Here is a 57671-nt window from a genome sequence, read left to right on the forward strand (position 1 = left end):
CCTTTTTTTAAAATTAGCCTAAAAAACACATTACATATATTAACATTAATGTATTTATTATACTTACGTGCAATCGTTATGGGTCAGACCCCCCAGCTTTTGGTAATCACTCATATTTAGATATTTTTTCATAGAGAGCGGTGCGGCTGATGCCTAGAAGTTTAGCTGCTTTTGATTTATTGCCATTCGTATACTGCAGAGTTTCAAAGATAGCTTTCTTCTCAGCTTCTCTTAATTGTTCTGCCAGTGTTTTCGGTTCCTCGGCCGCTTTCATTCCGGTAATTTTCTCAGGAAGGTGTTTATCCGTAATGGTTTCATAGGAATCCACTACATTAACTGTCCGTTCAATGACATTTTCCAGTTCCCTTGTGTTCCCAGGCCACTCATAATGCAGGAGTGCGGCCATGGCCCGGTTGTCAATGACTGACACCTCTTTACCCAGGCGGGCAGACAGTTTTTTCAGAAAGTAAGGAACGAGAGCTTCGATATCTTCTTTTCTTGTCCTTAACGAAGGAATCTGGATTGAAAAAACATTTAAACGGTAAAAAAGGTCAAGGCGGAAGTCGCCGCTTTGAATCATTTTTTCGAGGCTTCTGTTTGTAGCTGCTACAACACGTATATCAATGGGTTTCGCCGCATTGGCTCCCACCTTTTCCACTTCGCGCTCCTGAAGGACGCGGAGAAGTTTTACCTGCATATGAATAGGCAATTCACCGATCTCATCAAGAAATATTGTGCCGCCGTCTGCAGCTTCAAACTTGCCTTTTTTTCCTCCCCGTTTCGCTCCTGTAAATGACCCTTCTACGTAACCGAATAGCTCAGATTCAATAAGATCACTCGGGATGGCTGCGCAGTTTACTTTGACAAAAGGCCCTGGAGACCTTGGACTTGCGTTATGAATCGCGTGGGCGAATAATTCTTTACCGGTTCCGCTTTCTCCGAGCAAAAGCACATTAGAGTCAGTTCCGGCTGCTTTTTGCGCCAGATTTTTAGCTTTCAGCCATGATTCGCTTTTTCCTATAAGCTGATTAAACTGGTACTTAGCCCGGTTCGTTTCCTGCCATTCTCCCTTATAATTATCCAGTTCCTTCTCCAGCTTCGCCATCCGCTTCTTAAGCGCTTTAAATCCGCCTAAATTCTTAAAAAGAACTTTTCCTACAGCCCCTTCTAATTTTCCTTCTTTAAAAATGGGGAGCCTGGTGGCTACCATATAATCTCCTTTTATAGGCTGGATATCCGCTATTTCAGGTTTTCCCGTTTCAGCAACGAGGTGCATACGCGTATTTTCAATGATGTCCGTGACGTGTTTTCCTGTCACTTCTTCCGCATCCACTTCAAGAAAGTCTGCATACTCCTGGTTGATCATTGTTATAAAACCTTCTTTATCAACCATCACTATTCCGTCATGGGCAAACTCAATAATGGTCTCCATCTGTTCCGCTTTTTCTTTCCAGTCTTCATTTTCGTCTGGAAATGATACAGGATCAGCTACTGTAAACCGGAAAGCCAAATAGACTGCAGAACTTTTCGCCGCGGCTATCGACTGTTTCATTACCCTGTATTTTTTATTATTAATGGTTACTTTGTCAGTCATTTGATTTGCTTCGTCACTAAGCAGTGACCGAAACTGGTCATTGACGACAAGTTCACTGAAACGTTTTTTCGTTAAATCTTCAGCCGATAGGTTAAACAGTTCCTTAGCACGCTTATTAGCCAGGACAACTGTTTCTTTATGGTCAACGAGAAGCATAGCTTGGTGCTCGTGATCGATTAGGGCCTGATAAAGGCTGTCGGCGTTTCTGCTCTCTTTTTCCAAAGCAAACAGCCAGTCATCAGGATAGAGAACGCCGCTTAACTGCCTGTCGTCATTGACGACAGGCAGTGAGGGCGGATGCCACTTTAACTTCTGCAGCGGCATCTCAAGTTCGTGGACAGTAGTCACTTGCCGGTCCATAATATCCGTTACTTTTTTCTGCGGAGAAAGGCCTTTCATCATTGCCGTCATCAGTGAATCAGCAGACAGGCTTCCCACGACACGCTGTTCTTCATTCAGTACAGGTGCCGTATCATTTTGTACGTGATACATTTTGGCAGCGGCTTCCTGAATGCTTTCATGTGTATATAACACCACGGGTGCTTCTTTCATTGCTGCCTTTGCAGGAATTCGTCGGTTCAATGTCCAGCCCCCTCCTTCACATTCTTTAATGGATTGTTATCAGCTTTATCTGGTCAGCGTTGCTTATGTGCTTTGTGCAAAAATGCAGATGGGGATGTCGGTAGCTTGTATAGTTGTTACATTTAAGCGGCAGCTGTTTTGCTTTAAAATTTATCTTCCTCATAACTAATTTCCCCTGTTATTTACATTTGCTTACAAAAAATGTTTCACATGAAACATTAAACGTCATCTTTTTCATTTTAACGACAGCAGGCAAACGAATGATGTCAGGGCAAGTATAGCAAAGAGGAAGCCGGTGAAAAAGCTTCCTCTTAAGTCGTCTGGCTATCTGCTGACGATTAATGATGTGCCCTGTCCGCCGCCGATACACAAAGTAGCCAGCCCGTGTTTAGATTCACGGCGTTTCATTTCGTGAAGCAGGGTGACAAGGATACGCGCTCCGGAGGCCCCAATCGGATGGCCGAGTGCAATGGCTCCTCCGTTAACATTTACTTTGCTGCGGTCCATTTCAAGGTCTTTTGCCACTGCAAGCGCCTGGGCAGCGAAGGCTTCATTTGCTTCAATAAGATCCATGTCATTAATTGTAAGGCCCGCCCGCTCCAGAGCCTGTTTTGAAGCCGGCACCGGGCCGTACCCCATGATTTCAGGATCGAGAGCTGCATTGCCGTAAGAAGCGATAGTTGCTAACGGAGTTAAGCCGAGCTCTTCAGCCTTCTCTTTAGCCATGACAACTAACATTGCAGACCCGTCGTTAATGCCGGACGCATTTCCTGCTGTTACAGTCCCCTCTTTTTTAAACGCTGGTCGCAATTTACCAAGCTTATCAATTGTCATCCCGTGCTTCGGAAATTCATCATCTTTAACTACTATTGGATCGCCTTTCCGCTGAGGAATTTCAACAGGGACAATTTCTTCTTCGAAACGGCCTTCTTTCTGAGCGGCTTCAGCAAGTTTCTGGCTTTCAAGGGCAAACTTGTCCTGTTCTTCCCTGCTGATACTCCACTGTTCGGAAATGTTTTCAGCGGTGATCCCCATATGAATGTCGGTAAAAGCATCCATTAATCCGTCTTTTAAAAGTGTGTCTACCATTTTTCCGTCACCCATGCGCTCTCCCCAGCGGGCATTCGGAAGCACATACGGGGCGTTGCTCATGCTTTCTGTTCCTCCGGCAAGAATAATGTCGGCATCGCCAAGCGCAATAAACTGAGCTGCCATGCTGACTGTCCTAAGTCCGGATCCGCAAAGCTTGTTAATAGTTGTAGCTGGAATGGTATTAGGAACTCCAGCTTTGATAGCCACCTGACGCGCGACATTCTGTCCTAATCCGGTAGATAATATATTCCCCACAAGGACGTCGTTGATCATATCCGGCTCTATATTCGCCCGGCTGATCGCTTCTTTTGCTGCCAATGCACCTAAATCTACTGCTGACTTGGATGCCAGTCCCCCGCCGAAATTACCTATCGGTGTGCGTGCTGCACTCACAATTACTACTTCTCTCATAATTGATTCCTCCCTGTAAAGTAATCACTGTTTAACACTAACTTTATAATGCAAGTTCCATGCCAGTTTGTCCAGAGGCAAAGTGTCCAGTTTAGTTTACATTATCCATAAAATGGGGGGTCTGTCCCCCCATTTTTTGTCACCCTATTTGTGGCATATTTTTGCTCTAAGACCAATATGATTTTTTGTATAACGTCTATAAATATGAAGGGGAGCCTGATTAATGAATCTTATAAAGGATCACGCCTTTACACTGACCCTTTTCGGAAAAGCGATCCTGTTTGAGCCTGTAAGCCAGCGTTTAAAAGTGTATGACCTGCCGGATCGGAACTTACTGGACTTGTTTATAAAAAAATTAAAAAAACTTGCATTTGAAAAAGGCTGTGACAAACTGATTTTCTATGTGCGGCGGCATGAACAGCCCCTTATTAACCCTTACGCCACAAGGTATGAAGGAAAAATTGCCGGTTTTTTCAACGGTGAAGATGCTCACATTTATGCTTTGTTTCTTCATTCAGGACAATATAATACAAGGTTAACCCAGGAAGAAAAAAATGTCTTCCGTCTTGTAAAACACAAGCAGGGAAAAGGTCCCTCCCACTGCTTTAAACTTCCGTCAGGGTTTTTCATGAGGTGGGCTGTCCCGGAAGATATTAATCAGATGGTCACATTATATAAGACAGTTTTCAAATCATACCCCACTCCTATGAATGATCCGGCTTTTATTCGGAAAATGATGGATGACGGCGTTTACTTCCTGGTTGTAGAACATGACAGAAGAATAGTCAGCGCCTGCTCAGCCGAGCTGCTTCCCGAATTTAAGGCCGCTGAACTCTCTGATTGTGCCACCTACCGTAAACACCGGAAAAAACAGCTTCTGTCATACCAGGTGGCGCACCTTCTTCCTCGGGTGAAAGATTTAGGGGTCCGTACCATTTTCTCTTATTCCCGTTCTGTCTCTTCAGGAATGAACCTCGTCAATGCTAAGCACGGGTTTCATTTCGGCGGCCGGATGCTCAGAAACAGCAACATTTGCGGCCGGCTCGAAAATATGAATATATGGTATAAGAATCTGTAAAGTAATCATTTATAAAAAAGCGTTTATAGGCAGGGGCTTTTTTCCGGAGGATCAGCTGAGCTGGCCGCCTGTCGGATGAAAGCTCCTGTTTCTTTTAGTTTTTAAATCCGTTTTTTATAAATCTCTTCCCCTCTTTTAAACGAGCTTTTTTCTTATTAACCTATCCGCTCCTCTCCTCCCCTGTTTTACACACCCGCTCACATACTCATAAATTTATTTTTTTTCGATCTTATTTTAAGAATAATTTCCATCCTTTTTGAAAATGATGAAAGGTGTAGTAACACGCGCGAGTTTTCATGATCGAGGCGTATAAACACTATTGATTCATGACAGAAGGAGAGAGCAGATATGCCATCGAATGAACCGTTACAAGATCTTTCGTTTAAAAGAAATGACCAGATTGACCGTAAACACCTCCAAACCCGGAAAACCGGTCCAAAAAAACTGGAACATAAAAAAAGACATCCAGAAAAGAAAATTGCCCTTATCGGCTGGAGTGTCGCTTCAATTGAAGCGTTGGACAAAATGAAGCGGCCTTATCTTGTTGTAAGCCTTCCTGATTTTGAGGAATATGCGACTACTCATAATATCCCCTTCCTTCCGTGGGAATTCAGCAGGGACCTTCCTTACGAAGATATCTTTAAACATGCTGAAGCTTTATATCGAAAGCTGAAGGAACTTGAAGTAGATCACGCCATTCCTATATTTGAAGAAACTGTGGAGTGGGCTGGCGCTCTGAACGCCCATTTCCGCGATGATCCGAGGCTTTTTGACCACGCGGTGCTATTCAGGGACAAAGCGCTTATGAAACGGCGTGCGCATATAGGCGGTTTGCGTGTAGGGGTTTTTGAAGAAGGAGAGACAAAAGAAGATGTCAGGCGTTTTTTCAGGCGCGTCAACCAGTCGCTTCTGCGGCACCCTGAACAGGATCCTGACCCAGTACATGTCAAAGCTTTTAATAAAGCGGGTGCGGCCGGCCACCGAATTATACGCTCCGAAGCGGATATTGACCGGAAACTTACTGATAATAACTTCCCTTGTCTGATGGAAAGCCATCTCGAAGGAGTGGAAATATCGTGTGAAGCGTTCATCCGCGGAGGAAAAGTCCAGTTTCTGAACATTACTGAATATGTCGTATTCGGCTATTCCATGATGGTGCCTCCTTCGCCTGAAATTGAAGAACTCCGCCCTGCTATCCGCGAAGAAGTTCAAAAAATTGTAGATGTGTTTGATATCGATCACGGCATCATCCATCCGGAATTTTTCCTTTCCAATGACGGTACGATTTATTTCGGGGAAGTCGCCTACAGGATTCCTGGGGGCCATATCTTTGACTTAATGAAAAAAACCTACGGATTTAATCCTTACGAAGCTCACATCCTCTGCTGTGACCCTAATACAACAGAAGAGGAACTGGATGGCGTGTTTCCGGACGAAAAAAGCTTTAACGGCCATGCTGGCAGCTTTCTGGTTTACCCTAAGTCGGATTATATTTCAGGGGTTAATATTCCTAAAGATTTAGAAGACCACCCAAGCTTTGATAAACACACGTTGTTCCACCCTGGAGTCAGTAAAATACAGGAACAGGAAGGCTACGGAAACCACCTTGGAACTGTCTTCTTTTATAACGAACTAAGTGATCATGTAAAACAGCCGCTGACCGATTACGTAGATCACGACTTTTTTATGTAAAAGAAAAAGCCGTACCCATGCGTTGGCAGGAGGCTGTTTCCAGCCTGCTGCCGATAAATAATTACAGGTCCTATTCTCAGGAAGGAGTGTTTTTTATGCCGTTAGAGGCAGACACGAAGAAAACGGAAACATTTATACAGGCATTTGCAACAATGGAAGAAGCTTTTCCATACGCAAGAAAAATGTACCAGCCCGACGTCCTGCAGGCAGCCGCCAGAGTAATGGAAGAACCGGACGGCATGAGGTTTCTCTACGAGTATGCAGACCGCTTTGATTCTGCTGGCATTTTTGAAGGGGGGCCATGGGCGGAACCTTCCAAACTTGAGCCCCGTCTGGTAACAGCCTCTCTCATGGATAACAGTATGACAGCGATCGTAGAAATTCTCAGTGAGCTGCGTATGGTATCGCTTGCTAAAGGTAAACACCAGCACGAATCGTTCACCCAGGAAGATGCGAAGGAATTTTTAGACAATGTGCTGGCCTTAAACGTCGATATCCTGTTTCCTGAAGAAACAGAAGCGGCAAGAATTGAAGGCAGAGGAAAAGAGAAAGACCGGGCTGAAAGACTGTTTCAGTTTCTTGCAGATGAACTGACCCTTACTTCTATTACCAGTACGCTAATTGACGAGATTGACGGGCTTGTCGCCCAGCGGCCGATTATGGTGAACAGAATTATTACCATGATTTTTGATGCTGAACAGCTTTTGAAAAGACCTATAGGAGCACATGACAAAAAAGCGATTAAGAAGTACATTCAGGCCGTCACAGGGCCTACTAAACTGTGCAAGGAAATCAAAGAGCCCTGCGATTACCGTAAGCGCCTGAAGGAAGCTACCGAAAAGGAGCTTCATGAAGAGGCTAAAGCATTTGCTAAATCCATGCGGTCTACAGGACTTGTGAGTGATAAGCATGTCATCCTTGTCCGCTATTTAAACCGGGAGAAAAAAGAATTGCTTCCTATGTGTTTAGCTTTAAGCAAAAAAGGCACAGCTCACCTGGAGGAGCATTACTCAATAGTCAGCGACCTTATAAAGGTTGCGATTCACCCGCCGACCAGGCAGGCTCTTTACGGCCTGACACTGATGCTTGAGCGTGGCATCCTCTCTGCTAACCCTGTTATTCCGGGACTGCGGCGCCTTATTGAACTGGACCTCCTGCCTGAAGTGAGAAAGGTACTCTTGAACTCCGTCAATAAAAGTGAAGGCGTCACAGCAAATGATATCCTCGTCGCGGGAACGATCAGCGTACTTGGACAGCCTTTAGGCATAGGACAAGGAATGAACCCTACATGCCAGACGGCACGGGGGATCAGTCTCTGGTCACTGCATGCGCCGGGTTATTTACTGGAACTCATTCCCCGCGCCGCACGGGACGGAGATATTGATATTATGTTTGAAGGACAAGCCATCCACTCCAAAAACTTAAGGGAAGGCTTAGTCGACGATCTTCATGAGGAACTGGACCCTGTTTCACTTGTTCTCGTCCCCCATCTTGACCGTATTTATGGTGAACTGGTGCGCCGCGCGGAATTTCGCGGAGAAGATGTGCATAAATGGGTGAACCCTGCCTTTTACGGTAACTGGGTCAATAAAGGGTTCAGCTCAGCAATTGACCCTATGACCGGTTCAATTGCTGATTACTCAGGTTTCGTAAGGCTGTTTTACTCCACTCATCACCCTGAGTACAACGACGGACACGAACTGATTTATCCGAACCCGGTAGGTATTTTCATTACCAACTCTTTCGGAGAACTGCTTGGACTGCACGCCGTTTCAATTCAAAGAGTGGCAAAAGATCCGAAAGGAAATTACCGCATCTATTTTTACAACCCAAATAATGACAGTTCTCAAGTCTGGGGGCAGGGAATTGAACCTGCTGTAGCCGGCAATGGGGAAATATTTGGAGAATCGTCACTTCCGTTTCATGAATTTACTTCCAGGTTATATGCGTTTCACTACAACCCTTACGAACAGGGAGACGCCTTTGCTGTCGATAAAAATTATGTAGAAAAGATTGAAGAACTGGCCCGCACTAGCTGGGGAGTAAAATATACGTGGGTGGAACTGTAAGAGCAATGAAAGGCTGACTTTGGCATTGAGTCGAAATCAGCCTTTTATTTTTGCAGCGATTACTTATGTTATATAATAGAACAAATGATCTTGGAGGAGGCCTAAAGTATGTGCGGACGCTTTACATTAACCAGCGCAGAAGGTTTAGCGGAACGGTTTAATATAATAGAAGATTTCCTCCCTGAACAGCTTAACATCTCCTATAATGTGGCACCGGGCCAGCCTGTTCTTTCTGTTATTCATACGGGTTCAGAGCGGCGTATGGGCCACCTCCGATGGGGCTTCATTCCCCGGTGGGCAAAAGAAGAGAAAATAGGGTATAAAATGATTAATGCCCGTGCTGAAACACTGGCAGAAAAACCGAGCTTTAAAAAACCTTTGCAGACTCAGCGCTGTCTCATTGTGACCGATGGATTTTATGAGTGGAAAAAAACAGACGACAAAAAACAGCCTTACCGTCTCACATTGAAAGACAAGGGAATTTTTTCATTTGCAGGCCTATGGGAGAAATGGCAGTCACCATCAGGCGATGCTGTTTTTTCCTGTACAATCATAACGACGAAAGCGAATGAAGTGATGCAGGATATTCATCACCGAATGCCCGTTATTATCGCTCAAGAAGATGAATCGGCATGGCTCGACCCTGAAAATTCCCGGAAACCGGAAGAGCTATTACTGCCTTTTCCATCTGATCACATGGACATTTATCCTGTGTCCGCTGCCGTGAACAATGCCAAAAATAACAGTCCGGATTTAATTCAGCCGGTTGGACAATGAAATCACCTGCCGCCGCATGTGTTTTACAGTTGCGTTTCCCGACCGGCTGACTTTCTGAAAGCCCTGCTCCCGGGCTTTATGTTAATACAGCTTAATAGAGCACCCCGCCGCGAGAATGAGTTTCTTTAAACACCTCCGGATCGGGATCAAAATATTCCTCAGTGTAAGCTGGAAGGAACTCCCCTTCTTCATTTATTGTTCCTGCCCCTAAAGCAGGGTCCATAGTGAGCCACTTGCCGTCCACCTTAACTTCTACCCATGCATGCCTGCGGTGGTTCACTTCTCCTTCAATATAGTTTGCCTCCATTCCTGCCGCTCTTAGTAAAGCTGTCGCCAGGAAAGCATATTCCAGACCCCCCCCGCTGCCTGTTTCCAATGTTTTTAGGGCGCTGTCTTCAAGCTCAAAGACATCCTCTCTCCTTTTTTGCACATTGTATGAGAGATTGGAAGCCGTAAATTCATATACAGCTTTTGCTGCTTCCCTTTCATTTTCAATCCCTTCGGTAATCTCATATGCCTTATTCATAATTAGCGGGTGATCCGATTCAATCCCCCTGGACGGCAGAAGGCTTCTTTCATCCTCTATCCCGTTTACTTGAAGGCTGATTTTTTTTATTGCTTTAAAGTCAGCTATAGACAGCTCTTCCTTCTCAATGTCCGGAACATTAATCAAGATGTCATAATTCCCAGAGCCAAAACGGAAAAATATTTCATCATCAAACTTATAATCTTCTACATTTACTAAATAGCCGGCTTCCAGTTCCTCATTATCTCCTTTTGTTGTCGTGACTAAAATAGAGCTGATTTTCTCTGTCCCTGCAACAGATGGATCAATCTCTCCTGCAATGCGATATCTTGTGCTCTCGTGCAGTCTTTCGCTTGTCATAGAAGGCTCTTCCAAGGTAACGCCGTGCCGTGCATATGAGGGGAAGTACTCCGTCTCTACAAAGTCTTCCGCTGACGTGTTATCTGCATAGAATGAAGCGGCATCATAAAAGACCCCTTTTTCTACATTCATTGCCTGTATTCTGATAAAATGCAGCGCCTCCCCAAAATAAAGAGGAACATCTCCGGAAAATTTACCATCCCTTACAGGGAGCATGACCTGCCTGCTTTCATCGTTGTGCTCTACTTGCACAATAACCGCATCTCCGCTGTCTTTATCAGGTACTTCGCCTTTAACTGAAATTGTTTCTTCCGCTTTAACCATCCCGCTAGCAGGCCTTGAAAGTGTAATACCAGTATTAATAGCAAATTTAGAATACTCCACTTCCCTTTTTATTTCTGCATTAGTGTTATATACATGAAAATAGGCAACAGGATAATAGTTATTTAAGTCCTCAGGATCCTTACCAGGCAGGCGGATACGAATTTCATACTCTCCCTCGCCGTGATGCAAAGCCAACTCTTTATTAAATTCTCCGTTATCTTTAAGCGGCACATAATGATAAAATGCAGTATTCATTTCCTCATGGATGACCTTTTCACTTAACACCTCTATTAAAAGGTGGGAATCGTTGATTTTCTCCTCTTCCTCAATGACCCCCTTAACTTCAAGGTAAGTGTCCGTCTCCATGTGATCCTGTTCGGGTGACATCAGCGTAAACCCTGTTTCATAGGCATAATCCATTAGCCAAATAGTTCCTTCTTCGTGCTGTTCCTGTCTTTCCAGAAGATCTTCGTCAATTTCCAAAAAGACGTCTTCACTTGTTTCTTCGGTTTTCTCCGAGCAACCGGCCATTATTAAAATAATTAAAAAAATTGCCACACGATATAACTTATATTTCTTCCGCATCGTTCCCCTCCAGATCCCTTGGCCACCTGTTTGCATTCAGCCTCCAAACACTTTTTTAATATGATTGGATAATTCTCTGTCATTGACTCTTTAATGTTAAACGCATCATTTACCGTGGATCATAATACATCCGGTCTAATTAGTCTTTTTTTACTATTTTACTCCTTCATCGCGTCTTATTAAAGTGCCTTAATCAAAACAGGTACGAAGACGGGAAAATAACTCTCAGGCAAGGTATATCAGCCTACCGCAGACGTGTACATACCTGCCAATATGTATATAAAGTATTAGTTATAAATGTCATCTTTTAAAGCTATAATTGGACAAGCTTCGATATCATTAAACATAAGCCCCCAAAAATATTCTAAAAATTCAAAATAAACAGTTATATTTTGTTCGTTATATGATATAATATATTCGAGATAACATACAAATTTAAGAAAGGAGCTGTAAATGTGGACGAAGAAAAAGGAAAGCTTGCTGCGACTCCGGGAAAGTCATCTACAGGGCTGGACGAGAACCTGGGAGGACTCCTTGCCTATTTGCTTGGTTTCGTAACGGGAATTATTTTTATCATTATTGAAAAAGAAAACCAATTTATTCGATTTCACGCTCTCCAGTCAATCTTTTTGTTTGGAGGTCTGTTCGTTTTAAGTTTTGTTATCGGCATGGTTCCACTGGTAGGATGGATTCTCAGTCTCCTGATCTCTCCGCTTATGTTTATTCTCTGGGTGATAGCCATGTACAAAGCTTATAAAGGCGAACGCTTTAAGTTTCCAATTACAGGCGATCTGGCAGAAAAACAACTTAAACAATAGTATTTTAACTAACTGGCGGGCAGGTAAACTGTCCGCTTTTTTGTGCCATTCTTTAACGTGTCTCGTAATTTTTAAAATTAACAAAGAATATTAACTTAGTCCAAACTTTAAATAATTTACCAGTACAAAAGTAAGACAAAATCCTGAAAGAGCTGTAGGTTTCATCTTAAACAGGGCCTTCCACGTCCAGTCCTCCTATCTCTAAAAAAAAGTTCCCCATTTTTATCAAAAAATCAAAACGTGATTTAAAATAGATAGTTGACATAACAAGAAAATAACTAAGTCCTTATATCCATTACTATTGTATTTGGCACTTTAGTGCCTAGGTTAAACTTCCCTGTTTGTCGAATTTTGACCCTTCTTCATTCCTGTTTTCCCCTAATCGCCTTTTTATTCTGAAATTTAATCGCTATGATAATGAATGTTGGTCAAAACAGGAATTAAAAAGAGAATACAGGAGGATAAACAATGAACCAGGAAACGAAGCCTATTACCAGAAGCAGAAAACAACGCCTCTTTGAAGAACGCTCTCAATCGGCCAAGCGACGGAAAACCAAGATCGCGTGCTGCGCCCTCGCAGGGACATTTGCAGCAGGGGCTTTATTCACCGGAGGAAAAACGGCACATGTCAATGCATCTGAAAAGCTGTACCCCGTGCAGCAGGGAGATACACTTTCAAAACTGGCAGTGAAGTACAATGTATCTGTAGACCAGTTAATGAATGTGAACAGCCTGAGCACTGACCTGATTATTGCCGGCTCTGAGCTAACCGTGCCGGGAGAGCTCGCAGGCACGTACAAGTACGTTACTGTGAAAAAAGGTGACTCTTTACAGAGCCTTGCAAACGCAAATGGCCTGACTGTTACAGACCTTAAAAGAACTAACGGATTAACTTCTTCTCTTATTTATGAAGGACAGAAATTAAGAGCGCCGCTGCACGGAGCAGTCAATAACTTACCGGAAAACAGGCAAAATGATAGCAGTCAGGATAGCGTTTACGACGTAGTTGAAGGGGATACGCTTTTTGGGATCTCGCAAAAATTCCATACTACGGTCAGCCACTTAAAAAGACTAAACGGGTTAACAAGCGACAGGATTTTTATAGGGGAAAAGCTTCTCATACCGTCAGCCCAGCATACCAGCCAGCAGGGACAACCTGAAGAGACCAGCCGCAGTAATACTAAAGGGAAACCTTATAAGGTATTAAAGGGAGATACATTACCAAGCATAGCTGAAAACTATGCAATTTCAGTCAATGACATTATTGAGCTGAATATAGACTTATTAAAATCTGACCGCCTTAATGAAGGACAAGTATTGACTCTTCCAACTCAGGAAGATGCCGTTCAGGAACAGAAGACAGACAGGGCGATATATACGGCTGCACCAGGCGATACACTGTGGGGCCTCGCCCGAAGGTTTAATTTATCTGTAGAAGAAATTAAAGGATTGAATGGGTTAGAAAATGATTTCATTCTGATTGGACAAGAACTCGTCATTAAAAGCAGCAACTTAGTGAAATCTGAAGCGGAACTTACAGGGGCGGTCGATCGTTCGTCTGTTGAATTCGCTTACCACGGCACCCATATTGTGCTGGAAGTACCGTTTGGGACGGCTGAAAAATATGAGGATTTAATCGGCGAAAAGGTAACCATTGTTTTTCAGGAAAAAAGAAAGCCTGCCCTTGTTTCCATAGACGTTTAAAAGACTTATTTAGCGGCCCTATGACTTGGTTAGTATAAAATTATAGTTGTTCCTAAACCGTGAAAAGACCTTCTCTTCAGCCGGATGAGAAGGTCTTTTCATAATTTCAGTATTCAGCTATGAGGTACGGTGCCGCCGCAGCAAGCTTTTTTTCAACAGTCATTTTGAGCCTCACATCTTTAAATAAGTTAATTAATCTAACCTTAGTCCGTGGCCGAATTCGTAAAGCACGTTGCCGTCGTAATCAGGAATGGTGACCGGCAGCTGACCGGACGGAGCATTTTCGCCAAACAGCGTGGCAGCGGAGGCCTCAAAGCTTGCTCCTCTGAACCCGTACTGGGCAACATAGGCATCGACTTCGGTATGGTATGCCATTATATCGTATGGATTGCGGATCCCAATAGCGATTAACGGGGCATCAGTCTCATCTGCAATAGTTCGGACCATTGCCATTTGAGCGCTTGATGCCGCACGCTGCCCCACTGTAGCGGTCGTCGTTCCGACGATTACTTTATCTGCTCCACGGATTTGATTCCACTGGGCGTCTGTAATAGCCGCACTGGACGATGCTCTAATCACTTCGGCATCGGGGCGGTATTTCTGAACGGCCTGTCCCAGGCTTGAAATATAACTTCCGCCTATTACTACAATATTTTCTTCTTCTGCTGCTACAGGCAGCACGCCATCGTTCTTCACCAATGTCACCGATTGTTCAGCTACTTTTCTTTCTGTCCTTTTATGATCCTCAGAACCAACCACTGCCTGAGCATTAGTGATTTTATCAGTCAGCGCTTGAGGTGATTCTTCTTTAATAATGCCGCGGTTAACTTTTAAAGTAAGAATGCGTTCAACTGATGCTTCCACACGCTCTTCAGATATCTCACCGGCCTCGACTGCAACAAGCAGCCCTTCCGCAACGTCTTCCAAACCTACAGGCATCAGTACAATGTCAGAGCCTGCTTTGACTGTTCGGATGGCGGCGTCAACCGGACCGAAGTGGTCGCTGATCGCCTGCATATTCATGGCATCTGTAATGATGACACCTTCATAATTCATCTCGCCTCTCATTAAATCTGTAAGGACAGTATGAGATAACGTAGCAGGAAGAGCTATTTCTTGACCTGTTTTCTCGGAAATGACTTTCGTATCGTCAATTTTTGGGAAAGTTACATGAGCAGTCATAATTGCGTCAATATCAGCATCCATAGCCTGCTGGAACGGGCTCAGTTCCACCTCAAACAAACGGTCAATATCATGGGGCACCTCGGGCAAGCCAAGATGGGAATCCACATCCGTATCCCCGTGGCCCGGGAAATGCTTGGCAGTCGCCGCTACTCCTGTATCCTGAAGACCTTTCGTATAAGCAACGCCTAATTCACCTACTAAATCAGGGTCTTCTCCAAACGAACGAACTCCGATTACCGGATTATCCGGATTGTTGTTTACATCCAGTACTGGAGCCAGGTTCATATTAATTCCGAGAGAGTTTAACTCTTCACCAATAGCGTGGCCGACATCATAAGACAGGCCTTCTGAGCGTGTAGCGCCTAACGCCATATTTCCCGGGAAATCTGTCCCTGACTGTAAACGCGTCACAATACCGCCTTCCTGGTCAATTGTCATAAGCAACCCGAACTTCTCTGCAGCTTCCTGATAAGCCGCTACAAGTTCAGCCGTCTGTTCAGTCGTCACCACGTTTTCGCGGAATAAAATTACACCGCCAAGATGGTAGTCTTTTACGAGCTGTTCAATTTCAGGCAGCATTTCCGTTACATTTTCGCTGTTCCAGTTACGGAAATCAGGCATAAGCATCTGCCCTACTTTTTCTTCAAGTGTCATATTGTTAATTGCATGGCTGATCACATCATACTTAACACCTTCCTGCTTAATTAAAGAAGGCTTGGTGTCCGGTTTTCCTCTGTCGTTTGAACTGCGGTCTACTTTACTGTGCACCGCAATTCTGTCAGTATGCTCACCATCGGATACCTTGATAAACGAACGCCCCGGCTGCCCGGATAAAGTTACTGTCCCATCATCTTCCACACTTGCAACATTTTTGTTGGATGATTCCCAAGTTACACCTTCAGTTTTTAAAGTGAAATGGCCTTCTTCATAAACATTAAGCGCTTTCAATTTAAATTGTTCCCCGCTGACTTCTGCATCAGCTTCCGGTACATTTTCAAATATAATAAGATCCTTTACACCTTCGCCTTCAGCCGCCTGAACTAAGTTGCCGGTGATTCCTGTCAGCAGGTGGGATACTGCAAGAATAACTGCAAGAATAGTTATCACCACTGTTTTCTTAACCGATTTCATTAAATTACCTCCTTATTTTTTAAATTGACTTCGTCGACCCTCCAGTCTGTTAAATATACATAAAGAGAAAGGTTCTCTTTATAATCGGATTTTAAATGAAGGAGAAACTATTGCTGCATATATGTATTGTCTTACTTTAAGACTACTCAATATTATGCATAGTTGTCTATACCACACAAGCACTATTAAAGTATTAATTGTCTGGGCATGAGGTCTTTAAGTATAGGCAAATAGTTTCGATTATTCTATGCAGGTATGCATCGAAACAAATAATTAACAATATAAAAACTGTCTTATCAGCATTTATAAAGATAAGCCTTTCTTACTGCTTAAGTATTGAATTAAGAATAGAGGGACTTTTTAATAAACCTTTGTCTTTTTTAAAGGCTTTTTATGTGAGATGGTGTTTCTAAACTTCTGTTACAGGTTTCCCTCTTTCAAACCTTAAGCAAATACGATGACATATATAAGCAGGGAAAACATAACGACAGCCACAAGTGAGCTCGTTGCGATAACAATCCACGAGGCGGACTGAAACTGTTGGTTATTGATTGTCCGCTTATTTTTGAAAAATAGCCATGTCCCAAGTGAAAGAACAGTTATCCCTGCACAAAAGGAAATAATACTCAGAACCGTTGCTAATGTGCGGGTAAAAGAAGAGCCGGCGCCTGCCGTAAGTTCAATACCAAATATTAAAAACCCGATACCTTTCATGGCCAGAGCGGTACGTACCCAGGCAAGGAATGTCCTTTCGTTGGCCAAATGCTGCTGAATATAAGAAGAATCTGCTGTAGGTTGCTGATTGATCATATTCCATTCCACCTTTGTCTATTAGGTTACTCATGTTCATTTTATCACAGTGAATGACTCCTCCCTCTTTTGGAAAAAATGACATAAACAGGCAGGCAAAAGGAGGAGATAAATGGTGGAAAGTATACAGGAAATATTTTTAATACTGGGACGTATTTTAACGATCATTCCTCTCTTGTTATTCATGACGATTTTCATGGGAAAACGCGCTATAGGCGAGATACCCATTTTTGATTTCTTAATTGTTATTATACTTGGAGCCGTGGTCGGTGCTGACATTGCGGATCCAGACATTCATCATTTTCCTACAGCTTTAGCTGTAGTGTTCATTGCCATTTTACAGCGCCTTGTGGCAAGGCTAAAAGTGGCTCACCGGCTGACAGGCCGTCTGATCACGTTTGAACCGACTGTTGTTATCCAAAATGGAAAAATGATTAACCAGAACTTGAAAAAAATTCGCTACTCCATCGACAATCTCATGCAAATGCTGCGTGAAAAAGATGTGTTTGATATAGCCGAGGTTGAAACAGCAGTCGTCGAAGCAAACGGTTCTTTAAGTGTATTAAAAATTCCTGAAAAACAAGCTATTTTAAAAGAGGATATACGTTTAAACAGAGAGGTATCTTCTTCACTTGCATTACCTGTCATTATTGAAGGACAAATAGACACCAAGGTACTGGCCGCTAGGGGCCTTAACGAGATATGGCTTCATAAACAACTAGAGACTCATGATATTAAAACGATTGAGGATATCTTTTTTGCCTCCGTTAATGCGGCAGGTGAACTCCATATTAGTAAATATAATGAGAGATCCTTGGAAGTACCGGTTATCAGGCATTAATGAATGTTCAATTTTTCAAACTCTGACTTCAGCAGCGAATAGACAACTGTATCGTGATATTTGTGACCGTCAAAATCAGTTTGCCGCAAAGTGCCTTCTTTATGGAAACCGTATTTTTCGAGAAGCTTCTGCGACCCTTTGTTGTCCGCAAAAATGTCTCCCACGATTCGGTTGAGATTAAAGTTCTTGAACCCGCAGACTAACACAGCTGGAAGCACTTCCGTCATAACCCCTGTACCCTGTCTGTCTGGCCTGATTACCGCCCCCATCTCTGCTTTTTTATGCCATAGGTTAAGCTTATGGAATCTGAACAGGCCAATAACTTCTTTTGTTGAATTAGCGATAATAACCCAGGGCAGCTCCTCGGACCGCTGAAACTTCTGCAGACTTTCAGCCACACTTTCCTTCAACTCTGTTAACGTGTTAACCGGATAGGGAGTGATGAATGCCATCGTCTTTTTATTTGAAAGTATAGGAAAAAGCGCCTCAGCGTCAGTTTCTTCTAAGCCTCTTAATGTATAATGTTCTGTCGCGATTTGAGGAATATACTTAACTTCGTTCGTCAAATGAAACTCACCCTCTCCAAATATTTTTCTATATTTTACCATACCAGATTTCTCCTCTCATATCTTTCTTTATAATGCTAAAAATACGATAGAAACATTTCAAGGAGGTTACTATGGACAGTCAGCGCGTAAAAGAAATTATTAATTCCCCTGTCATGATCAATGTGACATACCGCGGAATTCCTGTTTATATTGAAGAAGTGGATTCCGGCAGCCAGACTGCCGTTGTCTTGCCGCTGGATGAAATGGATCATCAGCAGGAAGTGGATATAGAGGGACTTGTAGAAGAAGGGCCATAAAAAAGGAGGGAATTAATTATGTTAGACAGGCATCGGGCGGAAGAGATCGCCGCCTCCCCGGACATGAAACATGTACTCTATAACGGCAGACCTGTATATATTCAGCATGTGCATAAAGATGGCCAAACTGCACGTATTTTTACCACAGATAACCCTGAAAACGAATTCGAAGTGCCCGTAAGCAGTTTAATCGAGAAGAACTGACCGACGAAAGACCCGTCACCTTAAAAGAACGGGTCTTTTTTACGTGAAAATTTCACATAGGGGTCAGACCCCCATCGAAAATTGTCGAATATGTTAGTCTTTGACAGATGGTTATTTATCCTATATTCTATTTTTTAAAGGTTTAATTTCTGACTAATTTTATCGGATTAATACTTTTATGTTTAAAGGGGGAGAAAATGCTGAAAGGAATTTGGAAAGCTTATATAGAAACACCGCTGATTAAAAAAGTCTCTATTGCCCTCATCCTGGGAGCAGCTGCCGGATTTATATTTGGAGAAAATACCTCTGTCTTATCTCCGTTAGGCGACTTGCTTATGAACCTTCTTCAGTTTATTATTGTACCGCTCATATTTTTCACATTACTAGTGGGTGTAAACCAGACGACAGCTGAAAACCTCGGCCGGATGGGCGGAAAAGTTTTTATCTATTATTTGTTCACTTCTGCTGTCGCTATTGTTGTCGGTATTTCAGTTGCCAGTTTGTTTAATCCCGGCCAGGGGACGACTCTTACCGGTACGGAAAACGTAGAAGTTCCTGAAAATCCTGGAGTAGTCGAGGTTCTTCTCAGCATTGTCCCTGATAATATCATTGCCGGTTTTGCTGAAATGAATCTGCTGGGCATTATTTTTACGTCGCTTGTTTTTGGGATCGCCCTGTCAGTTATGAGGGCTTCTAAAGACTTGAGCAAGATGGGAGACAGGCTGTACAACGTTTTTGAAGCGCTGAACGAACTGACACTTATCGTAATGAAGGCTATTCTGCAATATGTCCCGGTCGGTGTGTTTGCTATTCTTGCTGACATTATCGGGAGCCAGGGCGCTGATACGCTCTTATCACTTGGAAACTTTATTGGAGTCCTCTACATTGCGATTTTGGTCCACCTGGCTTTGTATATGCTGTTAATGTATGTAACTAAAATAAAGCCTTCAGTCTTTTTCAGAGAAGCACGAACACCTGTGATTACGGCTTTCGTTACTCAGAGCAGCACAGGGGTGCTGCCGCTGACCTTAAATGCCGCCAAAAACCTAGGTTTGAAAAAAAGTCTGTATGGTTTCAGTCTGCCGCTAGGCGCCACGATGAATATGGATGGAGCTGCGATCCGTATTGCTGTATCGACGGTATTTGCAGCCAATGTCATCGGTGAACCTCTCTCACTAATCGCGATTCTGCAGGTAGTCCTGATTGGAACACTCGTTTCTGTAGGAACCGCCGGTGTACCTGGGGCTGGTATCGTGATGATAGCTACTGTCTTCGCTCAGCTCGGTTTACCTATGGAAGCTGTCGCTCTGCTTGCTGCGGTTGACGTCCTGATCGGAATGGGAGCCACAGCTCTTAATGTTACCGGCGACCTTGTCGGGACATCGGTTATTAATAAGACAGAGAAAAATAAAGAAGCTGCTTAATATACAGCAGAAGAGACTGAGACAAAACTAAAGACAAGCCCCTGGGCAAGCGTCCGCCTGGCGGACTGAAATTACTGCCATTACTATTTATCAGAGTAAATTTTTTATTAAGTACAAAAGCGAAAAACCGAACAAAAATTATAAGATTTGTTCGGTTTTCTTTATGATTACTATTCTTTTGTCCCAGCCTCTTTAGGTTTATGCCCCCCATGCATGACGGTTTCTCTTTAATAAATACGGCCTGCAGGTGCACTCCATTATTAAGTGAAAGTCACGCTTCCGCCAGTTTCGTGACTTAAATAAATGGCATCTATAATTTTGGTGACTTGCAGAGTCTCTTCAGGCTTTACTATTAATTCTTCATTACCGAGGCAGGCATCCGCGAAATTTTTAACGAGATCAAAACCAGGGTCCCCATGACCTGGAATCCATTGGGCTTCGCTGTTAAATAGCATGCCATGTTTCGCCTGATTTAACCGGAAGGGAAATACGTCCAGTCCTCCTGTTTCGCCTGAAATACTAAGGTTTTCAATATCTTCATTTATATTTGCCGACCAGGATGTTTCAAAAAGAAGAGAAAGCCCGCCTTCAAAAGTTATATAGGCCGTCACATGGTCATCCACCTCAAATCCGCGGTTATCGAAAGTTCCCCACTCATTAATCTGGTCAGGCATTCTGCTCAGCTGATTATAAGCTCTGCCTGTCACCTCCACCGGTTTCGGATGATCAAGCAGCCATAGCGTTAAATCAAGAAAATGGCAGCCGTAGTCAATCAGACTTCCGCCTCCTTGCAGTTCTTTGTTCGTAAACACGCCCCACCCCGGCACTTTCCGGCGCCTTAACGACTGGGAACGCGCTACGAGCGGCGCCCCTATTTCATCTTCAAAAAGTACTTTTTTAGCTGCCTGGGCATTTTTCATAAACCGGTAATGATAGCCGATGGACAGAAGCTTATCAGATTTTTCGGCAGCTTGAATCATGGCTTCGCATTCTCTCGTGTTCATAGCCATCGGTTTTTCGCAAAGAACATGCACACCGGCGTTTAACGCATCAATGGTAATACCTGCATGATATTTATTGGGTGTGCAAATGGTCACCGCGTCGACCTCAGGGAACATATCCTTATAATTATCATAAACCTTTGGAATATCGAACAGCCTTGCCGCTTCCCGGGCGTTTTCGGGGTTTATATCACATATTGCGGTGACTGTTACACGGTCGCCTAAATTTTTGTATGCCGGAAGGTGACGTCCTTTAGCAATTCCCCCGGCTCCGATAATGCCCATTTTCAGTGTCATATGCTGCTCCTTTTATTGCCGCAGCCGACCATTTCAATTTGAATAATGTTCATTTGCTGCTCCTCCTTTATATTTTATTTTCCTTTTATTGTTTCCAGCGGCTGAGCATTCCCGTACACTGGCCTGCTTCTTCGCGTCGGTGCTGCCCATTTCACCGCGTTCTTAATAACACGCTGGATCTCTTTGTTATAATAGGTTGGATAAGTTTCATGGCCAGGTCTGAAGTAGAAAATCTTCCCTTGCCCCCGCCGGTATGTACACGCACTTCTGAATATTTCTCCGCCTTCAAACCAGCTCATCATCAGAATTTCATCCGGCGCAGGAATATCAAAATGCTCCCCGTACATTTCTTCTTTCTCAAGTTCAATATATTCGCCGATGCCGTCCATAATCGGATGACCCGGTTCCACCACCCAGAGGCGTTCTTTTTCATCTGCTTCACGCCATTTTAAGTCGCAGCTCGTGCCCATAAGCGTTTTAAATATTTTTGAAAAATGACCGGAATGCAGTACGATAAGCCCCATCCCTTCCAAAACACGCTGCCTCACTTTTTCAACGATCCCATCGTCTACTTCATCATGGGCCGTATGTCCCCACCATAAGAGCACGTTCGTATCGCTCAATACAGCGTCAGTAAGCCCGTGTTCAGGTTCATCAAGTGTGGCTGTTCTTACTTGGTTTGCTTCTTCCTGCAGAAATTGAGCAATCGCCCCGTGAATCCCTTCAGGATAAATATCCCTTACAGCCGGGTTTTTCTTTTCATGCCGGTTTTCATTCCATACCGTTATATTCATTGTTTATCTCTCCTCTCGTTTTTACAGGAAACGTTTTCATCCATTTTATTTTACCAAATAATAGAGTAAACGTTTACGTTTTTTGTAAAACATGTCGTTATTTTTTAAAAAAGTCCGTAAAAGTGCCAAAAAAATATGGAATATTCCTTCAATTAATAAAAATTAATCTTCTAAATAGTGAATTTCATAAATATATATAACTATATCCGGTATGTCGATAATTGTGAGAAGTGTTATCCGGAGTGCATGTTTACAAAAGCCCTCTAACATGGACGTTTCTTAAAAAGGGAAAGATTCGGAAAGGAGTCCTGATGGCTAAAGAACCGAAGCATAAGTTAAGAGTATTTTCCCACGAACTTAACGAGCTTCTCAATTACTTGCATGAGGCCTCTAAAAAACACGAACGAGCTTCTGAATCGCTCGTGTTCAAAAATGCAGTTATTTATTTGTTCCGGTTTATCATTAAAATTTTCTCCTGGAAAGGTTTTTTTGCAGCTTTGATTCCGGTCAGTATGATCGCTCTCATGAGGGATAGTCTTGAAGAGCTGGCCCATCTCCCTTTAACTGTTATTTTTATATTATCAGGCATGCTGTTTGCCCTGTTCTCCGCTTTGTTAAGACATCTGGTCCTTGATGAAATGAGCAGAATCGGCAGTGAGTTTTTCCATATAGAGATTTTTGAAAAGAAGAGGGGGAAGGAATACTCGGCGTTAATATCACTTGCCAAAGAGAAAGATTTTGTCTTCACTTTAAAAAAAGAGTTGGAGAGGGAGCTTATACAGGAGAAAGATGAGAAGCTTCGGAAAAGAGTAGCTCAGCAGCAGAAAGTTATTAAAGAAAACGAAGAAGCTATAAAGGAACTGCTGGAAAAATTGACAGCCAGTGAAGAGCTGGCCAACCTTTTTAATGAGAGAAGCGAACTGGCTTTAAATTTTCTCTTCGGACTGAAAAATAAACTGACTCTTCTTGTGAGAGACCAGTTTAACCTTGATAATATTAATTTTGGAGTAAACTACTCCTTGTACAGAATTGAAAATTCCGGATTGGCTTTTATTGATGGATACGGAATAAACAAAGCTGAATTCGAAGAATTTATCCCGTTTAAACAGGTAGACAATAAATTTATCCAGGCAATAAACGCTTCTCCTCAAAAACCTTTAGTGCTTGATGATTTTATTGCTTGGAAAAGAGTCCTGCAGGATGAGGAGCAATGGGTAATTTCCTTGCATCTGGATGATTCAAACCGTTCAAAACTAAAAGTCGGCCACGAAACCGGCCAGTTGAATATAAGTTTGATTCAAGAGTTATTATGGATTTGCTGTGAACTATTAAACAAGTTCTCTGCAGTACACCGTAACCGTCAGAAAGGAGATCTTTAAATCTTCCCTTACCCGGCCTTTTCTGCCTCCGGTTATAATACGGGCCGGGGAGGGTTTATAAGCTGAGCATTTAAGCGTTGTAACTGCTTCCTGATAAAGCCTTCTTTGCTTTCTCCTTAGCCTTTTCATTTTCCTTCTTTTGATTTTCCAGCATCTCTTTAGCCAGTTTGCATGAATCTGATTTTGACATACGCTTGTCCCCCTGAGAGTATTATTCGTTTTTACATTCTTTCCAAAGCTCCTTAAATTATACAATGTGGGGACAAGTTTATAGGTGACTTAAATGGAGAATTTTGGGGTTATGCGGAAATACTGGAAAGGAAATAAAGGAAAAGGCAGCAACTTGTCCGCTAAACGGCGAGACCGCCAAATCATTTACTATTCTTTTAATAAAAAAACCGCGCCAGGCGCGGTTTTTCTATTTATCTCTGTTCCAATCGGGCAATTCGTTCTTCCAAATCAGGGTGAGAAGAGAAAAGTTTCGCCATCCCGCTTTTTCCGTTAATTTTCATTGTCTGTACGGCTGAATCATCCGTACGGTCGTTCACTGTAGCACGCTCTACATGGGCTTTCAAAGAACGTAGCGCGTGAGCCATTTTATCACGGCCGGCTAAGTCCGCGCCGCCGCGGTCCGCGTGAAATTCACGGTATCGTGAGAAGGCCATAACAACCAGGCTCCCGAGAATTGAGAAGAGGATCTGAAAAATAATAATGGCCGCAAACCGGACAACTACCTCTAATTCAGAGCGCACTAAGCGCGAGACAAGGATCGCTGCAATCCGGGAGAAAAATACGACAAAAGTATTAACGACACCTTGCAAAAGCGTCATTGTAACCATATCACCATTTGAAACGTGGGCCACTTCGTGAGCAATGACACCTTCAACAGCGTCATCGTCCATATTGTTCAACAGTCCTTGTGACACAGCAACAAGGGAGCGTTTTTTAGTCGGGCCAGTTGCAAAGGCATTAACCTCACCAGACTGGTATATCCCAACTTCAGGCATGTGAGCGAGGCCTGCAGCCCTGGACAGGCGGTGTACTTTTTCAACCACGGAACGTTCCTGGGCTGAGAGCGGACCATCCGGGTCCAGAACTTTTACTTTCATCATTTTCTTGGCCATCCACCTGGACATCGCAAGTGAAATGAAAGAACCTAAAAAGCCGACTAGTAAACTGAATAACATAAGCGACGCATAATCAATACCTAACCCTGGGCCGCCTGTATCAAACGTGCCTCCGAGATCTGTAAAATGCGTAATAGCTGACCATACAATAATGATCGTGGTCATTACTAAAATATTTGTTAATAAGAAAAATAAAAATCGTTTCCCCATTCCTACGCCTCCATTTTCATAATATCCTTATACATTTTAACATGAAATTCGTGTTGTGCCATCTGATTTGTTTGAATTGCAGGACAGGCGCAGCTGCACACAAAGAAGCACTGCCATAATACCGAAACTAGCGGCTGGCAGTGCTTCTGTACAGGGGATGTTACTGACGAACCTTTTCTTTATACGCAATAGATTGTTCTCTTAATTTGAACTTCTGTATTTTCCCCGAAGCCGTCATCGGGTACTCTTCACAGAAAGCGATATATTTAGGAATTTTGTAGCTCGCAATTTTCCCTTTGCAATATTCCCTGATTTCCTCCTCTGTCACATCCTCCCCTTCTCTAAGGCGAATCCAGGCAACAACTTCTTCGCCATATTTTTCATCCGGCACTCCAACGATCTGGACATCCAGTATCTTCGGGTGGGAATAGAAAAACTCTTCTATCTCCCTCGGATAAATATTTTCTCCGCCGCGGATTATCATGTCCTTAAGCCGCCCGGTAATCTTAAAGTAACCGCTTTCATCCATGACCGCAAGATCACCGGTATAAAGCCAGCCCTCCTCGTCTATGGCCCGTTCCGTTTCTTCTTCGTTATTATAATAGCCTTTCATTACGTGGTATCCCCGTGTGATTAACTCACCCTGCTCTCCTGGCGGCACTTCTTCGTTCGTCCCTGGTTTAACTACTTTCGCTTCGACATTTGGGAGGACTTTCCCCACAGTGGAAACGCGCACTTCTATTGGATCATCCGTTTTTGTCTGGGTAATCACCGGAGACGATTCTGTCTGACCGTAGGCAATGGTAATTTCTGAAGCGCCCATCTTATTGACGACTGCCTTCATCACTTCAATCGGACAATTCGATCCCGCCATAATGCCTGTTCTTAAAGAGGACAAGTCATACTTTTCAAAATCAGGGTCGTTTAATTCTGCAATAAACATTGTAGGGACTCCGTGGAGAGCGGTACACTTTTCTTTTTCCACAGCAGTCAGCACGTCTTTCACATTAAACTCCTGAACAGGGACGATGGTCGCTCCAACGTTAACACATGCAAGTATGCCGAGAACGCAGCCAAAACAATGGAAGAACGGCACAGGAATACACATTCTGTCCTGGCTGGTCAGTTTCATGCTTTCTGCAATATTTAAGCCGTTATTTACGATATTATTATGAGTGAGCATGACCCCTTTAGGAAATCCGGTCGTACCAGACGTATACTGCATATTGATCGTGTCGTCAGGATCCAGGCTGTTCATTCGCTCATTCAGCTGGCTGTCGGTTACCTGGCCTTTCATCCCTAAAATATCACCCCAGCTGTAAGTGCCCGGATAACGGTTTTCCCCCAGTACAATCACATTTTTAAGTTTTGGGAGCCGTTTTGACTGCAGTTTTCCAGGTTCGGACGTTTTCAGTTCCGGGACGATTTCATAGAGCATGTCAATGTATGAGGCGTCGCGGTACTGCTCCATAAGTATAAAAGTAGAGGTGTCTGACTGTCTTAGTAAGTATTCAAGTTCAGCTGTCCGGTAACTCGTATTTACGGTGACCAGGACTGCTCCCATTTTCCCGGTGGCAAACTGGCTGGTAATCCATTCAGGACGGTTCGTCGCCCATATTGCTGTATGATCTCCGGCTTCCAAACCAAGGGCCATAAGCCCCTTCGCTGCATCTCTGCATAAATTGTCAAACTGACTGTACGTCAGACGCAGCCCTCTGTCCGGATAAACCACTGCCTCATGATCAGGCTGTTCTTTTGCCACATCTTCCAGTAATTTCCCTACTGTCACATGCTTAAGTTCCGCCAACACAATTTCCCCCTTCTAAAGGTAATGGAATGTTCTTCAGCCATTCTCCTCTTCTGACTGAGCACTCGTTCACATAGGACATTCACATTTATTATATTCTAAATATTTAGATATTTAAAGGGGGTCCTTTGGTTTATTTGCAGTTTACAAGCACCCAGAGCAGCGCGTTAAAGCGCGAGGGGACAGACCCCTCTTGGAACTGCTCAACTTCCTTTATAGTACTTTTCATACTCATTACCGGCTGCGCGCCGCGTCTTTACCATTTTGGTTCTGCAAAGACACGGCTTTAAGGTGCCAGGAGGTTTACACTGTAGGCATTCAGACGACAGGCCTCCCGTTATTATCACGGTCAGCAGAATCCACAGGCTCATCATCCTGCCGCCCTTTTTCAAGCCTCATTTTTTCCAGTTCAAGACGCTTTTCTTCCACCCGCAGTTCACGCTCTTTAAGCCTGTATTTTTTCTTATTTTCGTATGCTGAGTAAAGGTAGTACATAGCTACTATTAAAACTATAAAAAACCAGAAATCCATCGCTCTCTCCGCCCCTTCCTGTGTCTATTTACCCCATTATTATATCATTACTCTGTTCAATTAGAGAGACAATCTTCCCGCCTTCTATTTCTTTTATTATATGATAAGGTAAAGGATGGAATTAAGATTAAGAGGAAAAGAGGGTTTTAATGAAAAACAAGTTTTACGACCGCCTGTATGTTTTTTATTCCGGCGTTCTTTTTGTTTATATATTAAATCTGTTTCTCGGGTTTGACTGGTTAGCTTATATCATTGGCCTTTCAGCTGTTGCCATGATTGCGGTCTCGTTTCCAAAAGCATCAAACCTGTTTAAAATCCTTGGTAGTGCTTTTATTGTGTCAGGTCTGGCTATGTTTTTTTCAGCTGGCCTGGATGTTTCCCGGATACCATTGTTTTTAACTTCCAATATGCCCCTTCTGGCGTTTCTAACCTTGCTGCCCTGGATTAACAGTGTTGTTCATGTAGGAAAATATGATCAGCAAATTAAAGGAATGATGAAGGAAAATGCCGATAACCTCGGCAGCCTTTATTACCGGAGCCTCGGAACGACTTATATTCTAATGACTTTTCTTAATTTATCGGCCGTTAATTTATCGCAGGATGTATTAATGAAAAGCATGAAGAACGTCAACAAGGCGCTGCGCGACAATTTTATCAGCAAAACTACCGTCAGAGCGTTTTCTTTAGCCCTGATCTGGAGCCCTATGGAAATTATGGTGGCCATTACTGTCGATGCTACGGGAATCAGTTACTTAGTTTATTTACCCTGGCTTCTGGCTATTTCCTTAATAACTTTGACAATCGACGCACTGATCGGCAGGCAGCGCTTTAAGAACATTCCTATTGAACCGGCAGATACCAGTAACGGTCCCCCAGTTTCTGCCGGAAAAATTCTGGTGCAGATATTTAAATTATTCATAGCACTCATCCTGTTTTTAATATCTGTGCTTACAGTCAGCCACCTGTTCGGGCTCAATTTCATACTTGCTGTTACGCTTGTCATTCTGCCTTTTTCTTCCCTTTGGGCTATTTTTATTAAAAGATGGCATATGTTTAAAGTTTACGGCTTCGAAGTGTGGAAGGCACGGACTAACCATATGCAGAACTTCATTATTCTTTTTATTTCACTCGCTTTTTTTACGAATAGTTTGAACGAAACAGCTGCCCTCGGATATGTTCAGCGTCCGTTTATGTTATTTAATGATCAGCCGGCAGTTATTTTAATCCTTATTTTTCTCACTTATTTGCTAATGGCAATGATTGGAGTCCACCCAATCGGTACGATAGCCATCCTGCTGGAGGTGCTCACTCCATTATTTGATGTCTTTAACCCGGCCGGTATTGGGCTTGTACTCATAGTAGGGGCTCTCGCTACTGCCAGTTCGGGGACTTACGGCGTAACCGTGACCATGACTTCCATGAATACCGGACAGAACCCTTACCGAATTACGCTGAGAAACCTGCCGTTCACCCTTCTGTTCGGCACAATCGGAATCCTTGTCGCTATGCTGCTCATTTAGTGATAATTTCACACAGGGGTCAGACCCCTGTCGAAAATTCGGTAAAAAACCCCCGCATAGCTGCAGGGGGGGGCCGGTTCATTCTTATTTATTGTCTTCAGGCATCTCCAGTGCGAGATCAGCCTTTTTAAGATCATGGTCAATTTGCTCTTTAATGTCATAAGCATGGTACATTTCTTTTTCAATCATGTAAGTAGCAATTTTGTGGTGGGCGTCTATCGCCTCCTCCATCTGCTTCTTAAGTGTTTTATGAATTTCCGGGCTTGCTGTTTCAGTGATGGCCACCGCATAGCTTCTGACCGCTGCTTTCGCAGACACAAGAAGATCTGTAGCAATCACTTCATCGTTGATTAACTCTTTATTATTTATCTTATCGAGAATGCTGGACAATTTATTCGCCTCCTTATTTAGATTCTTCAAGAATACCTTTTAACTCTTCGACCGCTTTCTGTGAAAGCTTTACGTCTTCTATTAACAAATCTTTCAGTTCTTTATCGACTGCAAGACCTTGCATCATGGATGACTTAGCTGCACAAGCAGACTTAATAGTCATGATTTCGTGAACTTCCAGTACTTCGTGAGTCGCATAATCGTTATTTGCCACGTGGGCACCTCCTTTTAATTTATCGTATATCTCTCAGTACCACTTATTTTCCAAAACTAAAACTTAAATGGTCAAAAGAGTAAATATTACCCAATTTATTCATATGAGGTTTAATTCTGTTCAAAGTGTCCTGTAACCCTTGCCTGCACACCGTCTGTTGTGAAAATTCACATAGGGGTCTGACCCCTATGTGAATTTTCACTTATCTCCCCGTGCAGCCCTTCTTCCGCCGCCAAAAAAGACTGCCCGTGAAGGCAGTCTTTTTAAGGTTATATTAAATTACTCCTTGCATGATCATCGTATCGGCTACTTTGATAAAGCCTGCGATATTCGCGCCTACTACCAGATTTCCCGGTGCATCATATTCTTCCGCCGCTTTCATGCTTTCAAGGTAAATATTTTTCATAATTTCCTGAAGCTTGGCATCCACTTCTTCAAAAGACCAGGAAAGCCTCGCACTGTTTTGTGCCATTTCCAATGCTGAAACAGACACGCCCCCGGCGTTAGCTGCTTTACCTGGGGCAAACAGTACCCCTTCACTTTGAAAGATTTCAACCGCTTCATGAGTGGAAGGCATATTGGCTCCTTCTCCTACCGCTTTCACGCCATTGGCAACTAATATTTTTGCAGCCATCTTATCCAGTTCATTCTGTGTCGCGCACGGTAATGCAATATCACAAGGCTGAGACCAGATACCTGCACAGTCTTCGAAATAATGCGCGTCCGGGTGTTCCTTCACATACTCGCTGATTCGTTTGTTTTCTACTTCCTTCAAACGTTTAACTGTTGAAAGGTCAATTCCGTTCTTATCGTAGATATACCCGCCTGAATCACTGCAAGCTACCACTGTGGCGCCTAATTCCATAGCTTTCTCCATCGCGTAGATCGACACGTTGCCTGAGCCTGAAACTGTCACTGTACTGCCTTTAAAGCTAAACCCTTTATCTTTTAACATTTCTTCAACAAAATAAACCGTTCCGTATCCTGTTGCTTCTTTTCGGGCAAGGCTTCCTCCAGAATCAATGCTTTTTCCTGTCAGCACACCTGCTTCGTAGCCGCCCCGCATTTTCTTATACTGTCCGAACATATAGCCGATTTCCCTTGCGCCCACACCAATATCACCAGCAGGCACGTCGATATCCGGACCTATATGTGTACTCAGTTCAGACATAAAGCTCTGTGTGAACCGCATGATTTCAAGATCTGATTTCCCTTTAGGATCAAAATCAGAACCGCCTTTCCCCCCGCCGATCGGCTGGCCTGTCAGGGAATTCTTAAAAATCTGTTCAAAACCGAGGAATTTAATAATGCTAGCATTTACAGACGGATGAAATCTCAGCCCGCCTTTATAAGGACCGATCGCGCTGTTGTACTGCACACGAAACCCCCGGTTAACCTGAACCTTGCCATGGTCGTCCACCCACGGCACGCGGAAAGAAATAATTCTTTCCGGTTCAACAATTCTTTCGAGAATAGCCTGTTTCCTGTAGGCCGGATTTTTTGCCAGCGCAGGTACTAATGAATCAAATACTTCTTTTACAGCCTGATGAAACTCGCTCTCATGCGGGTTCCGTTTTTTTACTGTTTCATAGACTTCATTTACATATTCCAAGGCTTCCTGAGTCTGTTCTTGTGTCGTCCTGTCTAATGCTTTCATGTTCCTCACTCCCCAAAGAGGTAAAATTTATTAAAAAACACCCTATTTTCCGGATAATGTTAGATTTTCTACTATTCAGTATTTTATAATTAAACAAATGATCTAATCAATATCAAGAATAGATAATTTCAATGCCTTTTTGAGATGATATAAAAAAGGAGGCTCCAAATGGAACTCAGACAAATGAAATATTTTATGGAAGTCGCCACAAGAGAACATATGACAGAAGCTGCCCATAACCTTCATGTCGCCCAGTCAGCTGTAAGCAGACAAATCGTTAATCTGGAAAATGAATTAGGGGTTGATCTGTTTATCCGGGAAGGACGCCGGGTGAAATTAACCCCTATAGGCAAAATATTTCTTGAAAGAATCTCTCATGCCATGAATGTGATTGATGATGCGACCCGGGAAGTTAAAGAGTACCTGGATCCTGAAAAAGGAACTGTACGTGTAGCTTTCCCTATCAGCCTGGCAGCTCATACACTGCCGACAGCTATTTCCTCTTTCAGAATGTATTATCCGGACGCTAAATTCCAGCTGAAACAAGCGCTGTATAACGATTTAATCGACGGGGTGATTAACGGGGATTTCAATATGGCCCTAATCGGCCCGGTGCCTATGGAAGAGAAAAAGGTAAAGCGCAAAATATTATTTACTGAAAATGTGGTCGCCCTTTTACCCATTCATCATCCTTTGGCAGACCGCTCTTCCCTGAGGCTTCGTGACTTAAAAGACGATCCTTTCGTCCTGCTCCCCGAAGGATTTGTTTTTAGAGACATTGTTATGAATGCCTGTAAAGAACTTGGCTTTACGCCTCATGTCGCCTTTGAAGGAGATGATATAGACGCATTAAAGGGGCTCGTCGCAGCCGGACTGGGAGTGACGCTGATGCCCGAAGTAACGCTCGTTGACAGCCTTTCCCGGTCCACTGTAAAAATTCCGCTAATAGAACCTAACGTCACACGGACTGTCGGGGTTATTACACCTAATGAACGTGTCCTGCTGCCCACCGAAGAATTATTTTATAACTTTCTCCAAAAATTCTTTTCCCGCCTCACTGAGTTTAAAGAATAACATTCGACAAAGGGGGTCAGACCCCTGTCGAATTATGTTTATGCGTTTAGAAGCTGCAGGGACAGGTAAATTCCATAATGAACCCTGAACCGCTATTAAGTAAGGGATTAATCTAATTATTGAGGAGAGAGTCTGATGCCTTATTTCCAGTCTGACGGTGTCTCACTGTATTATGAATCGACAGGCGAGGGGCCTCCAATTATTTTTATTTGCCCGCCTGCCATGGGCGGTGCCACTTTTTTTGAGCAGCAGAAACAGCTTAAGAACCATTTTCAGGTCATAACCTTTGACCCGAGAGGAAACGGGAAGAGCAGTGACGGTAAAACCGGTGATTATACTATTTACGACTGGACGGAAGATGTTTTAGCTCTGGCAGATCATTTAAAACTTGAGAAAGTGATTACGTGCGGTTATTCTATGGGCGGCCTTCCGGCACAGGAATTTGCCATTTCTTACCCTGAACGGACGGCAGGCCTCATTTTAATCAGCAGTTTTTCAGAGGTCAGCACTTTTTCTTTATCCTCAAAAATTAAAGCCGGTGAAATGGTCGGGCATTCTGACCTTTTAGAATTATTAGCTGCCGGATTGTCTGTGTCCCATACTGGTTTAGGGTCAAAAAAGCATAAGAAGAAAATATTTAAATCCGTCAACTCGTCCAATTCCCTCCTTACCAAAAAGCTTTACCGGAATGGAAGACATTACAGATCCACTGAGCGCCTTTCCAGTATTCAGTGCCCGGTAGCTCTCATTTACGGGAATTTGGATTTCCTCATCCTACCTTATCAAAGGTTATTTGAAAAACGGCTCGCTCATCCTCTAAGCATTAAAATAAAAGGCGTTGCCCATCAGGTGCCTACTCAGTCTGCTTATGAAGTAAACAGTGTGATCCGCAGCCTGAAAAACACCATGGCTCATTAATCACCATATTTTTACAAATCTATGAAAATGTGGTTTTTTTCAAAAAAAGATTTAGCATCTCCCTTTCATGGGAACCTCCTCTATATAGATGATTTATTATTTTTATAGGAGGTATAGACATGGAAAAAAAGATTATTGGCGGCGTATTTAAAGAACAGCAGGAAGCTGTAGATGTGATCGAACAACTGGAGAAAAATGGTTTTGACCGTAAAGACATTTCCGTTTTTGCTAAAGGCGATGACGCTGACGAGGTTGACGATCATACAGACATCGATGTTGCTGACAACGATGACAATAACCGGGGCAAAAATGCAGGGAAAGGTGTCGGGATCGGAGCAGGAACAGGTGCCGTGCTTGGCGGTGCTGCAGGTCTTGGCTTATTAGCTATCCCTGGTGCAGGTCCTATAATGGCTGCAGGTCCAATAGCAGCTGCAGTTGAAGGGGGCGTCATTGGTGCCGGCGGCGGCGGAATTGTTGGTGCGCTAACTGGTGCCGGAATCCCTGAGGAAGAAGCTAAGGAGTACGAAAAATATATTAATGACGGTCATATTGTTGTTCTTGTGGAGGCAAATGAAGACCAGCAGACAAATGTGTATTCCACATTCAGAGACCACAATACCGTAAATTCCCATATGTATCCTGGTCACGATGACATGGATAAAGGCAGCGTGTAAAAATCAAGAGGCTTTTCAAAGCCCATTATATAAAGAAGAGGCCATCGATCAGCTTTTGATGGCCTCTTTTTTTATGAATGAAACGATTGACAGGAGAACTGGGATTTAATTGAAACTCCAGCTATCTTTCCGACAGCATACGCATTAGACATTAATCTCCCCAACCCTCCTAAGGACTGACCAAGTAATAAAAAAGCTGCCCTTCACCATTGAGTGATTTCAAGGACAGCCTGTTTCCACTGCGTATTTTAGTTGTTTTCCATCCTCTCTTTACTGCACGACTGCACGAAATCTGATATAACGTGCTGGTACTGTCTTACAGATTCTATATAAACCATTTCTTTCTCACCGTGCCAGTCACCGCCAACCGGTCCGAACTCCACTGCAGCTCCTCCATACTTTGTAAAGAACTGGCCGTCATTCGATCCATGCTGGCCATATATATTTATAGTCTCCAGCTGTGTTTTGTTCTGCAAGGACTTAACCAGCCCCTCCACATAAGGATTATCTTCTTTCGTCGTTACCGGCCTGTTAGTAATATGCACGCTGACTTTCCCGTCAGTAGTTATATCTTCAATCTGTTTGATAATTTCATCTGGTGATTGCTCAGGCAAATAACGGATATCCAGTGACATGCGACACTTTTCCGGTACCTTATTGTAAACCGTGCCTCCATTTAATTTTGCCAGATTAATAGACGGTTTATTGAACATAGGCTGAGCCGTTTCCTGGGCAAAAGGCAGTTCGAGGATTCTTTCATAAAGATCCATTGCTTTAATAATCGCGTTTTTACCTTCCCAAGGCCGGCTCCCGTGAGCAGGCTTCCCGTATATTTCAAAATCCAGCTGAACAACACCTTTTGACTGGATAGCAATACCGAGGTTGGTCGGTTCACCACATATAATAAAATCTCCTAAATATCCTTGTTCTGTCAGATATTTTGTGCCGTTGGCTCCTCCAGTTTCCTCATCAGGAACGACCTGAAGCATCACACGGCACGGAAGGTCAGTGTCTTTAAGCTCAATCATGGTTTCCATCATAGCGGCAGCGCCTGCTTTCATATCTACTGCGCCACGTCCATAAAGTTTTCCGTCCAGTTCAAATGGTCTGAACTGATCTTCTTCTCCTTCTACAACATCGACATGAGCATTAAACACAATGGTGTTCTCGCCTTTCCCAATCTCGGAAACTAACATATGATAACCGTTATTTCTAAGGCTTTTAACTTCCAGACCCCGGTCTGCCAGCCATTTTTCACAATAATTTACCGCTTCATTTGCGCCTTCTTTAGTCGAACTGTCAATTTTAATTAAGTCTTCTAATAAAGGGATCGGGTCACCCATTTTTACCCTCCTAGCTGATATGATAGTTTAATTCTAACTGTCTCAAATACTTTTACCGGGAAGCTAATAACATAAACATTCAAAGTTAGAAAGTTTAAGGTCACTGACCAGTCAGGGCAATCCCGGGAATTTACTTTAACAAAAAAAGTTGTCCGGTTTACCGCCGGACAATCTCAGACACTTTCTAAATATCAGAATAGTCGTGTCTTTTCTTCTCTTCATCGATGTGCACGACGACATCATGGCGGGCAAGTTCACAATCCGGCTTCTCTTCAAGCCAGTCACCCTTCACTTCACGTCCGGCAATAAGGGCGATAATGGCTGCAGGAATATCAGCACCTGCCTGATGAGAGAAGGCGTAGCCACCGCCAAAACGCGGGTTGATATCTATCACGTAGTAATCTTTTCCATCAAAGTAAACGTCTGTATTAATATATCCTGCATGGCCCAGGTTTTCTCCCATTTTCCGGGCAATGTCATTTAATTCCTGATCATGGACTGTAATACATCTGTCTACGTCACCAGCTCTCATTTCAAGCTGTTTTCTGACAAAAGAAGCCATAAACCTGCCGTCTAAATCATTAAACAAATCCAGGCTGAATTTATCTCCTTCCACAACCTCCTGAATGATCACATTATCTTCAGGATTTTTATACGTCACATCGTTTAGCGGCGTACCTTTAATCTGCTTTACAGCATTATTATAAGCGAGCTTCATTTCTTCATGGTCTTCTGCAATATCTACTCCGATTGAAGCTGAGCCGTTACGAGGTTTAATAATTAATGGAAAATTAACTTCTCCGCTTTCCAACGCTTTCTCAGCATCTTCATAATCAATATACGAACGGGGCGCTTTAACCTCAAAGGCTCCCAGAAGCTCACGGTATTTTCCTTTGTCACGGACTTTATCGACCACCTCAGGGTCAGGTACAAACATAGACACGCCTAAATCCTTAAATTCCTTTTTATTATCAGCAAGTTTAGGCACTTCCCAGTCGTTAAGCGGAATAATGCAGTCTACCTCATGCTTTTGACAGATTTTTTTAATTGCTTCAATATAATCAGAATCCGCCTGATGGGGAATGACGTAGCTTATATCCCCCTGCTGGAGTGACGGAGCGTTATAATCAGGGTCCGCAGTGATTACATTACCTCCGACTCCCATTCTTTTTAATGCTTCCTGAAAAAATCCTACAAAATCTATTCTTCTTGCGCTTGATGTTAATAAAATATTCACGGATGTTCCTCCTTGCGTCGATTTATTTTTTCTGTTTCAAAAAACAGGTAATAATCATTTACCCGCAAATGTAGCCATCAATCCCTATATCCAATAATTAGAAATTTGTACTCAGGGAAAATTATTCAGATGAATTTATTATGAAATATCTTTGTAATTAATTTGTTAATCCAACTCCTTATTATGTCCTAAATCGTTTCTCCAGCTACCCCGGTTTATTTATGCGTTTCATTATTGCATCCTGAAAAGAAATATTTATGTGATGTTTAATTATGGTTATTCGAGGAAAAGAGCCCAATATGCGGAGGCTTACTTTTTCTAAACAGTTGTTAAAACGGAGAAGGCAAGCTTCTTTAAGAAAAAAATCAGGAAAAATAAGAAATATGACTTTTTAAAAGGAGGAGATGACGAATGGAACACTTAAATGCGCTTTTGATGAAGGGAGCGATGACCCTGGTCGCCCTGTTGATTGTTTTAACAGCAGGTTTCGGCGTTTCATTTGGCAATGTACTGATCATCACGCTCGTTTTAGGAGCAGTATCGTACTTGATGGGTGATCTCTTTATTCTTCCAAAAAGTAACAATAGGAACGCTACTATAGCCGATGCAGGGGTGACCTTTTTAGTCGTGTGGCTTCTTGCTCTTGCTCTGACAGGAGCAGGTGCAGGCGCTATGGCTGCTGCTGCAGCTATTTCAGCAGGACTGATTGCCCTGGGAGAGTACTTCCTTCATTTCTACATTGCAAGAAAAGTACTTGATACTAACAAACCTTTAACTAACTAATAGGTTATATCAATTGGCTTTACGTCACTTTCATGAAGTCACTTTCTTAAGATCAAAAAAAGGCTGGCCCAAGATAGGCCAGCCTTTTTTGTGAGCTTAATGAGGTTTATCTTTCAACTCCGGTTATTTTTAACCGTGCGTGTATTCAGGAGGAGCCTGAGGTATGACGTCGGCAGCCTGTGCCTGAACAGGGAAAGCAAACAACAAGGTAAATGCAGCAATGAGAATGAGTTTCTTCATAATAACAACTCCTTAAAGATTTTAGACTATTATGACACATTACTTTTATCGCTGTATAGCTCTTCATAGTTAATTTTTAGAAAATTTTGGTTTATTATATTATACACGCTCTTTTTTTCGCGAAGGTTTATTAACATATTAATATTTTTGGAGGTGTCAGCAGCTTGGACTATACATTAGGCAAAAGAATTAAAGACTTGCGGGAGCATTTAAAGATTTCCCAGAAAGAACTGTGTGACGGTATTTGTACTCAAGGTCTTATCAGCAGGATTGAAGGGGACACAGCTACCCCCACTGCCCCGTTGCTGCACCAGATCGCTATCCGGTTGGGAGTCGATTTAAATTATTTTTTTGATGATATATCCCGAAACGGCATTCATTACGTCAAAGAAGCTATCAGCCATATGGATAAACACATACGAGATCATAATTACGGAGAAGTGATGAAAACAATTCAATTTGAAAAAAAGAATCCCCTCTTTAAAAAAAGGCACCTCCAGCAGTATCTCCTCTGGCGGGAGGGAATTTGTATTTTTCATATGGAAAACGACAGTCAAAAAGCTCTTGAACTTCTGGATCGGGCCTTTCACCTGCGCCTCGACAGCAATAAACATCCGATGACAGAAACTGAGATTGATATTCTCGCTTCCAAAGCCATCGTCCACAGCAAAATAAACGAACTTGATTACGCTGCTGACATTTACCGTACATTATTGTCGCAGCTGGAGGCGCTCCCCTTGCTTAAAAAAAACCGCCTGATCATTCGGATTCTGTTCAATGCAAGCCGAAACGCTTATGACCGTAATAATTATATGGAGTCTCTGTTCTATGCAGATAAAGCTATTAAAATTTGTATTGAAGAAGGCCACCTTTATTTGTTAGGCCATCTTCTTTTCCAAAAAGGTTGCTCTCTTTTTAAACATGACCCCTCTCAGAAAGAGAAAAGCCTCCGTCTTTTGAAGGAAGCCTTGTGGATATATGAGTTGAATCCCGTCCCTGAATTTATAAAAGATTTAAATGACGAAATACAGTTTATTGAAAACAGCGGTTAAAAATAACCACAGAGGATAGCCAAAGCTGCCACACGGGCACTTTGGCTTTTTAATTTAAGCTCCCGGATCTCAGGCTGTTGATTTTACCAGAGCCTGTAAAATGTGAAAAATGACTATTATTAATATGTTAATACTCAGTTAAGAAAACAGCCTGTAAATGGCCGCTGGCTCCTTCCAAATCAGTTATAAACCGGCAGTTCGCTCTTATATAAGGTTAGATATAACGGAAAATTTGGACTATTATGTAAATCTATCAAAAACTAATAGATTAAAGGAGGATACAAGAATGCAAAACTGGAGATTAACAGGTTTTATTCTAGGTTTTCTTTTGGCGTTTACATTCGTTTTTTCCAGCTTTACTGTCAGTGCAAACGGCCAGGGGGTCGAGAGGCATGATTACTTAATCGGCTTTAATAATGAGGTTAATGAAAACGTCGTGAAGCAAGCAGGCGGTGAAGTTCTCCATGAATATAAATATATGCCTGTGCTGCATGTGAAAATTCCTGAGAGAGCGGCAAAAGCACTCGAAAACAATCCGAACATTGACTATGTAGAAAAAGATGAGGAAGTGACTGCGACACAATCCGTGCCCTGGGGGATTAGCCATATTAATGCACCTACTGTCCATTCCTGGGGAAATACAGGAAGCGGTGTTAAAGTAGCAGTGCTTGATACAGGGATCGCCACTCATGAAGACTTAAGCATTGCGGGAGGAGTCAGTTATATCACTTCGGAGTCCTCTTATCAGGACTACAATGGCCACGGCACCCACGTTGCCGGAACAGTAGCTGCACTGGACAACAGCTACGGCGTGATTGGTGTGGCACCTTCAATTGACCTTTACGCAGTTAAAGTACTGGACCGCAATGGAAGCGGGTCGCACAGCAGTATTGCAAAAGGTATTGAGTGGACAGTGACTAATAATATGGATATTGCCAATATGAGCTTAGGGGCTCCTACGGGGTCAACAACTCTGCGCCAGGCAGCTGATTATGCAAACAGCCAGGGTGTCCTTTTAATTGCAGCTGCAGGAAATACCGGGACTGCAGGCATCTCATACCCAGCCAGATACAGTTCGGTCATGGCGGTTGGAGCTGTAGATTCCAATAATAACCGTGCCTCTTTTTCCACTTATGGAAACGGACTGGAGATTATGGCACCTGGTGTTTCTGTTTTAAGTACTTATACATCAAACCGTTACGTCCGTCTGAATGGGACATCTATGGCAAGCCCGCACGTGGCCGGAGTGGCTGCTCTAGTGAAAAGTGAGTATCCGTGGGCTTCCAATTCACAGATCAGACAAAGGCTGACCGATACGGCAACCCCGCTTGGCAGCTCATACTATTTCGGCCAAGGTCTCGTTAATGCCTCTCACGCTGCGTATTAATTTTTGAGCACAGGACGAGTTCCCGATAGTTTAGCAGGTTTTTATATTAAAAATGAGGAGATGATCTTTATCAAAAAATTAATTTTATCATGGTTAGTCGTTTGTCTGATGTTTTTGCCGGCTCAGGCTGGGTTTGCCACTGGTACCCCTACTGAAAGCGGTGACTATCTAGTAAAATTTAATGGAGCTGCAGAAAAGGGTTTAGTTCAGGCGTTCGGTGTTGAAGAGGAGGACATCCTGCATGAGTATGAGCTGCTGTCCGTTAAGCACCTTAATTTAACAGACCAGCAGGCACAAGGATTGGAAAGACACCCTCACGTTGACATGGTTGAAGAAAATGCGGAAGTACAAGCCCTTGGCCAAACGGTTCCATGGGGAGTGCCGCACGTTCAAGGGACAGCCGCACAGGAGCAGGGCCATACCGGGGATAATGTCAAAGTAGCCATTCTGGACACCGGCGTGGATAATACACATGAAGACCTAGCCAATAACGTGAAAGGCGGACATTCCGTGTTTGATGATGCAGCTAACAGTGATCCTTATTACGATGCAAATGGCCACGGCACGCATGTCGCAGGTACTGTTGGTGCCGTAAACAATGATTTAGGCGTCATTGGAGTCGCTTATGAGGCTGATTTATACGCTGTCAAGGTTCTCAATAACGATGGCAGCGGAACGCTGGCCGGTATTGCCGAAGGAATTGAATGGTCTATAGAAAATGATATGGATATTATTAATATGAGCTTAGGCGGTTCACAAGGTTCTTCAATTTTAGAAGAATTCAGCGATCTCGCTTTTGATGAAGGACTCCTTGTAGTAGCAGCTGCAGGCAACAGCGGCAACAGAGGCGGTAATAATGATACAGTAGGTTACCCTGCGAAATACGACTCTGTCATTGCAGTAGCCGCCGTAGACGAAAACAATAACCGGGCAACTTTCTCCAGCACCGGTCCTGCTGTTGAAATTGCGGCACCTGGTGTGAATGTATTAAGCACGCTACCGGGAGATGATTACGCTTCTTATAATGGAACGTCGATGGCTTCGCCTCACGTCGCGGGCGTTGCAGCCCAGGTATGGCAGGCAAAACCTGAGCTTTCTAATGCGGAACTGAGAGCGTTGCTGAATGAAACAGCTAAAGGTTTGGGTCCTTCACACCAATACGGCCACGGGCTTGTCCAGTCACTCGATGCAATCGAAAATTAATAGATTGATATAACTGTAATTTAAAACCGATCCTGCCTCCTTTCCCCCTGGGAGGCAGGATCCTTTGTTTGGGGTCAGACCCCCCAGCAATTTCCATAACTGAAATTGGGAAGAAAGCCCTGCCACTTTTTCATTTAATTTAACTTAATGAAAGACATATTAAATGGTTTCAGCGTATAGAATGAAACAGATCTACACTTGAACCACTTGTAATATAACACCACTATGCATCTGGCTTAAGCTTTCATCTTCTTCAGATTACGCCTGTTTTCATTAATAAATTATAAATGAACATTTTCAAAACCCTGTCCAATTACTTAATTTTCTAAATATTTTAAAAACAGTGTTGACTTACCTGTTTGAAAACGTTTACAATCTAGTTGCATAAGATGCCTGTTTTTTCCTTGTAAAAGTTTCGGTTACCAAACCGTAACTGTACCAGGAATTTATATGGACAAGTGACTGAACACTCAGTCAGGGGAATAATTAAAAAGAGGGGGAAGGAATTTGAAAGCTTACAAGATGGAAGTCCGTTTTACTATTTTGTTAACTGCTCTGTTTTTGCTTGCCGGAAATGTCGCCTTGGTCTTTTCTATTTTTCCTGTACAAGGAAACCTGTTCGGGTTCCCTATTATGTACATCGTACCGATTTTGTCAGGCTGGTTCGGAATTTTGTTCTTAACTATTGTGGCCAACAAAGCCGGCAACAAAATCGATGAGGAAATTGAGAGGGAAAACGGACTGCTTACGTCCACCTCCGCCGAAACAGAAACAGGTAAACAAAAAAAGAGTCATAACAAAGAGGGGGCGTAAACCATTATGGGAGAAGAAGCATGGCAGTTATCCAACCCTATGTTAGGTATTGGGGCAATTGTTGCAACGTTTATTTTGTTTTATGTGGTCGGTTACATCTCTAACCGGAAAAGCAGTTCCGTCACTGATCTTTACGTAGCCGGCTCGAGCATCGGACCGCTTACAAATGGACTGGCTATGGCCTCCACTTATATGAGCCTGGCCACATTCCTGGGTATTACCGCCCTTATTCTGCAGTTACAGGTGCCGTTTATCATGCTTTGGATTCAACTGATTTTATCCATCCCTCTTATCACCATTATTTACGGCACAAGCCTGCGCAGGATGGGAGCCTTCTCACCGACTCACTTCATACGTGAACGGTACGGGCTCAGCGCTTCAATTATCGCCGCGCTGTTTATGATTCTTGTCTCGCTTATGTATGCCCTTGGACAAATGATCGGAATCGCACTAGCCTTTGAAACCGTCCTTGGCATTCCATATATGACCGGCCTTATCGTCGGCGGTCTCGTGATTGTAGGCTATGTCACTTTGGGAGGCATGGCCGGAGCCTCTAATAACGCGGCTATTCAAATGGTTATTATCGCCTTAATGTTTATTGTTCCTTTAGGAGCGATTATGAAAGCGATGGGCGGAAGCGGCTGGTTCTTCCCTCCACTTTTATATTCTGATATGGTACCAGCCATGTTGGAAGCTATGCCGAATTTCTTCGACTACCAGTTCTCGCCGAAATGGTACGTTTCCCTTATAGGTCTTACGATCGGTTCATTAGGGCTGCCACACCTGGCGATGCGTATTTATACCGCTTCCAGCCTAAAAAGTGCCCGGACGGCTATGGTCTGGTTTGCCTTTATTATCGGTCTTGTTTTCTCTGCTACTTATGCCATGGGATTCGTCGGTGTTTATGCGACAGAAACGCAGGGGGTAGCCATTTCAGCGGCTGATGCCGACAAACTGACTCTTATATTAAACCTCGTCTATAACCCTGAATGGGTGACCGCCCTCGTTATTGCCGGTGCTATATCAGCAGGACTCTCTACTCTCAGCGGGAACCTTCTCGCTATCGGCGCCCTGCTTTCACAGGATATCGTCAGTGTCCTTAAGCCGGATTTAAAGGTTAGAACAAGAGTAAAACTCGGTTATGCCGCTATTTTTACCGGCGGGATTATTAGTATCCTTCTCGCCATTAATCCGCCAGCTTTCCTTGTCGTCAGTATCCTTTGGGCATTCGGCCTCGCCGGAGTTACCAATGCCCCGCTCATTATAGTCGGCGTCTGGTGGAAAGAAGCGAACAAGTTTGGAGCCATTGCCGCTTCGGTTATCGGCGGCGCTTTATATATTGTCGTCTCGCCATTCGTTTTTCCATCAATTGTTCTTACTGGACACAGCGTCACGGACGGTATGGGCTTGTCAGGCGCCATGCTTGCGATCCCGGTCAGCTTTATCCTGCTGATCGTCGTCTCTTATTTGACAAACCGCATGCCTAAACTATCGGCCATGCTTACCGCTAAAGAAGATCACGCGCTAATCGAAAGAATTCACGGCTGGAAAGATGTCCATCCAGGCCGTTATAACAGTACCATTGGTGCCGCTATTACTGTCGTATTTTTTACAGTCATAGCTGTCTGGGCTGTTATGCCCTGGAATATGTAAGCGATGAAGGAGGCCGTCAATATGATAGGAAAAATGATCACCCTGCATTCCCCGGCTTTTCAGGCCTTTATCCGAGCACCCAAATCAGCCGTCTACACACGCCTGATCGTCATCATGCTCGGGATAGTCTATGGCCTCTCGGGGATTGCAGCCAACGCCGCCTTTATCGCAAGCTTTGAATCGGCCATGCTGCGGAACGCCCTCGTTCCGCTCATCTTCATCCTGTTCGGCTTATTCTCTGTGTGGCTCACAAGACTCGGCCTCGCCGTGCTTCTCTGGGCAGGAGCAAAGGGCTTTGGCGGGCCGGGAAAAATCTCGGAGCTGAACCGCACCGCGGGAGTCGCCCTTATACCTGGAATCATGGCGCTCCCCGCCTTAACAGGCATGAGCGCAGGCCTGCTTATAACGATCGCCCTTATTATAGGCGTTATCTGGATGTATTTTATTTGCGTCAAAATTCATGAAGTCACTCAGGGCTTTGCCCCGTGGAAAGCTTATGGCTCTGTTTTTGCCGTGTTTATCTTCTTCGCCAGCATTTTTTATATAATAATGCCCCAAGGCGCAATTAATTAAAGGAGGAATGTCTCGTGAACAAAACACACTTAATAGCACCGGAACAATATAACATTACACAGGAACTCTCAGCCTATTCAAGCGACACTGAACGTACGGCTGTGCGCTGGGTCGACCAGGAAGGCAACCGGCGGAATATTTCCTATAAAGAACTTTCAGATAAAATGAATCAGTTCGCTCTCGCTTTTAAGCGGCAGGGAATTCAGAAAGGGGATAAACTTCTGATTATCCTGCCCCGTGTGCCGGAAGCTTACATGACTTACCTCGCTTGTTTAAGAGCAGGCATTGTAGCCATTCCCAGCTCGGAAATGCTCAGAAAAAAAGATCTCCTTTACCGGATCGAGCATGCAAATGTGAAAGGAATTGTATCCTTTCATAAAACCACGGGTGAGATTAACGCGATTGACGAATCCCACCCTGCCCTGTCTAAAAAATTTATAGTGGGCGGTGAAGAAACGGGCTGGATGTCTCTCGAAGCTCTTGCCGCAGAGGAATCAACAGACTATGAAGGTGAGCCGACAAGCCGGGATGATATGTCCTTTTTATCTTACACGTCAGGTACAACCGGAAATCCTAAAGGCGTTGTTCATACGCACGGCTGGGGTTATGCGCACGTCCGTACGGCTGCTAAAGAGTGGCTCGGTGTAGAAGAAGGCGACCTCGTCTGGGCGACGGCTGCACCCGGATGGCAGAAATGGATATGGAGCCCGTTCCTGTCAACAATTACTCTCGGTGCTACTGCCTTTGTCTATCACGGCAGTTTTGATCCGGAGACTTATTTAACCTTTTTGGAAAAAGAAAAAATTAATGTCCTCTGCTGTACCCCGACAGAATACCGGCTTATGGCTAAAGTGGATGACCTTGACACCTACAAGCTGCCTGAGCTGAAAAGCGCCGTTTCTGCAGGCGAGCCTCTAAACCGTCCGGTCATTGAAGCGTTTCGTTCGGCATTCAACGTGGACGTGCGCGACGGGTACGGCCAGACTGAAAACACCCTCCTTGTCTGCAATGTTAAAGGGATGCCGACAAAGCCGGGATCTATGGGCAAACCGACTCCCGGAAATCCTGTAGATATTATTAATGAAGACGGTGACCCTTGTCAGGCCGGTGAAGTGGGAGACATCGCTGTTCATAAAAACTGCGCCGCTCTGTTTAAAGAATATCTTGATGACCCGGAACGCACCCATGCATCGTTCAGAGGAGACTGGTACTTAACCGGCGACCATGCCATGAAAGATGAAGACGGCTACTTCTGGTTTAAAGGCAGAAGTGACGATATCATCATCAGTTCCGGCTACACGATCGGCCCATTTGAAGTGGAAGATGCTCTCGTAAAGCATCCTGCCGTCCGGGAATGCGCGGTGGTCGCTTCACCGGATGAAACGAGAGGCAGCATCGTAAAAGCCTTTATCGTCCTTAAGGACCCGGACAGGGTGCCTGATGAGGCCCTTGTAAAAGAGCTTCAGGACCATACAAAGCAGATTACAGCGCCGTATAAGTACCCGCGCCAAATTACTTTCCTTGAAGAGCTCCCGAAAACCACTTCAGGAAAAATCCGCCGCATCGACCTCCGCCTCAAAGAACAAATGACTTGAAAATAATGGGGGGTCTGTCCCCCAGCGCGTTAAAGCATAAAAGCCCGGCTATTGTCACTCCTTGACAATAGCCGGGCTTCTTTTTAATTCATAGCGTGTCCGTTATGGCCATGATTGTGGTGATGTTCAAAGTTCCTGCTTGGGGCTGCACCTAATGTGCCGTGGTGTTCTTTATACATTTCTTTTAATTCATGGATGGTCAGTTCAGGATGCATGTCTTTCATCTGCCCAATATTCATTTGGCCTTTTCCGTTATCCTTGTCCATATCGTGTCCATCTGCGGCTCCCAGGTTTCCCGCTCCAAAAACCAAGGTTGCTGCCAGCAGGGCAGAAGATAAAATTTTCACGTGTATCAGCTCCTTTTTAAAAGTTACTTGTAACGTACCCTGTAAATTTGAAGAAATTATGTAGCCAGTCAAAATAAGGAAAAAAGTCTTATTATGATTTAAGTGCCGTCCCAACACGCAGACTCCTGTGGATACAGCAGGCTCAGAAGGCACCAAAAATGAGCAGTTTGTTCTGAGCAAGCGGGCTGACGCTTAGGCGGTGTCCACGGAAAAGGGAATATTTTATTTTTGTCCGCTGCACTCCCCCTATCAAAATTTTAAATCCTGATGAAAAAAATCCCTCCAGTCCCGGAGGGATTTTTTATTAGCCTGACTTATTAATGATTCTCACACTTCTTTAAACTCATGCACCCAGACTTTCATTTCCGCTTTCCAGGGCATCCCTGGATGAATAGCCAGTATGGCGTTTTTATATTCTTCAAGGTTATTAAAACCTTCCTGGACAGCGCTTTCGTCAGTTAAATCTCCGAGAGTTTCCCTGTACACTCGCTCAACTTTAAACCGCTTGCCTTGAAGAACCATAATTTCACCCGGATCAGCGTACCGGCCATTTCTTCTCGTGGCCGTTTTTTTACCCGTAAGCACTTTCTCCACATCGTCAGGCTTCGTAACCATCCGGTCGATTTCACACGTCTTTGGAGGTAAATTATTAATCTCTGGCAATTGCTTCTCCCCTTTCGGTTCTATACTCTCATTTTATACGATAAAAAAAGTTTATAGAACCGCCTGTCATGCCATTCCTTTCTCAAGCCAAAGTGAAAGCCTTCTGGAGTGAGTGTGTGCGTCCTGATAGCCAAGTTCATACAAACGCAGCAGTCTTTTCTGGTTTCGTTCAAAACTGCTAACCGGCAGGTCAACGCTTGGACGAATGACGTAGACATTGTCCTTTTCCTGTTCAGCTTCAATAAATGCCAGAGCTTCGTTATACGTAATGACCCTTTTTTCGAGGGAATCTGCTACCGCAGGATATTTTCTGTACAGCAGTCTCATAAATGCTGACGTCCTCCGTGGCCTCGAACAATCATTCACCGCTTTTGTCATAATTACGACGTTTTTCCGGCTGCCGTCTTCATACGCTTTTTTTACAGGAAGCGGATCAGCAAGTCCTCCGTCAAGAAGCACTTTCCCGTTATATTCCACCGGCTGGGCAATCAGCGGGAGTGAACTGGAAGCCCTGATAATTTTCAAAATGTCCTTACCGTGACTCTTCTTGTTATAATAAAGGGCTTCGCCCGTTTGACAATCCATCGTACCGACCAGAAAATCCTCCTGGCTGTTGTCGAGAGCCGAAAAGTCAAACGGCACAATGTGATTTGGGACTTTGTCAAACAGAAAGTCCATGCCGAATAACTCTCTTTTTAAAATAAAATTTCGCCACGACAAATACCGCGGGTCCTTCACAAGCCCTATATTTACCTTCTTATTCCTCCCTTTTTGACGGGAAAGATAAGACGCTCCCATGCAGGCGCCGGCTGACACCCCGATCACATAATTAAAAAAAATCCCTTTTTCAAGGAAGTACTCGAGAACTCCAGCCGTATAGAGTCCTTTCATGCCTCCCCCTTCTAAAACAAGTCCGCAATTATGCATTTTAAAGCCCTTCTCCAAATCATTTTTATCTCCCTTATTTCATTTCTCAAAGAGGAGGTATTAAATGAATCATACAGGAAGACGTGCTGCCACTTCAATGATTTTCAAATCGTGAGGGAGGAGGAAACGTTGTCTCTTGTTCAAGGATGTTTTTACGCTGCACTGGATCACGTTCTCTTTTTTGCAAACCGGTTCTCAGTGCCGCTAAATAATCAACATACGGGCCATATTCAGGGCCGAAAGTACCGGATAGATGGGCACGGATTTTTGAAGCTAATATGGGGCTCGCTCCGGAAGTCGTGACTGCAATCTTCAAACGCCCTCTGTCTAAAACAGACGGGAAAAAGAAGCTGCTCAGCTCCTGGCTATCCACCACATTAATGAGTGGAATATACTGGCTTAAATGCCTTGCAGTTGTTTCATTTAAGGCTGGAGAATCAGTGGCAGCCACCAGCAGGAAAAAACGGCTCCAATCCAGGTTCAGGCGTTCACACGTCTTCTGCAGCACGTCGGATTCCAACACAGAGTCAGGATAGTAACTAAAATTACCGGCATCTTTCTTCAGTCCGTCGGTCAGATCAGGGCTGATGACTGTCACAGCAGCCTGTTGAGCTAAAAGATGGCGGATTTTCCTCTGAGCAACCTTTCCTCCTCCTATCACGGCACATGGACGGTTTTTTAATTGAACAACAAGAGGAGTGCTCATTTAATCAATTCCTTTCAATAAATAGAGTCGGTTCGGGGGTTTACTCGGTATTAAGTGCCGCCAAAGCTTCGGCTGCCTGGTCCTCAATCCAACGTGAAACGTTTGGATGGGGAAGATATGTGTCTGCACACGTGTATGCCAGCCCCTCCAATTTACGTGGGATTACTTTCTTCGTAAAATAGCCTTCACATAAAAACAAGGGAAGGACGAGCATCTTTTTATCGTCCGCAAGACTTTCAGCGACCTGCCTTAAATTATCCGGATGCAGCGTACCGTAAACTGTTTTATGGAAGGAAAACCGCTTATCCATCGTCATCTTAATTTCCTCAAGAAAACTATCCCACTTCTGTTTAAAACCTGGTTCATCGCTGCCGTGTCCGACGATCAGCAGTGTTTCTGTCCCGGGTTCCGATGTCAGTGCGCCTATTCTCTCCGAAATCATATCAAGAATAAGAGGGTGGTCATCCATTGGTTCACGCCAGATAATGCGGCAATGTGTCTGGACAGGTTTTAAATCTGTTGACACGGGGGTCTCGGCTTTTACACCAAGCGCATACTTGATTTCATCAATATGCGTACTTCCTGAAGAAATGAAGAGAGGGATCGAAATGATTGTTTCGATGCCCCGCTGCTCCAATTCCCGGATGCCTTTTTCAATTGTTTTCTCTTCCGTAAATTCAAGACAGCTTAGAACGACGGGAAGACCTGTGTTTACCTTACTGACCGCATATTCAATGTCTTTTTCCCACTGAGGATTACTTGAACCGTGGGCGATCAGCAGAACACCGGCTTTATTATTGCTTCCGCTCAATTTTAATCCCCCTCTACATGCTTATGGCTTCTTGAAAAACAGGGGAACTTTCAAGCTTCTCTTCAAACCATGCAAGCTCTTCCCTCAGCCTGACCACTTCTCCTACAACAATAATAGCAGGAGACTGAATCCTCTCTTTTTTTATATCTTCTGCAATGGTCTCCAAGGTTCCTGTTACCGTTCTCTGGACGTCACAGGTGCCCCACTGAATAACAGCAACAGGTGTGCTTGCCGGCCGTCCATGCAGCAGCAGATTTTCCTGTATCATTCCAATCTGCTTGACGCCCATATAAAAAACGAGTGTATCGATGCCCGTTGCCAGACTCCTCCAGTTAATTTCCTCTTTTTTCCCTTCTTTACGGCGATGGCCGGCTACGACAGCAAATGAGGAACTCAGTTCCCGGTGTGTAAGCGGGATTCCTGCATAAGCCGGAGCTGCTATACCTGAGGTAATCCCCGGTACTATTTCATACGGGAGGCCGTTTTGCCGGCATGCCGCTGCTTCTTCACCTACACGGCCGAACACCGATGAGTCCCCTCCTTTTAGACGGACGACTTTTTGGCCTTTTTTCCCGTGAACAATAAGTATGTCATTGATCTCTTCCTGTGAAATGCAGCTTGTCTGAGGCTGTTTTCCGCAGTATATCAGCTCTGCTCCCTGTTTTGCATGATTAAGCAGATCCGTATTTACTAATCTGTCGTAGACTATGACGTCCGCTTCCTGTAAAAGTTCTGCTCCGCGAAGAGTTAAAAGCTTTGGATCTCCTGGCCCTGCCCCTACAAAGTATACTGTACCTTTATTCCTTTTCATTGCTCACACTCCTCTGCGTCTTTTAACGGCCGATAACAAAGCCCGTTTTCCTGCTGATTTTTCTCGTTTCTAATAATGACAGCTCTTCTATCAGCGGTGTTTTCAAATAAAATTTTTCCAATTCAATTTCAGCCGCATCAAACGCATCTGTTTCATTGTCTGCCGCAACGACAATTGAAACGTCTTCCTCCTGGTTAATTCGCGCTTCAAACCGGTAAAGGATCACATGCCTACCTCCCTTTATATGGCTGCTTTAAAATAAGGGCCTACGAGACTTGTTGTTCCATAATCGTACTCAGCTTCTCCTGGAGAGGTTCTTTACCTAAACGCTGGTAAAACGTATAGAAGTTTTCTCCCGGCTGCTTCTCTTCCGTAAAATATTTTATAAATTCATAAAGTACCCCTTTCAATTGGGAGGCCTCAATTTTTCCTTTAAGCTTTTCATTAAACTGGGCCTGTTGTGTTAATGTTCCGCCTACATAGATTTCAAATGCTTCGACAAGCTGCTTATCTTTATTTTTCATCTTAATGCCTTGAAGGCCAATATCCGCAATCTGCCTTTGGCCGCAGGCATTCGGGCACCCTACCATATGAATCCGAACTGGCACATCGACTTTTAAATGGTCGTCCAGGTAGTCTGCTATTCCTCTCATCCGGGCTTTTGTTTCTACAAGAGCAAGGTTACAGTACTCAATGCCTGTGCAGGAAACAGAAGACCCGATAAAAGGTTTAGGTTCAATATTCATGCGGTCGAGGATGTCTTCTTTAAGAAATGCCTCCACTTCTTCATCGGCAATATGAGGAATGACCACATTCTGCGAATTACATGTTCTGATCTCGCCGTTTCCGTAATGCTTGGAAATACGGGCTAATTCCAGGAGTTCAGCCGAATATAGACGGCCTACCGGAATATTTAAACCGACATAATTAAAGCCTGGCTGCTTTTGCGGATGCACGCCGTAAAAGTAACCGGCGTTCCAGGTTTCAAACTGGTTCTTTCCTTTCGATGGAAGCTTAATATATTCATTCATTTTCTCTTTAAATGCTTCCGGCCCCCAGTCTGCCATTAAAAACTTCAGCCGGGCCCGATGGCGCTTTTCCCGGTAGCCATAGTCCCTGAAAATAGTGGCCACCACTTCAGTCACTGTTTTGACCTGATCAGGCGTCACGAACATATCAAGTTCCTGTGCCAGATAAGGTTTTGATGAGAGCCCCCCGCCCACATAGACATGAAAGCCAGCCACTGATTCTCCGCCTATTTCCTTCGTGGCAGGTGTAAACGACAGGCAATTAATTTCTGCATTCTGTGCATTATTAATATTAGAGGAGATAGAAATTTTAAATTTTCTAGGAAGGTTCGAAAAATCCCGATTATGCTGGAAATATGCATAGACATCGTCCACTATGTCCTTTGTGTCAATAAGTTCCTTAGGGTCAATTCCTGCAAGCGGGTTCCCTACGATGGTCCGCATAATATCCCCGCATGCTCCGACAGATGATAAGCCGACTTTCTTCAGGCGGTCAAAAATATCCGGTATATTTTCAATTTGAAGCCAGTGAAACTGGATAGCCTGACGGGTAGTAATGTCAATCACATCCCTGCCGTAGTCTTTAGCAATAGCTGCCAGTTCCAATGCCTGCTCATATGTTAAAATTCCTGACGGCACATTCACCCTCATCATAAAATAGCCGTCTTCTTTAGGTTTTTGTAAATAAAGACCTGCCCATTTAAATAATGACCATTCTTCTTTAGGGATCGACGCAAATCCTTGCTCCGCATAACGCGGGATATCCTCTAATATATCCAGCCCGTCTTTTTCCAGCTTCATCTTTTCTTCTTTACTCAGTTTTTCATTGTCTGCCCAAACTTTTGTATGCCCCATTTATAAACTCCCTTCCTCATCCTTTTAGCTTAGCGGATAATTCCTTTGTCTTTTAAATAGCCGATAATCTGTTCAACTGACTGTTCTATAGAGACCCGGTCGGAAGAAATGGTTATTTCCGGATCAACCGGCTCTTCATAAGGTGCACTGATACCGGTAAATTCCGGAATCTCTCCTTTACGTGCTTTTTTATAGAGTCCTTTAGGGTCTCTTTTCTCGCATTCTTCCACCGGACATTGCACATATATTTCAATAAACTCTTCTTTATCCACCATTTGCCGGGCAAGCTGGCGATCGTCCCTGTAAGGAGAAACAAATGCTGTAAGGACGATACTTCCGTTTTCCACAAACAACTTTGAAACTTCCCCGATTCTCCGAATGTTCTCCTGACGGTCTTCAGGCTTAAAACCGAGGTCTTTGTTTAAACCGTGGCGGATATTGTCGCCATCCAGAACAAAGCTGTTAATTCTCTCCTCATAAAGCCTCTTATCAAGGGCGTTCGCAAGGGTCGATTTTCCTGACCCGGATAAACCGGTAAACCATAAGATACAGCTTTTATGTCCGTTAAGGTTCTGGCGCTCCTGTTTCGTAACAACAGAGTTATGCCAGTGAATATTGGCAGAAGCAGTGTGTTTAGTCATACTGTCACCCTCATTCCTTTAATGAGCACATTTACCACTTCCGGCCTGCTGAATTCAGGAGGCGGCGTTTTCCCCTCTCTCAGAAGTTCACGGACTTTTGTCCCGGATAAAATAACGCGGTCTTCAATGCCATGCGGGCATGTTTTCGTAGAGGCCATATTTTCGCACTTTTTGCAAAAGAAACTGTGCTCAAAAAAGAGCGGTGTGATACCAAGTTCATTATCGGTGAACTGGCGAAAAATCTCCTGGGCTTCGTAGGTCCCGTAGTAATCTCCTACTCCCGCATGGTCCCTGCCGACAATAAAATGAGTGCATCCGTAATTTTTCCGGACGATCGCATGGAAAACTGCTTCCCTCGGGCCTGCGTATCTCATAGCAGCCGGAAACACAGCAAGAAACACACGATTCTCCGGATAATAATTTTCAAGAAGCACCTGATAACTTTCCATCCGGACATCAGCGGGTATATCATCAGCTTTCGTTTCACCGACAAGAGGATTTAAAAAGAGCCCGTCTACAATTTCCAATGCCGCTTTTTGTATATATTCATGAGCCCGGTGGACAGGATTCCTCGTCTGAAACCCTACAACCTTCTCCCAGCCTTTCTTTTCAAACGTTTTCCTTGTTTCAGCCGGGGGAAGATAAAACGTGGAGAACTGGTCTTTTAAAGGAATACGGACAAGCGTGACCGGTCCTCCTAAATAAACGCCTCCTCTGTCATACAGCTTTTTTACACCCGGGTGAGCTTCATCTTTTGTTTTATAAACCTTAACGGCTTCAGTCTCCTGATCTGGGGAGTAAATGTCTTGCAGTTCCATTACTCCGTATGTTGTCCCGTTATAAGTAAGCCGTATCGTCTGCCCGGGTTTCAGTGTCGCTGCCTCTTCCGCTCTCACTGGAAGGGTAATAGGCAGGCTCCAGACATGCCCTTCAGCTAAACGCATATGATGAACGACTTCGTTGTAATCTTTTTCTCCCATAAACCCTGTCAATGGACTGTAAGCTCCGTTGGCAATGAGTTCCAGATCAGATAAACCGGTCTTATCGAGTGCCACAGCCTCTCGAATGCTGGTATAGTCGGCTTTTTCGTTCACTTTGTTTACTAAACTTCCTCCGTGAGGAATACTTTTTGTCATTATAATTCACTCCTTCTTTGATAGTGGTTTTAAATGTAGCCCGCACTCTGTTTTTTCCAAACCGGCCCAGCGCCCCGCGCGGTGGTCTTCCCCTTCCTTTACTGCGAAGGTGCACGGCTCACAGCCGATGCTCGGAAACTGCCTGTCATGGAGAGAATTATAGGGCAGGTCTCTTTCATGGATATAGTTCCAGACGTCTTGCCAGCTCCAATGAATGAGCGGGCATATTTTAATCATCCCGAATTTGTCATCTTTATTGACAAATTCTGTAGTCGCTCGTGAAGGTGACTGATCCCTCCTTAATCCTGAGAGCCACGCCGTACTTCCTTCCAACGCCCGTTTTAATGGCTTGTTTTTACGGATGTCGCAGCACAAATCGGGTTTCGATTTCCATAACTGCTCTCCGTGAACCGATGCCTGCTCTTCCAAAGATAATTCTGGCTCTATCATATCTATTTGAAGTTCCGGATAGCGTTGTTTTACCTTATCAATCAGTTCGTATGTCTCTTTAAAATGGAGGTGCGTATCTAGAAACACGATCCGTGCATCTTTTTTTACTCCCGCAATCATGTCTGTCAACACTATTCCTTCAGCACCAAAACTGCACGCGTATACAAGCTTGCCGTTAAATAAGCCATAAGCCCAGTCAATGACATTTTCTGCTTTCTTATGTTTTAAGCGGTTGTTAAAAAATTGATAATCATTTCTCGTAAAAGTGTCGTATGATGGTGTTTTTTTCCTCTCACTCATGCCTTTCCCCCCATCCCTTATTAATGCTGAACTGATTCCTGTTCAGGTTTTCCGGATTTATAAAGACTTAACGTGCCTGCGGTAGCAATGATGATCGCCAGGATCAGGACCACCATGTATGGATTAGGATGCAAAAATACGTGAATTAAGCTGTAGGACATAACCAGTGAAATGACCGGAGATACTACCCACACTTTAATAATTTTCCTTATAAGACCCTTTTGCCAGAGCTGAAAACCGTTCTGGGCGCATCCAATGCCGACGATGCCCGAAGTGGTGGCCTGTGTTAGCGGGACAGGAATACCGAAAATAGAGGCAATAATAACAAGGCCGCCTCCTGTGCCCGATACTGCAGTCCCCTGGAGTAATGAAAAAGAAATTATTTTTTTCCCGTTAGTTTCAAGCACTTTACCTCCAAACAGGACGGCACCTGCTGCCACAAAAATTCCGCCGATAATAACTCCTGCAGACTGATCCATTAACCCTGCCCCGACTACTGGGCCGACCGCATTGGCCACATTATTCATTCCTGCGGAGAAAGCCTCAATAAATCCCGTAATAATCAGCAGTAATGCAAGATATTTTTTCCATTTGCCTTGCCCTGTTAATTGAGGCCACTTCTTTTCCAGCTTCAGAATCACTTTTCCAGAAATAAAGCAGATCACAAACGCTGTCACAGGGACGATCAGCCAGAAAGAGACAATAAACAGCACGTTGTTGACATTAAGTGCCTGAAAAGCAATGCCGACGCCTACTACTGAACCAATGGTCACTTCACTCGTTGATAAAGGAATGCCGATAACATTAGCAAGAAAAAGTGTAAGAGTCGCCGAAATCAAAATAACTAAGGCCACCTCTAACGAAAATACATTCGAAGGAATGATCCCTTCTCCAACTGTTTTGACAACTTCTCCTCCTCCGATGGCAGCCCCGGCGAGGGCCCCCGCTCCGGCAATAAGCAGCGCAATGGACTTCTTTTTTAAAGCCCCGCTCCCGTAAACAGGGCCCATCGTGGCTGCTGCCCCGCTCGCTCCTATATTCATGGCGAAAAATAAGGCAATAGCTATCGTCGCATAAGCTAACACCATCTTTACCACCTCCTGACAGCAAGTTTAATACCCAACAAATTTTATAAACCCGATATGATTACTAGGTATTATATACGCTTAATTAAAAAGGGTCAATACAGAATTTTGAAAAAACAGGATATTATTTTAAAATGGGCTGCTCGGGAGAGTTGTTTGAATTTCATTTAATTCGGTCACTCGCAGGAAAGAGGGGCTTTTTTGGGTGGTTGCTGGCAATAAAGTTTTCGTTCCATTTTTTGGAAGGCTTGACTGTTCCACTATTTCATTTATGATAGATAAATAATCTGCGGTCCTAAGAAGGAGTTTAAAAATGACATTTTGGAAGTTTACTATATTAAACCTTTTACCTGTCATAATTATTATGGCTGTTATTTACACAGCATCTTCTCAAACAGCAGACCAGCAGGACATCAGCCCCTTGCTTGACCGGGTAACCGATGAAAATGTACTGAGAGAGACAGCTGTATCTTTGAAAGAGAGAGTCGATTTTGTTGCAGACCGTGCCATTTCTTTCGCAGCTTCTCATCCTCAATTTGTCCTGGCCGGCATGGCAGGGGCTGCGGCCTTGATGGTTGCCGTCTTTTTCCGTTTGTTTCAATCGACTGATTCTTTTGCAAAAAAAAGTATTAAGTCGCTTGTCTATACAGGACTTATTTTTATATTTTTAGCTGCTGTAACAGCAGCCGTGAAAAGCGATGCCGTTATTGAACTGCTTAGAAGTTATGTCTCACTGGATCACTTAAGGCGGATACTGCAGTGGATTGATTTTACCTACGCAGGGACAGCAGTCAGTCTGGAAAGCCACGGTGTCGACGGCTTGCTGGAATTTCTACTGAGAAAAACGGCACATTTCTTTCTGTTTGCATTACTCGGCTTTTTCCTGTTCCTTTCCGTTTACAGGCTAAGCGGCAGACCTTTTCTATCATTTGCTGCTTCTCTAATTATTGTGATTGTATACGCAGCGCTTGACGAATACCGGCAAACCTTTATTCCTTCAAGATCAGGACTCGTGGAGGATGTTATTCTCGACACTGTCGGCGGTATTTTCGGCACAGCCATGGCCTGGCTGAAAAAATCCTTCTCCAAGTGGCTTGAGTAAATAGGGTCTGTCCACAATGGGGTCTGTCCCCCAGCCCGTTAATGCGTTAATTGGAAAGGGGACAGACCCCCAGCGCTTTAAAGCGTTTATGGGAGGTGGGGCTCTCTTACATAAAACGCCATGTTTCTTTATCTTTATTTTCGTGAATACAGTATAGATAGAGACTACGGAAAGGATGAAGAAATATGCAATCATTACAGGGAAAGAAAGCGCTCATAACTGGAGGAAGCAGAGGGATTGGCGGTGCTGCAGCTTTGGCTTTGGCTAAGGAAGGTGTGGAACTCGGTCTTATTGCAAGATCAGAAGAGAGTTTTACCGCTATCAGTAAAGACTTAAATGACATAGGAGCAACATTTTTAACTGCTGCAGCTGATGTTTCCAACAAAACTGAAGTGCAGGAGGCAGTAAAAAAAATAGAAGATGAGCTGGGATCAATTGATATATTAATTAATAATGCAGGCGTAGCAGCGCGCGGTTCCTTTATAGACCTTACCACCGACCAGTGGAAAAAAGTACTTGATATCAACGTCATGGGAATTGTACATGTCACTCAAGCAGTCCTGCCGGGCATGATCTCAAAAAACCGCGGAGATATTATTAACATTTCTTCCATGTCAGGATTGAAGGGCACAGAAGGTTCAAGCGCTTACAGTGCTTCAAAATTCGCCGTTATTGGAATGAGTGAATCACTCATGCAGGAGGTACGGCGCCATAATATACGGGTAAGCGTTCTGACCCCGAGCCTTGTTGAAACAGACTTAACACGGGGGGAGTCAGGAGAACGAAATCCAGACAAATACACACAGGCAGAAGATATGGCTGAATACATGGTCAGCCAGCTAAAGCTGAATCAGAGAACGTTCATTAAGACAGCAGCCCAATGGGGAACCAATCCATTTTAAAATTAATTTTGAAAAAGGGGTCAGACCCCCGCCGCGTTAAAGCTTTAACGCACTGGGGGTCTGACCCCTTTTTGCCTCTTTAATGTAATCCTATTATTTTAACCCGTTTAATATATTTACTGGTTTATGATGGAATTTTTGTCTATGGCTAGTATAATTAGGTTATAAGTTTATCCTATTAATAGCCATAGTTTGTGAGCCAGCCTTTAACCAGTACGAATAAAAGACTCTAAAACTGTCATAGAAAGAGCGGAGGTTTAGTATGGATTTTCCGAAAAATGATTTGCCAGCAAACCCCAAAAAGGATGTTTTTGGAATAAAAATTGAATGGGATGAGGCGGACGGCAGTATGAGGTATGCGGG

The 57671-nt window shown here is 43.8% G+C and carries 54 protein-coding genes (1 of these 54 running past the window's edge); 26 read left to right on the forward strand and 28 right to left on the reverse strand.

What is annotated here, in order from left to right:
* Window positions 1-106: 106 nt before the first annotated feature.
* Both BMW59_RS22100 and BMW59_RS13680 read right to left on the reverse strand, forming a co-directional pair.
* A complete protein-coding gene (locus BMW59_RS22100; protein WP_143051244.1) occupies window positions 107-2176 on the reverse strand; it encodes a sigma 54-interacting transcriptional regulator in 2070 nt (689 codons plus the stop codon).
* Between the two features lie 324 nt (window positions 2177-2500).
* A complete protein-coding gene (locus BMW59_RS13680) occupies window positions 2501-3679 on the reverse strand; it encodes an acetyl-CoA C-acetyltransferase (protein ID WP_093053266.1) in 1179 nt (392 codons plus the stop codon).
* A gap of 223 nt (window positions 3680-3902) precedes the next feature.
* On the opposite strand from BMW59_RS13680, the gene ablB reads away from it, so the two are divergent.
* From ablB to BMW59_RS13700, 4 genes are all read left to right on the forward strand, one after another.
* The gene (ablB, locus tag BMW59_RS13685) at window positions 3903-4757 is read left to right on the forward strand and encodes a putative beta-lysine N-acetyltransferase (RefSeq protein WP_093053269.1); all 855 of its coding nucleotides are present in this window, start codon (window positions 3903-3905) and stop codon (window positions 4755-4757) included.
* Between the two features lie 348 nt (window positions 4758-5105).
* The gene (locus BMW59_RS13690) at window positions 5106-6449 is read left to right on the forward strand and encodes an ATP-grasp domain-containing protein (protein ID WP_177174351.1); all 1344 of its coding nucleotides are present in this window, start codon (window positions 5106-5108) and stop codon (window positions 6447-6449) included.
* A 17-nt stretch (window positions 6450-6466) separates the two neighbouring features.
* A complete protein-coding gene (locus tag BMW59_RS13695; RefSeq protein WP_245733113.1) occupies window positions 6467-8518 on the forward strand; it encodes a hypothetical protein in 2052 nt (683 codons plus the stop codon).
* 108 nt (window positions 8519-8626) lie between these two features.
* Window positions 8627-9295 carry an SOS response-associated peptidase gene (locus tag BMW59_RS13700; protein ID WP_093053275.1) on the forward strand — a complete coding sequence of 223 codons (669 nt, stop codon included), beginning with the start codon at window positions 8627-8629 and terminating at the stop codon, window positions 9293-9295.
* Window positions 9296-9386: 91 nt separating this feature from the next.
* On the opposite strand, the gene BMW59_RS13705 is transcribed toward BMW59_RS13700, so the two are convergent.
* Window positions 9387-11063 carry a transglutaminase-like domain-containing protein gene (locus BMW59_RS13705; RefSeq protein WP_177174352.1) on the reverse strand — a complete coding sequence of 559 codons (1677 nt, stop codon included), beginning with the start codon at window positions 11061-11063 and terminating at the stop codon, window positions 9387-9389.
* Between the two features lie 482 nt (window positions 11064-11545).
* Between BMW59_RS13705 and BMW59_RS13710 the strand changes: the two genes are divergently transcribed.
* Window positions 11546-11908, forward strand: coding sequence for a DUF4870 domain-containing protein (locus BMW59_RS13710; protein WP_093053281.1), 363 nt, complete (start codon window positions 11546-11548; stop codon window positions 11906-11908).
* A 468-nt stretch (window positions 11909-12376) separates the two neighbouring features.
* Entirely contained in the window at window positions 12377-13612 is a 1236-nt protein-coding gene (locus BMW59_RS13715; protein WP_093053284.1) for a muramidase family protein, read from the forward strand.
* A gap of 192 nt (window positions 13613-13804) precedes the next feature.
* On the opposite strand, the gene BMW59_RS13720 is transcribed toward BMW59_RS13715, so the two are convergent.
* Together BMW59_RS13720 and BMW59_RS13725 are read right to left on the reverse strand one after the other, a co-directional pair.
* Window positions 13805-15928 (reverse strand): glycoside hydrolase family 3 N-terminal domain-containing protein, encoded by a 2124-nt coding sequence (locus BMW59_RS13720; protein ID WP_093053287.1) that lies wholly within the window; start codon window positions 15926-15928, stop codon window positions 13805-13807.
* Window positions 15929-16372: 444 nt separating this feature from the next.
* On the reverse strand, window positions 16373-16738 hold the full coding sequence (locus BMW59_RS13725) for a YidH family protein (RefSeq protein WP_093053290.1): 366 nt from the start codon (window positions 16736-16738) through the stop codon (window positions 16373-16375).
* 112 nt (window positions 16739-16850) lie between these two features.
* Here BMW59_RS13725 and BMW59_RS13730 point away from each other — a divergent pair, with 112 nt between their 5' ends.
* Window positions 16851-17579: a DUF421 domain-containing protein gene (locus BMW59_RS13730; RefSeq protein ID WP_093053293.1), complete on the forward strand. Its 729-nt coding sequence runs from the start codon at window positions 16851-16853 to the stop codon at window positions 17577-17579.
* Here the strand turns inward: BMW59_RS13730 and BMW59_RS13735 are convergent.
* Window positions 17576-18187, reverse strand: coding sequence for a GNAT family N-acetyltransferase (locus tag BMW59_RS13735; RefSeq protein WP_093053296.1), 612 nt, complete (start codon window positions 18185-18187; stop codon window positions 17576-17578). The genes BMW59_RS13730 and BMW59_RS13735 overlap by 4 nt on opposite strands.
* A gap of 71 nt (window positions 18188-18258) precedes the next feature.
* Between BMW59_RS13735 and BMW59_RS13740 the strand changes: the two genes are divergently transcribed.
* The 3 genes from BMW59_RS13740 (at window position 18259) to BMW59_RS13750 (ending at window position 20072) form a co-directional block, all read left to right on the forward strand.
* Entirely contained in the window at window positions 18259-18444 is a 186-nt protein-coding gene (locus BMW59_RS13740; RefSeq protein WP_093053300.1) for an H-type small acid-soluble spore protein, read from the forward strand.
* Between the two features lie 18 nt (window positions 18445-18462).
* Window positions 18463-18648 (forward strand): H-type small acid-soluble spore protein, encoded by a 186-nt coding sequence (locus BMW59_RS13745; protein WP_093053303.1) that lies wholly within the window; start codon window positions 18463-18465, stop codon window positions 18646-18648.
* Between the two features lie 200 nt (window positions 18649-18848).
* Entirely contained in the window at window positions 18849-20072 is a 1224-nt protein-coding gene (locus BMW59_RS13750; RefSeq protein WP_093053574.1) for a dicarboxylate/amino acid:cation symporter, read from the forward strand.
* Window positions 20073-20332: 260 nt separating this feature from the next.
* Here the strand turns inward: BMW59_RS13750 and BMW59_RS13755 are convergent, their stop codons facing one another.
* Both BMW59_RS13755 and BMW59_RS13760 read right to left on the reverse strand, forming a co-directional pair.
* The gene (locus BMW59_RS13755; RefSeq protein WP_093053306.1) at window positions 20333-21370 is read right to left on the reverse strand and encodes a Gfo/Idh/MocA family protein; all 1038 of its coding nucleotides are present in this window, start codon (window positions 21368-21370) and stop codon (window positions 20333-20335) included.
* A 74-nt stretch (window positions 21371-21444) separates the two neighbouring features.
* Window positions 21445-22164 (reverse strand): ThuA domain-containing protein, encoded by a 720-nt coding sequence (locus tag BMW59_RS13760; RefSeq protein ID WP_093053310.1) that lies wholly within the window; start codon window positions 22162-22164, stop codon window positions 21445-21447.
* A gap of 311 nt (window positions 22165-22475) precedes the next feature.
* Between BMW59_RS13760 and BMW59_RS13765 the strand changes: the two genes are divergently transcribed.
* Window positions 22476-23543: a V-type ATP synthase subunit I domain-containing protein gene (locus BMW59_RS13765; protein ID WP_093053313.1), complete on the forward strand. Its 1068-nt coding sequence runs from the start codon at window positions 22476-22478 to the stop codon at window positions 23541-23543.
* A 422-nt stretch (window positions 23544-23965) separates the two neighbouring features.
* Here the strand turns inward: BMW59_RS13765 and htpX are convergent, their stop codons facing one another.
* From htpX to BMW59_RS13780, 3 genes are all read right to left on the reverse strand, one after another.
* Window positions 23966-24880, reverse strand: a complete 915-nt coding sequence (htpX, locus tag BMW59_RS13770; protein ID WP_093053316.1) for a protease HtpX — start codon at window positions 24878-24880, stop codon at window positions 23966-23968.
* A gap of 160 nt (window positions 24881-25040) precedes the next feature.
* Window positions 25041-26687, reverse strand: a complete 1647-nt coding sequence (locus BMW59_RS13775) for an AMP-binding protein (protein WP_093053319.1) — start codon at window positions 26685-26687, stop codon at window positions 25041-25043.
* Window positions 26688-27005: 318 nt separating this feature from the next.
* Complete coding sequence (locus BMW59_RS13780) at window positions 27006-27218, reverse strand: hypothetical protein (RefSeq protein ID WP_093053322.1); 213 nt, start codon at window positions 27216-27218, stop codon at window positions 27006-27008.
* 149 nt (window positions 27219-27367) lie between these two features.
* Here BMW59_RS13780 and BMW59_RS13785 point away from each other — a divergent pair, with 149 nt between their 5' ends.
* Window positions 27368-28738 (forward strand): hypothetical protein, encoded by a 1371-nt coding sequence (locus BMW59_RS13785; RefSeq protein ID WP_093053326.1) that lies wholly within the window; start codon window positions 27368-27370, stop codon window positions 28736-28738.
* Between the two features lie 84 nt (window positions 28739-28822).
* Here BMW59_RS13785 and BMW59_RS13790 read toward each other — a convergent pair whose 3' ends face one another.
* From BMW59_RS13790 to gdhA, 3 genes are all read right to left on the reverse strand, one after another.
* Window positions 28823-29128 (reverse strand): spore coat protein, encoded by a 306-nt coding sequence (locus BMW59_RS13790; RefSeq protein ID WP_093053329.1) that lies wholly within the window; start codon window positions 29126-29128, stop codon window positions 28823-28825.
* Window positions 29129-29141: 13 nt separating this feature from the next.
* Entirely contained in the window at window positions 29142-29342 is a 201-nt protein-coding gene (locus tag BMW59_RS13795; RefSeq protein ID WP_093053333.1) for a hypothetical protein, read from the reverse strand.
* 274 nt (window positions 29343-29616) lie between these two features.
* A complete protein-coding gene (gene gdhA, locus BMW59_RS13800; protein WP_093053336.1) occupies window positions 29617-30999 on the reverse strand; it encodes an NADP-specific glutamate dehydrogenase in 1383 nt (460 codons plus the stop codon).
* A 168-nt stretch (window positions 31000-31167) separates the two neighbouring features.
* Between gdhA and gltC the strand changes: the two genes are divergently transcribed.
* The 3 genes from gltC to BMW59_RS13815 all read left to right on the forward strand — a co-directional run bounded on the left by gltC (window position 31168) and on the right by BMW59_RS13815 (window position 33665).
* A complete protein-coding gene (gene gltC, locus BMW59_RS13805) occupies window positions 31168-32073 on the forward strand; it encodes a glutamate biosynthesis transcriptional regulator GltC (protein ID WP_093053339.1) in 906 nt (301 codons plus the stop codon).
* Between the two features lie 135 nt (window positions 32074-32208).
* On the forward strand, window positions 32209-32991 hold the full coding sequence (locus tag BMW59_RS13810; protein ID WP_093053342.1) for an alpha/beta fold hydrolase: 783 nt from the start codon (window positions 32209-32211) through the stop codon (window positions 32989-32991).
* Window positions 32992-33110: 119 nt separating this feature from the next.
* Window positions 33111-33665: a general stress protein gene (locus BMW59_RS13815; protein ID WP_093053345.1), complete on the forward strand. Its 555-nt coding sequence runs from the start codon at window positions 33111-33113 to the stop codon at window positions 33663-33665.
* A gap of 248 nt (window positions 33666-33913) precedes the next feature.
* Here BMW59_RS13815 and BMW59_RS13820 read toward each other — a convergent pair whose 3' ends face one another.
* Window positions 33914-35008, reverse strand: a complete 1095-nt coding sequence (locus tag BMW59_RS13820; RefSeq protein ID WP_093053348.1) for a M20 family metallopeptidase — start codon at window positions 35006-35008, stop codon at window positions 33914-33916.
* 184 nt (window positions 35009-35192) lie between these two features.
* Window positions 35193-36245: an ATP-grasp domain-containing protein gene (locus BMW59_RS13825; protein WP_093053351.1), complete on the reverse strand. Its 1053-nt coding sequence runs from the start codon at window positions 36243-36245 to the stop codon at window positions 35193-35195.
* A 411-nt stretch (window positions 36246-36656) separates the two neighbouring features.
* On the opposite strand from BMW59_RS13825, the gene BMW59_RS13830 reads away from it, so the two are divergent.
* The 8 genes from BMW59_RS13830 to mbcS all read left to right on the forward strand — a co-directional run bounded on the left by BMW59_RS13830 (window position 36657) and on the right by mbcS (window position 45544).
* The gene (locus BMW59_RS13830; RefSeq protein WP_093053354.1) at window positions 36657-37028 is read left to right on the forward strand and encodes a DUF2512 family protein; all 372 of its coding nucleotides are present in this window, start codon (window positions 36657-36659) and stop codon (window positions 37026-37028) included.
* Window positions 37029-37432: 404 nt separating this feature from the next.
* Window positions 37433-38320 (forward strand): helix-turn-helix domain-containing protein, encoded by an 888-nt coding sequence (locus BMW59_RS13835; RefSeq protein WP_177174353.1) that lies wholly within the window; start codon window positions 37433-37435, stop codon window positions 38318-38320.
* A gap of 286 nt (window positions 38321-38606) precedes the next feature.
* Window positions 38607-39707 carry a S8 family peptidase gene (locus BMW59_RS13840; protein ID WP_093053360.1) on the forward strand — a complete coding sequence of 367 codons (1101 nt, stop codon included), beginning with the start codon at window positions 38607-38609 and terminating at the stop codon, window positions 39705-39707.
* A gap of 60 nt (window positions 39708-39767) precedes the next feature.
* Window positions 39768-40910, forward strand: coding sequence for a S8 family peptidase (locus tag BMW59_RS13845; protein ID WP_245733115.1), 1143 nt, complete (start codon window positions 39768-39770; stop codon window positions 40908-40910).
* A gap of 507 nt (window positions 40911-41417) precedes the next feature.
* Entirely contained in the window at window positions 41418-41723 is a 306-nt protein-coding gene (locus tag BMW59_RS13850; RefSeq protein WP_093053363.1) for a hypothetical protein, read from the forward strand.
* Between the two features lie 6 nt (window positions 41724-41729).
* Complete coding sequence (locus BMW59_RS13855) at window positions 41730-43376, forward strand: solute symporter family protein (protein ID WP_093053367.1); 1647 nt, start codon at window positions 41730-41732, stop codon at window positions 43374-43376.
* 21 nt (window positions 43377-43397) lie between these two features.
* On the forward strand, window positions 43398-43949 hold the full coding sequence (locus tag BMW59_RS13860; protein ID WP_093053370.1) for a hypothetical protein: 552 nt from the start codon (window positions 43398-43400) through the stop codon (window positions 43947-43949).
* Between the two features lie 14 nt (window positions 43950-43963).
* Complete coding sequence (gene mbcS, locus BMW59_RS13865) at window positions 43964-45544, forward strand: acyl-CoA synthetase MbcS (protein ID WP_093053373.1); 1581 nt, start codon at window positions 43964-43966, stop codon at window positions 45542-45544.
* A gap of 83 nt (window positions 45545-45627) precedes the next feature.
* Here the strand turns inward: mbcS and BMW59_RS13870 are convergent, their stop codons facing one another.
* The 12 genes from BMW59_RS13870 to BMW59_RS13925 all read right to left on the reverse strand — a co-directional run bounded on the left by BMW59_RS13870 (window position 45628) and on the right by BMW59_RS13925 (window position 55307).
* Complete coding sequence (locus tag BMW59_RS13870; RefSeq protein ID WP_143051245.1) at window positions 45628-45891, reverse strand: hypothetical protein; 264 nt, start codon at window positions 45889-45891, stop codon at window positions 45628-45630.
* Window positions 45892-46218: 327 nt separating this feature from the next.
* Entirely contained in the window at window positions 46219-46506 is a 288-nt protein-coding gene (locus BMW59_RS13875; RefSeq protein WP_093053580.1) for an ASCH domain-containing protein, read from the reverse strand.
* 114 nt (window positions 46507-46620) lie between these two features.
* Window positions 46621-47481 (reverse strand): patatin-like phospholipase family protein, encoded by an 861-nt coding sequence (locus BMW59_RS13880; protein ID WP_093053379.1) that lies wholly within the window; start codon window positions 47479-47481, stop codon window positions 46621-46623.
* Between the two features lie 94 nt (window positions 47482-47575).
* Complete coding sequence (locus BMW59_RS13885) at window positions 47576-48187, reverse strand: precorrin-2 dehydrogenase/sirohydrochlorin ferrochelatase family protein (RefSeq protein ID WP_093053382.1); 612 nt, start codon at window positions 48185-48187, stop codon at window positions 47576-47578.
* A 40-nt stretch (window positions 48188-48227) separates the two neighbouring features.
* Window positions 48228-48998, reverse strand: coding sequence for a sirohydrochlorin chelatase (locus BMW59_RS13890; RefSeq protein ID WP_093053385.1), 771 nt, complete (start codon window positions 48996-48998; stop codon window positions 48228-48230).
* Between the two features lie 13 nt (window positions 48999-49011).
* Window positions 49012-49809 carry a uroporphyrinogen-III C-methyltransferase gene (gene cobA / locus BMW59_RS13895; protein WP_093053388.1) on the reverse strand — a complete coding sequence of 266 codons (798 nt, stop codon included), beginning with the start codon at window positions 49807-49809 and terminating at the stop codon, window positions 49012-49014.
* A gap of 22 nt (window positions 49810-49831) precedes the next feature.
* Window positions 49832-50035, reverse strand: a complete 204-nt coding sequence (locus BMW59_RS13900; RefSeq protein ID WP_093053391.1) for a DUF3906 family protein — start codon at window positions 50033-50035, stop codon at window positions 49832-49834.
* A 40-nt stretch (window positions 50036-50075) separates the two neighbouring features.
* Window positions 50076-51692 (reverse strand): nitrite/sulfite reductase, encoded by a 1617-nt coding sequence (locus BMW59_RS13905; protein WP_093053394.1) that lies wholly within the window; start codon window positions 51690-51692, stop codon window positions 50076-50078.
* 29 nt (window positions 51693-51721) lie between these two features.
* Window positions 51722-52333, reverse strand: coding sequence for an adenylyl-sulfate kinase (gene cysC, locus BMW59_RS13910; protein WP_093053397.1), 612 nt, complete (start codon window positions 52331-52333; stop codon window positions 51722-51724).
* Window positions 52330-53469, reverse strand: coding sequence for a sulfate adenylyltransferase (sat, locus tag BMW59_RS13915; RefSeq protein ID WP_093053400.1), 1140 nt, complete (start codon window positions 53467-53469; stop codon window positions 52330-52332). Before sat ends, cysC begins: the two co-directional genes overlap by 4 nt.
* Before the next feature lie 6 nt (window positions 53470-53475).
* On the reverse strand, window positions 53476-54219 hold the full coding sequence (locus tag BMW59_RS13920; protein WP_093053402.1) for a phosphoadenylyl-sulfate reductase: 744 nt from the start codon (window positions 54217-54219) through the stop codon (window positions 53476-53478).
* Window positions 54220-54239: 20 nt separating this feature from the next.
* Window positions 54240-55307 carry a sulfate permease gene (locus BMW59_RS13925; protein WP_093053405.1) on the reverse strand — a complete coding sequence of 356 codons (1068 nt, stop codon included), beginning with the start codon at window positions 55305-55307 and terminating at the stop codon, window positions 54240-54242.
* 310 nt (window positions 55308-55617) lie between these two features.
* On the opposite strand from BMW59_RS13925, the gene BMW59_RS13930 reads away from it, so the two are divergent.
* The 3 genes from BMW59_RS13930 to BMW59_RS13940 form a co-directional block, all read left to right on the forward strand.
* Window positions 55618-56406, forward strand: coding sequence for a VanZ family protein (locus BMW59_RS13930; RefSeq protein WP_093053408.1), 789 nt, complete (start codon window positions 55618-55620; stop codon window positions 56404-56406).
* A 185-nt stretch (window positions 56407-56591) separates the two neighbouring features.
* Window positions 56592-57308, forward strand: a complete 717-nt coding sequence (locus tag BMW59_RS13935) for a 3-ketoacyl-ACP reductase (RefSeq protein WP_093053410.1) — start codon at window positions 56592-56594, stop codon at window positions 57306-57308.
* Window positions 57309-57570: 262 nt separating this feature from the next.
* On the forward strand, window positions 57571-57671 hold the 5' portion of the coding sequence (locus tag BMW59_RS13940; RefSeq protein WP_093053413.1) for an STAS domain-containing protein. It continues 934 nt past the right edge of the window; 101 of the gene's 1035 nt are visible here — the first part of the coding sequence; the start codon lies at window positions 57571-57573; its stop codon lies beyond the right edge, outside the window.

The organism is Salipaludibacillus aurantiacus (genome assembly GCF_900111295.1).
GTDB lineage: Bacteria > Bacillota > Bacilli > Bacillales > Salisediminibacteriaceae > Salipaludibacillus > Salipaludibacillus aurantiacus.

What these genes read in the sequence shown, in the direction of transcription:
- BMW59_RS13680 (WP_093053266.1), bottom strand. Translation starts at nt 3,679, where the DNA reads ATGAGAGAAGTAGTAATTGTGAGTGCAGCACGCACACCGATAGGTAAT.
- ablB (WP_093053269.1), top strand. Translation starts at nt 3,903, where the DNA reads ATGAATCTTATAAAGGATCACGCCTTTACACTGACCCTTTTCGGAAAA.
- BMW59_RS13690 (WP_177174351.1), top strand. Translation starts at nt 5,106, where the DNA reads ATGCCATCGAATGAACCGTTACAAGATCTTTCGTTTAAAAGAAATGAC.
- BMW59_RS13695 (WP_245733113.1), top strand. Translation starts at nt 6,467, where the DNA reads ATGCGTTGGCAGGAGGCTGTTTCCAGCCTGCTGCCGATAAATAATTAC.
- BMW59_RS13700 (WP_093053275.1), top strand. Translation starts at nt 8,627, where the DNA reads ATGTGCGGACGCTTTACATTAACCAGCGCAGAAGGTTTAGCGGAACGG.
- BMW59_RS13715 (WP_093053284.1), top strand. Translation starts at nt 12,377, where the DNA reads ATGAACCAGGAAACGAAGCCTATTACCAGAAGCAGAAAACAACGCCTC.
- BMW59_RS13720 (WP_093053287.1), bottom strand. Translation starts at nt 15,928, where the DNA reads ATGAAATCGGTTAAGAAAACAGTGGTGATAACTATTCTTGCAGTTATT.
- BMW59_RS13725 (WP_093053290.1), bottom strand. Translation starts at nt 16,738, where the DNA reads ATGATCAATCAGCAACCTACAGCAGATTCTTCTTATATTCAGCAGCAT.
- BMW59_RS13730 (WP_093053293.1), top strand. Translation starts at nt 16,851, where the DNA reads ATGGTGGAAAGTATACAGGAAATATTTTTAATACTGGGACGTATTTTA.
- BMW59_RS13735 (WP_093053296.1), bottom strand. Translation starts at nt 18,187, where the DNA reads ATGGTAAAATATAGAAAAATATTTGGAGAGGGTGAGTTTCATTTGACG.
- BMW59_RS13740 (WP_093053300.1), top strand. Translation starts at nt 18,259, where the DNA reads ATGGACAGTCAGCGCGTAAAAGAAATTATTAATTCCCCTGTCATGATC.
- BMW59_RS13745 (WP_093053303.1), top strand. Translation starts at nt 18,463, where the DNA reads ATGTTAGACAGGCATCGGGCGGAAGAGATCGCCGCCTCCCCGGACATG.
- BMW59_RS13755 (WP_093053306.1), bottom strand. Translation starts at nt 21,370, where the DNA reads ATGACACTGAAAATGGGCATTATCGGAGCCGGGGGAATTGCTAAAGGA.
- BMW59_RS13760 (WP_093053310.1), bottom strand. Translation starts at nt 22,164, where the DNA reads ATGAATATAACGGTATGGAATGAAAACCGGCATGAAAAGAAAAACCCG.
- BMW59_RS13765 (WP_093053313.1), top strand. Translation starts at nt 22,476, where the DNA reads ATGGCTAAAGAACCGAAGCATAAGTTAAGAGTATTTTCCCACGAACTT.
- htpX (WP_093053316.1), bottom strand. Translation starts at nt 24,880, where the DNA reads ATGGGGAAACGATTTTTATTTTTCTTATTAACAAATATTTTAGTAATG.
- BMW59_RS13780 (WP_093053322.1), bottom strand. Translation starts at nt 27,218, where the DNA reads ATGGATTTCTGGTTTTTTATAGTTTTAATAGTAGCTATGTACTACCTT.
- BMW59_RS13785 (WP_093053326.1), top strand. Translation starts at nt 27,368, where the DNA reads ATGAAAAACAAGTTTTACGACCGCCTGTATGTTTTTTATTCCGGCGTT.
- gdhA (WP_093053336.1), bottom strand. Translation starts at nt 30,999, where the DNA reads ATGAAAGCATTAGACAGGACGACACAAGAACAGACTCAGGAAGCCTTG.
- gltC (WP_093053339.1), top strand. Translation starts at nt 31,168, where the DNA reads ATGGAACTCAGACAAATGAAATATTTTATGGAAGTCGCCACAAGAGAA.
- BMW59_RS13810 (WP_093053342.1), top strand. Translation starts at nt 32,209, where the DNA reads ATGCCTTATTTCCAGTCTGACGGTGTCTCACTGTATTATGAATCGACA.
- BMW59_RS13815 (WP_093053345.1), top strand. Translation starts at nt 33,111, where the DNA reads ATGGAAAAAAAGATTATTGGCGGCGTATTTAAAGAACAGCAGGAAGCT.
- BMW59_RS13820 (WP_093053348.1), bottom strand. Translation starts at nt 35,008, where the DNA reads ATGGGTGACCCGATCCCTTTATTAGAAGACTTAATTAAAATTGACAGT.
- BMW59_RS13830 (WP_093053354.1), top strand. Translation starts at nt 36,657, where the DNA reads ATGGAACACTTAAATGCGCTTTTGATGAAGGGAGCGATGACCCTGGTC.
- BMW59_RS13840 (WP_093053360.1), top strand. Translation starts at nt 38,607, where the DNA reads ATGCAAAACTGGAGATTAACAGGTTTTATTCTAGGTTTTCTTTTGGCG.
- BMW59_RS13845 (WP_245733115.1), top strand. Translation starts at nt 39,768, where the DNA reads ATGATCTTTATCAAAAAATTAATTTTATCATGGTTAGTCGTTTGTCTG.
- BMW59_RS13855 (WP_093053367.1), top strand. Translation starts at nt 41,730, where the DNA reads ATGGGAGAAGAAGCATGGCAGTTATCCAACCCTATGTTAGGTATTGGG.
- BMW59_RS13860 (WP_093053370.1), top strand. Translation starts at nt 43,398, where the DNA reads ATGATAGGAAAAATGATCACCCTGCATTCCCCGGCTTTTCAGGCCTTT.
- BMW59_RS13875 (WP_093053580.1), bottom strand. Translation starts at nt 46,506, where the DNA reads ATGGTTACGAAGCCTGACGATGTGGAGAAAGTGCTTACGGGTAAAAAA.
- BMW59_RS13880 (WP_093053379.1), bottom strand. Translation starts at nt 47,481, where the DNA reads ATGCATAATTGCGGACTTGTTTTAGAAGGGGGAGGCATGAAAGGACTC.
- BMW59_RS13885 (WP_093053382.1), bottom strand. Translation starts at nt 48,187, where the DNA reads ATGAGCACTCCTCTTGTTGTTCAATTAAAAAACCGTCCATGTGCCGTG.
- cobA (WP_093053388.1), bottom strand. Translation starts at nt 49,809, where the DNA reads ATGAAAAGGAATAAAGGTACAGTATACTTTGTAGGGGCAGGGCCAGGA.
- BMW59_RS13905 (WP_093053394.1), bottom strand. Translation starts at nt 51,692, where the DNA reads ATGGGGCATACAAAAGTTTGGGCAGACAATGAAAAACTGAGTAAAGAA.
- cysC (WP_093053397.1), bottom strand. Translation starts at nt 52,333, where the DNA reads ATGACTAAACACACTGCTTCTGCCAATATTCACTGGCATAACTCTGTT.
- sat (WP_093053400.1), bottom strand. Translation starts at nt 53,469, where the DNA reads ATGACAAAAAGTATTCCTCACGGAGGAAGTTTAGTAAACAAAGTGAAC.
- BMW59_RS13920 (WP_093053402.1), bottom strand. Translation starts at nt 54,219, where the DNA reads ATGAGTGAGAGGAAAAAAACACCATCATACGACACTTTTACGAGAAAT.
- BMW59_RS13925 (WP_093053405.1), bottom strand. Translation starts at nt 55,307, where the DNA reads ATGGTGTTAGCTTATGCGACGATAGCTATTGCCTTATTTTTCGCCATG.
- BMW59_RS13930 (WP_093053408.1), top strand. Translation starts at nt 55,618, where the DNA reads ATGACATTTTGGAAGTTTACTATATTAAACCTTTTACCTGTCATAATT.
- BMW59_RS13935 (WP_093053410.1), top strand. Translation starts at nt 56,592, where the DNA reads ATGCAATCATTACAGGGAAAGAAAGCGCTCATAACTGGAGGAAGCAGA.